Here is a 55,864-nt window from a genome sequence, read left to right as displayed (position 1 = left end):
GTGGTTGCGGGCAACGAAACCACCCGCCACACCATCACCCACTCCGTGCTGGCCCTGCTCCAGCACCCGGAGCAGCTCGCCCGCCTGCGCGACGACCCCTCACTGATCCCCACGGCGGTCGAGGAGTTCCTGCGATGGGCGTCCCCCGTCTACCACTTCCGCCGCACCGCCACACGCGACGTCGAACTCGGCGGCAAGCAGATCAAGGAAGGCGACAAGGTCGTCATGTGGTTCGCCTCCGGCAACCGCGACGAGGACGTCTTCGGCAACCCCTACGACTTCGACGTCACCCGGCAGGACAACGACCACATCACCTTCGGCAAGGGCAGCCCCCATCTGTGCCTGGGCAACCTGCTGGCCCGCACCGAGATCCGCATCATGTTCGAAGAGCTGATCCCGCGCCTGGCGGACATCAGGCTGGCCGGAGACATCCCGCGCGTGCGCTCCAACTTCGTCAACGGCATCAAGCATCTGCCGGTCCAGGTCACGCTGACCTGAGCAGCGAACCCGCCGGCGCACGTCGCACGACGTCGCGTCGGCGGGAGCCGACTCTCCCATCCCGGACGGATCCCGGCCCCGAGCAGGTCATGAAAGGCACTGAGGCACATGGTTGACACAGCAACACCGGCGAAGAGCGATTCCGGGGCCGGTACGGACACGATCATCGACGCGCGCGCATGCCCGCCGATTCCGGCATTCCTACAGGATCGGACATGGACCCGGTTCGCGGGAACTCTCGACGGCGTACGGTCGCGCGGCTGGACGGTGGACGGGGCGATGAACTCGCCCGATGTGAGCACGTATCTCGACGAGTGCAAGCGGCTCGGCATCACACGCGCGGGCCTCACCGCCCGCGTGCCGAACGATGTATGGGGTGGGCGGGGAAACGTTCCGGTATTCGAAGCCGTCGCCCAGCGGCCGGAGTTCTTCTTCGCCTACGGGGCGGTCGACGCGCTGGCGGCGGATCCGGGTGCGGCAGTGCAACAGCTCAAGGACCGCGGTGTCCGGGGTGTCGTCGTCGAGCCGGGTCTCGCACACACCGCCCTGCACATAGACGACCGGCGCGTTGATCCGGTCTATGACGCCTGCCAGTCCATCGGCTTGCCGCTGCTGCTGATGGGGGGCGGAGAGACGGGGCCGGATCTGAGCTACAGCGATCCCCTGCGGCACGAGCAGGTGGCGATTCGCTTTCCCCGGCTGCAGATCGTCTATATGCACGGGGGATGGCCGTTTGTGCAGGCGGCATTGGGCGTCGCGTTTCGGCGGCCCAACGTATGGATGATGCCCGACGTCTACTTTCCCGGGTTGCCCGGAGAGCAGGACTACCTCCTGGCCATGAGGACGTATTTGCAGGACCGTTTCCTCTTCGCCAGCAACTACCCGTACTGCCCGTTGACTCAGATCGTTGAGCGCTATCACGGCTTCGGCCTGCCCGACGACCTTCTCACCAAGGTTCTGCACGGCAACGCGAGGCGACTCTTCTTCGCGGATGCCGACGGCGCAGGACGCTGACCGCACCCGTATCCCCCGACAATCCGCCCGTCAACGACCTCGCGCACCAGGTCCCGTACCGGGCTCACACTTTCGACGACGAAAGAGGACCTGATGAGTGATCAGAGTGCTGTCACGGCCCCAGGGCCGAAGAGAGCCCGGGCCGTTGACGGGAAGCCGTCTCGGCCGGCTACCGCGGAGCAGGCCGAGGGCAAGCTCCCGCGGACGAATCGGTGTACTCGAACTGACCTTGACGGTACTGGCGTTCTCCGCCCCCATGGTGGTCGTCACCGGCCCCACGCCGTTCGTCATCATGTTCGGCGGCGTCGGCGCACCCCTGGCCTTTGTACTGGCCATGGTCGTGCTGCTGTTCTTCACCGTCGGCTACACCGCCATGAGCCGCTACCTGCCCAACCCAGGCGCCTTCTACGCCTACATCACGGCGGGCCTCGGCAAGATGACCGGTCTCGGCTCCAGCTTCCTTGCCCTCTTCGTGTATCTCGCGTTCGCCGTCAGCACATACGCGTTCTTCGGGGTCGTCGCCAAGGGCCTCGTGGAAGGTGCGCTCCACGGACCGGTGCTCGCGTGGTACGTCTACGCGCTGGCAGGCATCGCCGCCACCGGCGTCCTCGGCTACTTCCGGATCGATCTGTCGGCAAAGGTCCTGTCGGCCGTGATGGCCTGCGAGGTCCTCCTCGTCGGAGCGTTCGATGCCAAGATTCTCTGGACGGGCGGTGCCGACGGCCGCTCGTTGACGCCCTTCGCCTGGAACTCGCTCACCTCGGGGTCGGTGGGCCTGGCGATGCTGTTCGCGGTCATGTGCTTTGTGGGCTTCGAGGCAACCGCGGTCTTCCGCGATGAGACCAAGGATCCGCAGCGCACCGTCCCTCGCGCCACATATCTGTCCGTGGCGACCATCGGTGTCTTCTACGTGATCGCCGCATGGTGTCTCATCCTGGCTTACGGCACCGACCGCGCCCCGGCTGAGGCGAAGGCCAACTTCGTCACCATGTTCTCCAGTGCGGCCCACAGCTATCTCGGAGCCTGGGCGAGCGATGCCGTCACGGTCCTGGTGGTCACATCGGCCTTCGCCGCCCTCCTCGCAGGACAGAACATCCTGGCCCGCTACTGCCACTCCCTGGGCGTCGACCGCGCCCTCCCGTCAGGACTGGGCAGAGTGCACCCTCGGCATGGATCGCCCTATGTCAGCTCGATCACCGTCACGGCAGTCATGCTGATCGCCACCGTGATCACCGCGTTCACGGTCAGTGACCTGGCCGGGGCATACGGCAGTCTGGCCGGCGCCGCGGCCTTCGGGGTGATGGTGCTGATGTTCCTGACGAATCTGGCTGTTGTCCTCTACTTCCGCAAGCAGCCGCACATCACGGGTGTGTCGGCCTGGCACAAGCTCATAGCCCCTCTTCTGAGCGGCGTGGGTCTGGGAGCGGTGCTGTGGCTCTCCCTGACCAACTTCACGACCATGACGGGCGGTTCCATGGCTTCCGCGGTCGTGCTTCAGGTGGTGATCTGGGCGGTATTCGTCGGCGGAGTGGCCCTGGCCGCGTTGTACCGGATCAAGCGACAGGACGTGTACGCACGCATCGGCCGGCAGCAGGCGGAGTGATCCGTCCTCTTCAGCGCCGGCAGCAAAAGAGTTTGTGACGTGGAAAGGAGCCGTGGCATGCGCAATGAGGTAACCGACAAAAGGAAGGGGCGCCTTGAGGGAAAGGTCGCCTTCGTCACCGGAGCGGCCGGCGGGCTCGGCCGAAGCCACATCCGGCGATTGGCAGAAGAAGGCGCCGACTTGGTCATCGTCGACATCTGTCGGTCCGTGGACAGCGTGCCCTACCCGCAGTCGACCCCGGAAGAGCTGCACGACGCGGTGGCGGAGGTCCAGGCTCTGGGCCGCCGCGTCGTGGCGAGGCAGACGGACGTCCGCGACCGTACGGCCTTGCAGGAGGCGTACGACGCGGGCCTCAAAGAGTTCGGGAGAATCGACATCGTAGTCGCCAACGCCGGGATCGCGCCGATGCTGGTCGACGACAAATTGGAGGCGTGGCACGACGCCCTCGATGTCAACCTCACCGGCACCTTTCACACCATCGAGGTGGCCATCCCGGCCATGGTGGCGGCCGGCGAGGGCGGTTCGATCGTGATCGTCAGCTCCACCGCAGGACTGGTGGGGATCGGCGGGGCGAGCAATGGGGGTCTGGGCTACGCCGCCTCCAAGCACGGTGTGGTCGGGCTGATGCGCACCTATGCCAACAACCTCGCCCGCCACAGCATCAGGGTCAACTCGGTGCACCCCACCGGCGTGGCGACCCGCATGATCACCGACCCGGCCATCGTCGACTTCGTCGCTCAGGACCCGATCCTGTCCGAGGAAGCGCCGAACGCCCTTCCCGTGGACACGGTCGAACCGGTCGACGTGTCGAACGCCATCCTGTGGCTGGTCTCGGACGAAGCCCGCTATGTCACCGGTGTCACGCTGCCCGTCGACGCCGGGTTCATCAACCGCCGCTGATCCGCCGAGCCGGACGAGGCATGGTCCGGAGAGGAACACCATGAACGACCAGTACGCAGACACGATCTTGATGGGCGGGCGCGTCAGGGCAGCGTCGGGCTGGGCCCAAGGACTCACCGTACGCGCCGGTGTCATCGAGGTGGTCGGCAGCAACGAGGACGTCCTGCGCCAGCGAGGGCCGTCCACACGGGTGATCGATCTGGCCGGCGACACCGTGCTTCCCGGCCTGCATGACCTGCACGTGCATCCCATCTACGCCGGCATCAGGGAGCGGCGCTGCAGAATCCCGCAGGGCTCGAACCTGGCCGAGACCCTTCGCATCGTGGCACAACACGTGGCGCAGGCGGCTCCCGGCGAGTGGGTGCTCGGCGGACAGTGGGACGCATCGGCGCTGGGCGGCGTTCCGGACCGGACCATGCTCGATTCGGTCGCCCCGGACCATCCCGTCCTCCTGGAGGACACCAGCGGACACAGCTCATGGGCGAACACCAAGGCGCTTGAGGCGGCGGGCGTCGGCCCCGGCACACCCGACCCGGAGGGCGGCATCTTCGAGAGGGATGCCGCTGGGAATCCGAACGGCGTGCAACGCGAGACCGCCGCCGACAGGCTGGCGGCTGCGGCTCCCAAGCCGACCGACGACGAGGTGGAGGCGGCCTTGGACTGGGCTCTCTCCGAGATGCTCTCCTACGGGATCACGTCGTTCACCGAAGCCGCGGTCGGCTTCACCGCCGGGCCACGCCCCGAACTGCGCGCCTACGCCAGGCTCGCCGAACGCGGAACCCTCAAGCAACGAGTCCGTCTGTGCCTCGTGTGGTCCCCCAACAACCCCGAATGCGAAGACGTGATCGCGGCACGCAACTTCTACGCCCACAGCCGCGTCTCGCCCGACTGCGTGAAGATCTTCCTCGACGGCGTCCCGACCGACAGCCACACAGCGGCCATGATCGACCCCTATGTCGACACGGTGCAGGGGCGGGACGACGAGGCCAGTCGATATGGACTGCTGGAGATCGCGCCCGCGGTCCTCGACCGGGCAGTGACCCGATTCGACCAGATGGGCCTCACGGTCAAGTTCCATGCCGCCGGCGATGCGGCGGTGCGAGCGGCGCTGGGCGCGATCGAGGCTGCCCGCACCGCCAACGGCCCCGGTCCACAGATGCACAACGTGGGCCACTGCACGTTCGTGTCGCAGACGGACATCCAGCGGGCTTCGAACCTGGGCGCGACGTTCGAGGTCTCCCCCTATCTGTGGCAGCCGGCACCCATCTGCGACGACATCGCCATGGCGGTCGGCCCGGACGTCATCGAACGAGTCTGGCCCGTACGCGAGATGCTCGAAGCCCATGCGCTGGTCGTGCCGGGTTCGGACTGGTCGGTCGTGCCATCGGTGAACCCCTGGACAGCCATCGAGACGCTCGTCACCCGCCAGGAGCCAGGGGGCAGCGCCACCTCTTTCGGCAAGGATCAAGCCATCACCCTGGAGCAAGCCATCGACATGTTCACCATCAACTCCGCGCGCCAGGAGGGCGCGGCACACCGCCTCGGGCGCATCGAACCGGGCATGCTCGCCGATGTCATCGTCGTCGACCAGAACCCCTTCGAAGTGCCGATCACTCAAGTCCACGCCACCGTGGTCAAGATGACGTTCATCGAAGGGGAGCCCGTCTACGCCCTCCGGGCGCGGCAGTCGGGTCAGGGTTCCGTCTGAGCACGCGCAGTGAACCCCGGTGTCGGCCGACTGTCTCTGGGACCGCTGCCGGCGAGCGACACCAGTGAAATCGGCGGGCATACAGAACCGCGGGGTCGGCCGTAGGTCGGTGGTAGGGGTCAACTGCCTTGCTGGCGGCTGAAGATGACCGCTGTCCTTCCGTGCCCGCCCGCGCCGGGGCCGTTGGAGGACTACACGGCCCGGTTCGACGCCCGCTTCTTCAGCGCCGCCGGCGGCAGGGCGCAAGTGTCCGACGGGGCTGCCGACGCTACGGGAGCGGAACAAGACGATCACCTGCCCGCTGCACGTCGCTTCTCCCGGGCAGGTGTCGTGCACAGAGGCGGAACCCCCACCCCGCGAAAAGTTGCGCGGTACGAAAGTTTTCGTGGCGCGCACTTTCTGCTAACGTACCGGGCATGAGCGGTCTTCGGGAACGGAAGAAGGAAGCCACGCGCGCAGCGCTGAGCTGGGCCGCGGTCCGGCTCACCGTCGAGCGCGGGTTGAGTGCGGTCAAGGTCGAAGACATCGCCGCGGCGGTCGGCGTGTCTCCGCGCACCTACAACAACTACTTCTCCAGCAAGGCCGAGGCGATTGCGTTTCGCTACCTTGAGCGTTCCTTGCGGCTCGCGGCCGAGCTGCGCCACGGACCGCCCGGTGAGCCCTTGTGGGAGGCAATCACCCGTGCGGCGCTACGGCAGCTGGAGCCTGGTCCCGAGGTGGAGCACATGCCGCCCCAGGGGCCCGATGAGTGGGCGGCCGGCCTGCGGGTGATGCTGGCCGAACCCGCGCTGGAGGCCGAGCTGCTGCGTGCGAGCAAGACCGCGGAGAAGGAGCTGGCCGCAGCGATCGCCGACCGCACGGGCACGGATCCCGAGTCCGATCTCTACCCTCGCCTGGTGGCCGCGAGCGTGATGGCCGCCAACAATGTCGCCCTCGAACTGTTCGTACAAGGCGGCACGGGCGAGCCGATGGAGGTCCTGCTGCCCCGGGCTCTGCGCATGGTGGCCACCGGACTCCCCACTCCGTAGGTCCCTCCTTTCCACCCCGAACAGGGGCTGCCGCTTGCAGCCTCTGTCCCTCCATGCCCTGAAAAGGGGAATTGTCATGCTTGATGTGGTAATCGTCGGTGGCGGCCCGAACGGGTTGATGCTCGCCTGCGAGCTGGCACTGGCCGGGGTGCGTCCGGTCGTGCTGGAGCGTCTCGCCGGCCCGAAGACCGAGCCCCGGGCGAACGGTCTGGTCGGTCAGGTGGTGCGCATGCTCGACCGACGTGGCCTCTACGCCCGCATCAGCGGATCCGGCGAACCGCCCCGGCCCGCGCCCCGCTATATGTTCGGCGCGTTCACGCTGGACCTCACAGGTGTCGATGACAACCCCGTGAGCCTGCTCCCGGCACCGCAGGAGCGGATCGAAAAGGTCCTCGCCGAACGCGCCGTGGAACTCGGTGTCGACCTCCGCAGGGGGCAGGAAGTGGCCGATCTGCACCAGGACGGCGACGTCGTGCGGATCACCCTTGCCGACGGTGAGACTCTCACCGCCCGTTACCTGGTGGGGGCTGACGGAGGGCACAGTATGGTGCGACGCCTGTCCGGCATCGGCTTCCCCGGCGTGACCACCGACGACTTCATCACCCGCTCGGCAAACGTGTCCGTGGCGGACGAATATCTGGGCCCGGACGGCGACCTGCGCGTTCCCGGCTACGGGAGCCTGCCACCTCTGCTGTACGTACGCACGGAGCGCGGCACCATCGCGTGGGGCCTGCTGCCTGGTCGAGTGCCTGTCCTCAACACCACTGAAACCGGTACGCCGGACGAGCACACCTCCCCGATGACCTTCGAAGAGATGATGGCGAGCGCCGAACGCGTGCTGGGCGTTCCCGTCCCGCTGGGTCCGCCGCAGGGCGAGGGACCGCATCTGCTTCGACGGCTTGTCGGCGGAAACACCCGGCTGGCAGAGCGCTACCGGGACAGGCGGGTACTGCTCCTGGGCGACGCGGCCCACGTGCACTCGGCGATCGGCGGACCAGGACTCAACCTCGGACTGCAGGACGCGGTCAACCTCGGTTGGAAGCTGGCCGCCACCGTGCGGGGGTGGGCCCCCGACGGTCTGCTCGACACCTACGATGAGGAACGTCGGCCGGTGGCGGAACACGTCGTGGCCTCGACCCTGTCCCAGTCGGCACTGATGCGCCCCGGACCGGAGGTCAGTGCCCTGCGGACCGTCTTCGGCGATCTGCTCGCCTCGCCCGGCGGCACTGAATGCATCGCCCACCTGCTCGCTGGGACCACCGAAGGCTTCGCGCCCGACCTCGTGGTCCACACCGGCGCGGGCACCCGTCGGCTGGCCGACTTGACGACCACCGCCCGGCCCTTGCTGCTGGACCTGTGCGGCGACTTCGCCGAGGCCGCGAAGCCCTGGCACGACCGGGTCGAGGTCGTCAGCGGCACGGCAGAGGGCACGAGCGCGACCGGCCTGCTGCTGCGCCCCGACTGCCACACAGCGTGGACCGGACACGAGCCGGACGACGTCAGCGGTCTGCGAGCCGCGCTCCACCGGTGGTTCGGCGCACCGCTGAGCGACGCCCATCAGCCGGAGCAGGCCGCCGCCAACCGCTGACCGGCTACCCGGATCAGGACTCCCGCAACGCCCAAGATCGCACGCGCCCTTGCAGAAGTCCGTGCGGCACGCATGGGCTCACACCTGCCTACGGGTGTGCCCGCCATCGGGTGGGTGTGGGGCGGCGTAAGGGCTTCACCCCACCCAGCGGCCCCGATCACCGAAGCGCCTCAGACGCTTCGGTTCCAATCGAGGCGGTCGCTCAGACCGACGGCGCGGAAGGCGGCTTCGAGTTCGTCGCGGCCCTCGGTGAAATGGGCCCAACTGTCGTGGTGCGCAGGGACGATGCGGCGAGCGCCGAGGATCCCGGCGGCTTCGGCCGCCTGAGCGCTGTCCAGCACGATGGGTGCACCGTCGAAGAGCGCGGCGAAGCGAGGGGCTCCGGCGAAGAGGACGGCGGTGTCCACCGGGGCATACCGCTCAGCGATCTCCTTGACCGCGTCGAGTGAGGCGTTGTCCCCGCTGACGTAGACGGTCGGCAGGCCATCTCCGGTCAGGACGAAGCCGACGACCTGGCCGGTGAACGGCTCGACGTCCTCGCGTGGGCCGGGGCCGTGGACGGCGGGCACCCCGGTCACCGTGACCGTGCCGCCGTCGGGTCGACGCACTTCGGTGGACTCCCAGTCCGTCAAGCCCTTGCTCCGGCCGCCGAGACGCTGTTGCCCGCCGGGGGTGGTGAGGACGAGTGGGATGTCGGCGAGCAGTGCTCGGCCCGCGTTGTCGAGGTTGTCGGGGTGCTCGTCGTGCGAGAGAAGCACGACATCGATGGGGCCGAGGTCGTCAGGGGTGAGGGCGGAGGGCGTTGTCTTGGTCAGGGTCGGGCCGCCCGGAGCGGCGTAGTCGCCCGGGCCATCGAAGGTCGGGTCGGTCAGAAAGCGCAGGCCCCCGTACTCGAAGACAGCGGTCGGACCGCCGAGCACACGAATCGGGAACTGGTCGTGGGTTACAGAGGGGGAAGACATAAGACAGCGCACCTCACGGATAGATTCACTTCAGCCGTGAGGACGACGCTAGCTCGCCTCACGGATATGGGCAAGGCGTACCATGAGAATCCGGAAGGAGACACCATGGACGACGCCGCCCCGCCGCCTGCTCAGGGCGAGGAGCACCATCCCTCTCTCGCCCTCGTCAACAGCGCCATTGCGCTGCCCGGTGGACACACGCTCGATCTGCTGAGCACGCCCCTGCGGGCGAATGAGTGGCTGTCCCGACGCGATCTGACCCCTGTGGACGCCGACCTGCACGAACTGTGTGCTTCACGGATCCGCGCGCTGCGTGAACACATCAGGTCCCTGTTCGCCTCCCGAGCAGCCGGGCTTCCCGCGCTCCCCGCAGCCCTCGCGGCCGTCAACGACGCAATGACCCGCGTCCCGACCGCCCCGCTGTTGCAGTGGGACGACAAGAACGGTCCCTACCGAGCCACCCCTCACCCGACCACCGCGATCGTCGACCACGCCCTGGCGACCCTCGCCACCGACGCCGCCGACCTGCTCACCTCCGCCGACGCCGAACGCCTCACCGCCTGCGGCTCCACCCCTTGCAACCGCTACCTGCTCCGTCACGGCCGCCGCCACTGGTGTTCCACCCGCTGCGGCGACCGCGCCCGTGCGGCACGCGCCTACGCCCGCCGCACAGGCAACGCGCCACCCCAAGGACTCACACAAAGTCCCTGACACCTCCCAACACGCCACGCGACGAGTTCACACACGGCAAGGGGTCCCCCGCCCCGGTGGCCATCCCCGGTCACAGCACCGGTCAGAGGATGCCTCCGTTGGCACGGATGTTCTGGCCCGTCAGCCAGCGCCCGTCCGGCCCTGCCAGGAAGGCGACGACGTCCGCCACGTCCTCCGGCCGGCCGAGACGTCCGAGCGATGTCATTCCGATGACCATCGTCAGCTTCTCCGGCTCGTTGGCCCCTCGCAAGAGATCGGTGTCCGTGGCACCCGGCGACACGGTGTTGACGGTGATTCCCCGTGCGCCCAGCTCGCGCGACGCCACCAGGGTGAGCTGCTCCAGCGCGCCCTTGCTGGCGGCATACGGGGCATTGCCGGGCGCGGGGAAGACAGTGTTGAGGGTGGAGATGTTCACGATCCGGCCGCCGTCGCGCATGTGCCGCGCCGCGTAACGCATCGTGAGGAAAACGGACCTGGTGTTCACGGCCATCACTCTGTCGAAATCCGCTTCCTCCGTCTGCGCAAGGGGCACCACCTCCGTGTGCGTAGCAGCGTTGTTCACCAGGATGTCCAGGCCGCCGAGCTGTCGGTCCGCCGTCTCCATCAGCTCCTCGGCCGCGCCGGGCTCGGCCAGATCCAGCTGTACGGGCATGACGTTCCCGCCTGCCTCCTCGGCCTGCCGTACGACCTCGTCCGCGGCGTCCCGACTCCGTGCGTAGTTGAAGAGCACAGCCGCCCCGTCCAGCGCGAGCCGCAGCGCGATGGCCCGCCCGATCCCCCGCGATCCGCCGGTGACGACAGCCGTCTTGCCCTTGAGCACTGCCATGGTCCCTCCCGCTCCTGGACGACCGTGTGTACTGCGAACACCTATACCCCACGGGGCGGCTCCGGAAGAGCGTCCCTGCCGGGCCAGCCAACAGCGGGTGCCCTGCACGGGATTCAGAAGAGCTGCGTCTCGGGCGACCGCGTCCACGCCGGGGCGGGCGTACCGCTCCAGGGAGCGGACGGAGGCATGGCGCGAGCGGGCCGGCGGTATCGGCCCTGGGCGCCGGCTGATCGGCATCAGCTCGAACCACAACGTCCCCATGACCCGGCCCGCTGACCTCGCCGCGATCGTTGTCGACCCGGTGCGAGACCGAGCTGCGCCATCGGTCAGGAAACGTATTGATCCTCACCACCCCTAGAAGGAGTTGCTGTGCGCCATTCTGATGCCCCGGCCACCAGGGAGATCTCCGTGGCGGACAAGGGGGCGGGACCTTACGGCATCGCGGCCGGACCTGACGGTGCGCTGTGGCTCACCTTCGCCCACAGTGGCCGTATCGCGCGTCTCACCCTCGACGGCGAACTCACCGAATACCCCCTGGACTCGTCCGAGTGTCGCCCTACGGTCATCACCCCCGGGCCCGACGGCGCACTGTGGTTCACCCGGTCCCAGGACCACCGGATCGGCCGCGTCACCGTCGACGGTGAAACGGAGTCCTTCCCCATACCCACGCCCGGCAGCGGACCCTTCGGTATCACTGCCGGTCCAGACGATGCGGTGTGGTTCACGGAGATGAACACCGACCGTATTCGCCGTCGGTGCGGTCTGCTCAGCCGCAGCTGAGGCGACCGGCCGTGGCCTTGGCCGTGAGGATCCGGTGCACGGAGGCGGCGACCTTGGCACGGAAGGAGGCGTCCGTCGCCATCCGGGACTGGATCGCCTGCGCCATCGCCGGCACGGTGGACGGCTGGACCGTGAGGATCATGTCACCGCCGGCGTTGAGGAAATTCACCGCCCGCTGAGCCGGCGTGTAGGAGCGGACCGCGACGGCCCTGCCGAGGTCGTCGGAGATGACCACGCCCTGGAAACCGAACCGGCTGCGCAGCAGCGAACCGATGACCGTCGGGGAGAACGCCGCCAGATGGTTTGCGTCGATCTTGGTGTACTTCGCCAGGGAGACCATCACGAACGGCGACCCGGCCCCGATCGCGCTGCGGAACGGCGTGAGGCTCGAACTGGAGGCGGTCGTCACCGAGTCGACCACGTTCGCCGTGGTGTCGGTGTTGCCGATCACCCGGCCGAGCCCGGGGAAGTGCTTGACGGAGGTCATGACCCCGGCCTTGCGGAAACCGGCCGCGAAGGCGCCGCTGTGCGAGGTCACGGTATCGGGCGTGTGGCCGTACTCGCGGTGGTAGCGGCCGATGGGAGCGTTGCGGGTGCCGAGGCTCGCGGGCACCACGTCGGCGACCGGGGCGAGATTGAGATCGAGACCGGCCGCCTTGAGCTGCCGCGCCCACCCCTCGGCGCGGTCGCGCAGCGTCGTGGTGCTCCAGCTGCCCTGGGTCAGGGCGGCGGGGATGGTCGAGAAGCCCGGGCCGTTGAGCACCTGGACCTGACCGCCTTCCTGATCGGTCGACACGATCATTCCGACCCGTCGCCCGGCGACCGTGTCCGCCTGCCCGCGCACCCCGTCGACCACCTTCTTCGTCGCCACGGTCCCGGCGGTGCTGCGCCCGGTCAGCATGACGGACCCCACGTGGTAGGTGCGCAGGGTGCGCAGGTCCGTGGCGCTGGGGCGGGTGGCGGCGACGCCGCCCATGAACAGCTGCCCGACGCGCTGTGCCTGGGTCATCGCCGTGTAGACCCGGTCGGCGCAGGTGGTGGCCGCCGAGCGGGCCGGGGCGGCGGAGCCGGACGCCTGCCCGGCGCCCTCGGTCGCCGCCGACGTGGTGCACACGCTCGCGGCGAGCAGGGTGGTGACGAGCCCGGCGCCGGCGCGCAGGGCGGTGGAACGGCCGCGGATGCGCTGTCGGACGGGTATGACCATGATGCGCTCCTGACTCATGAAGGGTGCGGGCCTCGCTGAACCGGCGAGCCGCCGTCCGGCAGCGGACCGTACGCGGTCCGCGCTCGCCGCGGTCCCACACGCTACGCCGAACGGGTGCCGTGCGCGCGCTGTACGCGGCGCGGAGGGGCCGCGGCGCGCCGGGAGGACTTCGGTCACTCCCGCAGTGGGCCGACCCGGCCGCAGTTCGTGGGCCGGGCTGGCCGCAGTTAGTGGGTGGGTTCTGCCGCAGTTGGTGGGCGGGACCGGCCGCAGTTCGTGGGCGGGCCGGACACTCCGGCGGGACCCAAAAAAGTGCTTGGCCGCCTCGGCGCCGTGCCGCCCGGAGCAAGCGGTACCGCCCGGCGCCGTGCCGCCCGGAGCGAGCAGTACCGCCCGGCGCCGTGCCGCCCGGAGCGAGCAGTACCGCCCGGCGCCGTGCCGCCCGGAGCGAGCGGTGCCACCGGCGCCCCGCTCCCTCACCACCGCGGCCGAGCCGCCGCGGGGCCCGTCGGACCAGGTCGCCAGGCGCTTCCCGCACGCCCGGCTCGCCCCGGAGATCGCGGTCCTGCACGCGAGCCAGTTCCGACATGGCTCTGGCCCGCAGTTCGGTGGGCGGCGGGTGAAGCGGTCCGGTCAGCTCAGCTCAGCGAGGCGCTCGCCGCGCGCAGCTCGTCCAGGGCCGCCAGGACGTACCCGGCCAGCTCGTCCTTGGCATCGCGGTCGCCCTCGGACCATTGGGCGTACCCCCGTTTGAAGGCGAGGACGCCCAGCTCGCCCGCGAGCGCCGCGGTGGGATCGGGTACGCCGCGGGCGATCAGGGCAGTCGTCATCGCGGCCGCCAGGCTGACGCTCTTGAGGGCGTCACGCTCCTGAAGTTCGGCGCTGGCGGCGACGGCCGCCTTCAGGCGAGGGGCGAGCCGGCGGCTCACGGGTCCCATGGCGGTCGAGGCGCGCTCAAGACCGGCGGCCACCGCCTCAAGCGGGCCGGCCTCAGCGGGCGCCTCGGCGATCCCCTCGGTCAGCAGCCGGCTCAGCGTCTCCTGTCCGGCCACCAGCAGCTCGCGCTTGTCGGGGAAGTGCCGGAAGAAGGTGCTCTTGGTGACCCCGGCGCGCTCGGCGATCTGGGCGACCGTCGTGGCGTCGTACCCCTGCTCGGTGAACAGGTCGACGGCGGCCACGACGAGGCGTTCACGTGCTCCTGGTTCCCATCTGCCCATGGTCGCCATCATAGGTGATGGGACTCTTGTCCCATCACTGCGCTAGAGTGATGGGACAAGAGTCCCATCACTCGTGGGGAGTTTTCCATGCGCGTCTTTGTCACCGGTGGCACCGGTCTGATCGGGTCCGCCGTCGTCGCCGAACTGCTCGGCAACGGCCACACCGTCCTCGCGCTCGCCCGTTCCGACGCGTCCGCTCTGGCCGCCGAGGCGGCCGGCGCCGAGCCGCTCAGGGGAGCCCTCGCCGACCTCGACGTCCTTCGCGCCGGTGTCGCCCGGGCCGACGGGGTGGTCCATCTCGCGTTCGGCAACGACTTCAGCAGCCCCGAAGCCCTCGCGAAGGCGGTCGCCGAGGAAAGCGCCGCCCTCGCGACCCTCGGCGAGGAGCTTGTCGGCAGCGACCGCTCCCTCGTCACCGTCTCGGGTACGCCCCGGGTGCCGGGCCGCGCCTCCACCGAGGCCGACCCGCTGCCGACCGACGGGCCGGTCGGTGGCCGCGGTCGCGCGGTCACGGCCGTCCTGGGCCTGGCCTCGCGCGGGGTCCGCAGTACGGCCGTACGCCTGCCGCGCACGGTGCACAACCGGGGCACGGGCGGGTTCGCCGGTCTGCTGACCGGCATCGCACGCCGGGCCGGGGTGTCCGGCTACCCGGGCGACGGCACACAGCGCTGGCCGGCCGTGCACGCGCTCGACGCGGCGGTCCTCTTCCGGCTCGCCCTGGAGCGGGCGGAACCCGGTACTTCCTGGCACGCCGTGGCCGACGAGGGAGACACCGTGCGGGACATCGCTGCGGTCATCGGCCGACGGCTGGGCCTGCCGGTCAAGTCGGTGCCATCGGAGACCTACGGCACCCTCGGCCCGATCTTCTCGACCGACCAGCCTTCCTCCAGCACCCACACCCGGCAGGCGCTCGGCTGGCAGCCGAAGCACCCCGGCCTTCTGGAGGACCTGGAGAACATCCAGCCCTGACCAGCAGGGAAAGACCGGGCAGGCCCGCTGCCGCCAACCGCACCCTCACGTCCACTTGCCGTACGGCACCCTCGTGGCAGTGGCCGACGCGAGGGCCGGGGCCGAACAGTTTCCGCCCAAAACGTTCCTCGGCGACCGCAGCCGGCGCGGGCGCACCCTCGTCACCTTCCGCCTCGTGGACGGCCCTTTCCCGGCCCTGATCCGACCCGGCTCGCACAGCGGGTCGCGGTGGCGGACCTGCCGGCCGGTGGCCGGTGAGCGGCCCGCCGTGCGCGCGACGGCGGCGGCTCGTGTCACACAGCCCTTGATCTGGAGCGGACTCCACGTTCTACCGTCGAGCCGTTGACCGATCGGGCGAGGGAATGGGGGAGAACATGAGCGTTTGGTTTGTCACCGGTGCATCGCGTGGGCTCGGCGCGGAGATCACTCGTGAGGCGCTGGACCGAGGGCACAGTGTGATCGCTACGGCGAGGGACGTGTCGGCGGTGCTCCGGGCGTACCCGGAAAAGCCGGACGGGTTGCTGGCGGTGAACGCGGACGTGACCGATCCGGCGCAGTTGACGGCCGCGGTGGAGGCCGGTCTGGCGGAGTTCGGCCGGATCGACACCGTGGTCAACAACGCCGGTTACGGCCTGGTGGGCGCGATCGAGGAGGTGTCAGACAAGGCTGTCCGGGACCTGTTCGACGTCAATGTGTTCGGTGCGCTCAACACATTGCGGGCGACCCTGCCGACGTTGCGTGCCCAGCGATCCGGACACGTCCTGAACATCGGCTCCGTGGGTGGCTTCGCCACCGCTCCAAGGGCTCCATACGGCCGTCAACCTGTGCGGGCCCGGACGGCCCTGGTGAGGCGGTTCGACGCGAGCCTGGGAGGACTGCGCGGTGTGAGCCCGGCCGACTTCACGACGCTGCCGCGCCCGGGGCAAGCGCCCGGCGGCCGGATGCGCCGGGCGGACCTGGCCGAGGCGCTGGGGCCGCCGGCCTCCGGGGTGGCCCGGGGGCCGGCGCCGCTGGAGCGGATCGGACTGGTGACGCGCGAAACGGACGCCAATGACGGCCCGATGGCCTACGCGGCACCGACCGACACCGGCCGCGCAGGCATGACGGACATGCTCGCCACGGCCGAGCGGATCGCCGCCGAGATCTTCGCCGCGCCGCCGTGGAGCAAGGAGGACATCGGCCGGTTGTCCTCCCTGCTGACCCGCCTCGGCGGCACCGGCCTCCCCGAACACACCGCTCTGCGGCAGAGCGTCCGCGGCTCTGCGACGGCTCACAGCATCGCCCTCGGCGTTCGTGACTGATGCGTGCCCGTGATCGGTGCGCCCTTCATGTCGTACCCCTCGCCGACCGCGACGACTTCGCCGTGTCCTTGGCGGCTGTCGCGTTTCAGCAAACGGTTGGCCAGAGCGAAGGCATCCTCGGTCTTGGGATGGGTCTTGCCCAGCCGGGTGTTCAGAATCAGCGCGCCCCTGCGCGCGAGGCTCGCTGCGGTGGGGTCGTTCAACGCGTGCACGGCTCGGGCCTTGAGCAGCAGGGCGTACCCGATGTACAGGTGATCCGGCGCATAACTGGCCTCGCGGATCCGTAGCGCCCGAGAGATCAGCGGCACGGCCACGGCGTGGTCGCCCAGGGCGAGATGGACACTCGCCAGTGCTATCAAGTCGAAGCTCACGTACGGGTCGTCCGGCCCGTACGCCGCCTCGTCGATCCGCAGCGCCCGCTCGGCCAATGGCACCGCCGCCTCATGATCACCGAGTAGGTGTCGGATTCGCGCCAGGGTGGCCAAGTCCGTGGCGATGGCGGGACTGTCCGCCGGCAGACAGGACTCGTGCAGGCTCAGAGCACGTTCCGCCATCGGACGCGCTCGCTCCGGCGCGCCGCGGTCCCGGTGGATCTGCGCCAGGGTGATCAGGTCGAAGCCGATGTCCGCATCCCTCTGGCCGAGCGATTCGTCGATCGCGACGGCACGCTCGCACAGGGGCAGTGCCACCGAGTGGTCCCCGATCGAAAGAAGGAACGCCGACGCCAGCCTCAGCAGCGTCGCCGTCTGCGCGGCGCACTCGGCCGGCGGCTCGTCCTTGGTCAGCACGAGCACGTGCGGGAGCAGTTCTTGCCATCGCGATCGCGCGCCCGGGTCGCCGTGGATGTCGTGTGGCACGGCCGCGAGCAGCGCCCGGCACAGGTGCACCCGGGCGTCGGTGCGCACGTCGTCCGGCAGCGCGGCGCGGATGGCGGCCTGAACCAGCCGGTGCAGCACCAGGGAGGAGGCTCCGCGCCTCGCGAGCCCCAGGCCGGCCAGAGCACCGACCGTCGTGTCCCACGCCACCGGGTCGGCCGCGGCTGCGATCAGTGGTTCCGTGCTGCCCCTGAACAGGTCCAGCGGGATCGGCTCCGGCGCCAGCAGGGCACACAGCTCCAGTAGCCGCATCGCTTGCGGCCGCTCGAACTCCAGCCTGCGTACGCTGAGTTGCCACAGGGTCGCGACCACTACCGCCGGCCGGTCCGGCAGTTCGCCCAGCGCGATCATGTCCTCAAGCCGCGACGTCAGCAGAGCCAGGTACTCCTCGGGCGCGGTCTGGTTGTAGTCCATGTATCCGGCCGCCTGCTCCAGCGCCAGCGGCAGGTCCCCCAGGTGCTCGGCGATCCGGTCCGCCACCCCTGTGGTCATGCCGCACACCCGCCGGGCCAGCAGCTCCACCGCCTCCCGCCTGGTGAACACGTCCAGGTCGATGACGCCGGCTCTGCTCGACCAGCCGCGCAACCTGGTCGTGACGATGATGTGACCGGTGTTTGTCAGGTCACCCGACGGCAGCGCGTCCACGAGCGTGCCGGGTCTCTCCCCGTTGTCGAAGATGATCAGCCAGGGCCTGTGGTCCAGTAATGTGCCGTACACCCGTGGGATGACCTGCTCGGAGCTGACCTCCGCCAGTCCCAGCTCCCGGGCCAGCGACGCGAACTGCGATGCCACCAGATCGGGGTCCTCGGCGTCCACGAACGCCACGAACCGGTATTTCGACCGGTAGAGATAGGCGTACTCCACCGCAAGCTGCGTCTTGCCGACACCGCCCAGCCCGTGCACGACCTGCATCGCGCCCTCGCTGCCCGAGGTGAGGCGCTGCCGCAACTGTCGCAATATGGCGTCGCGGCCGGTGAAGTTGGTGTTGCGCGGCGGCAGCCGATAGGTCGCCGGACGGGGCCGCGAGCCCGAAGAACGCGCCGCCGGTGCGCGGACCTCCCTGACAGCGGTCTCGAACAGGTCGGTGAGGGTGGCATGGTCACCCCGCAGTCGCGCGAGTTCTTCCTCGCAGGAGAGGTCGATCTGACCGGCGTGCGCGGCGCGGACGCACGCGGTCGCATAGGCCGCGACCCGCTCCCACGGGGGCGGTTTTGTGAACTTGCCTGCCAGCAGGTCCGACAGCGACGACCGAGTGAGGACCTTGTTCTCGTCGTAGGCCAGCAGTTGCGCCTGGGTGGGTGACCCCGAGGACGTACGCAACCGCTGCAACCGGTTGACAAACCAGCTTTGTGGTGAACTCGACCCCATGTACCCCGCTTTCCCCCGTCTCGTTCTCCGGAATCGTCCGGACTTCGAAGTCCAGAAATGTAGCTCATCCAGCGAGGGAGCCGGGCGGATCCGGGCTCGTCCGAGACCGCCGCACCCGGACGGCGCCACCCCTCAACGTAGACGGCGGCACTGGTACCGCAGCACCGATGCCCAAGCCCTGGAACCACCATCCGAACTCAAGGGGATAGATCATGGAACTCAAGGGAAACCTCGTTCGACTCGCCGGTGCGGGCGCGGCGATCGCGTTCGGCTCTACGCTGCTGGTCGGCGGCGCGACCTCGGCGCAGGCGGCGCCGGTGAACTACCAGGTGATCAACGGCAACAGCAGCAACTCCTGTCTCCAGGTGAACATCTCGGGAGGCAAGGGAAACCTCGTCCTCGGCACCTGTGACCGCAGCGCGAAGCAGGTGTGGCAGATCAGCGGCGGCATCTTCAGGAACCCGGCATCAGGCCACTGCCTCGACGGAAACGGCGCCGATGTCTACACCTACCCGTGCAACGGTGGCAAGTATCAGAAGTGGACGACCACGTCCGGCAGTCCGAAGTCCATCAGGCACAACCAGAGCGGCAAGTACTTGGACGCCAACGGAAAGGTCGGGGCCCAGGTCGTCTTCCAGCCCACCATCGGAACGGCGTCCCGCTGGGTGATCGACGCGGTGTGACGCATCGGCTGACTCCGTGAGTACGGCGGGCCGTCCCCTCTGGCAGCCCGCCGTCCCGGAGGACACCGGTGTCCTTGCCGCTTGCCGGTAACCACGTGTGCCGGCTCAACCCAGGGCTTGGTGTAGTCGCTCGCGGTCAGGTCCGTGCTGGTCGCATCACCGCCGATCCCGCCTGCCGGTGACCGACTCCGCCCTCTGGCCGGCTGGGCAGGCCACCGAGTGTCAGCACCCGTGAAAGACACTGAGCAGCGCCCCGGATGTCCGTCGTCCGGGGCGCTGCTCAGATGCGTGGCCGGCGTCAGTCGGGTGGGGTGGCGGTGCTGTCGCGGTTGATCGTTTCGGGCAGCGGCACCGGTACGGTACGCGGCGTCGGCCGTACCCCCCGGTGCGCCTCGTGGCGCACCGACGAGCCCGGCCGGCGCCTGCGCGCGGGGGAACTCGTCCTGCGCTACGCGCTGTTGCTCGCCGTACCGGCCCTGACCGTCGGCCCGTTCCGGTGTCAGCTGTCCACCACGCTCTTCCGCGGGGCCGGGGAGCGCGCCGTCACGGGTCGCCCCCGGCCCGCCCCCACAAACACCTCCCCACGCCCCCCGGCCCGCCCTCACATACCTCCCCGCACGCCCGGTCGCCCCCGGCACGCCTCCCCACACGCCCGGTCGACCCCACACACCTCCCCACACGCCCGATCGACCCCGGCACACCTCCCCACACGCCCGATCGCCCCCGGCACACCTCCCCACACGCCCGATCGACCCCGGCACACCTCCCCACACGCCCGATCGACCCCGGCACACCTCCCCACACGCCCGATCGCCCCCGGCACACCTCCCCGCACGCCCGATCGACCCCGGCACACCTCCCCACACGCCCCCGGCCGGCTGCGCCCGCACGCCGGGTACGACGCCGCCTGGTACCAGCACGGCCAGCCCTTCACCCCGGCCCGGGCGGCCCGCCCGGGCCGGGTCAGCGCCGTGCGCTCCTTCGACCGAGGCCCAAGGGCCTGGCGCACGCGCCGGCCCGCGCCGCGCAGCACGTACGCCCCGGTCCCGCGCACCACCGCGCCGGCCGTCCCCGCCGATCCCGCGCGCCGCTCCGCGCTCGCCCCGGGCGGCGCGGTGTACGACGCCTTCCTCCGGCTGACCGCCGACGGCGCCCGGCCCGCGGCCGTCCTCGACGTCCGCGCCGAGGACGTCGACCAGCTGCACTCCCGCGGCATCACCGAGGTCGTCACGGCCGGGCAGGTGCTGCGCACGCCGCCCGCGGGCGGCGGGGAGTGACACGGCCGGGGACCACCGTCCACCCTGGTAACCACCCGCTGACGTACGACCTGGGGAGCAGCCCGCATGCATGACGACCGCAGCCTGGTCGAGGCCCGCCTCAAGCGGGTCCTCGGCGAACGCATCCGTCCCGCCGTCCACCCCGAGTCCGTGCCGCTGGCTGTCGCGGTGTGGCACGCGCCCGGCGAGCCCGTGCCGGTCGCCGAGGGCCTCGCGGCCGGGCCCGAGCCGATCGAGGTGGGCGCCCGCTGGGGTGCTCCGTGGGGCACCAGCTGGTTCCGGGTGACCGGGACCGTGCCCGAGTCCTGGGCCGGCCGTACCGTCGAGGCGCTGCTGGACCTCGGCTTCGACGAGAACATGCCCGGCTTCCAGTGCGAGGGCCTGGTCTACCGGCCCGACGGCACCCCGGTGAAGGGCCTCAACCCGCGCAACCAGTGGGTCCGCATCGGCGCCCCCGTCGCGGGCGGTGAGGGGGTACGGCTGCACATCGAGGCCGCCTCCAACCCCGTCGTCCTCGGCTACCGCCCCTTCCTGCCCACCCGGCTCGGCGACAAGGACACCGCGGGCAGCGAGCCGCAGTACACGCTGACCCGTATGGACCTCGCCGTGTTCGACGAGACGGTGTGGCAGCTGGTCATCGATCTGGAAGTGCTCGGCGAGCTGATGGCCGAACTGCCGGCCGACTCCGCCCGCCGCCACGACATCCTGCGCGCCGTGGAACGGGCCCTGGACGCGGTCGACCTCCAGGACGTGGGCGGCACCGCGGCCCGCGCCCGGCAGGAGCTGGCCGGTGTCCTCGCCTCCCCCGCCGTGCCCTCGGCGCACCGGATCAGCGCGGTCGGGCACGCCCACATCGACTCGGCGTGGCTGTGGCCGCTGCGCGAGACGGTGCGCAAGGTGGCCCGTACGACGTCCAACATGACCGCCCTGATCGAGGACGAGCCCGAGTTCGTGTTCGCCATGTCCCAGGCCCAGCAGTGGGCATGGGTCAAGGAACACCGGCCCGAGGTGTGGGCGCGGGTGAAGAAGGCGGTGGCCGAGGGGCGGTTCGTACCGGCCGGCGGGATGTGGGTGGAGTCCGACACCAACATGCCAGGCTCGGAGGCGATGGCCCGTCAGTTCGTGCACGGCAAAAGGTTCTTCCTCGACGAGTTCGGCATCGAGAACGACGAGGCGTGGCTGCCCGACACCTTCGGCTTCGCCGCCGGCCTGCCGCAGATCATCAAGGCGGCGGGCTCCAAGTGGCTGCTCACCCAGAAGATCTCCTGGTCGCGGACGAACAAGTTCCCGCACCACACCTTCCGTTGGGAGGGCATCGACGGCACCCGGATCTTCACCCACTTCCCGCCGGTGGACACCTACAACTGCGCCATGAAGGGCAGCCAGATCGCCCACGCGGCCCGCAACTTCAAGGACAAGGGCCGCGCCCGGCACTCCCTGGCCCCCACCGGCTGGGGCGACGGAGGCGGCGGCACCACCCGTGAGATGGTCGCCAAGGCGGCCCGGCTGCGCGACCTCGAAGGCTCGGCGCGCGTCGTGTGGGAGACGCCTGCGGCGTTCTTCGAGAAGGCGCAGGCCGAATACCCCGACGCGCCCGTGTGGGTGGGCGAGCTGTATCTGGAACTGCACCGCGCCACCCTGACCAGCCAGGCACAGACCAAGCAGGGCAACCGGCGCAGCGAGCACCTGCTGCGGGAGGCCGAACTGTGGGCGGCCACCGCCGCGGTGCGCACCGGATTCCCTTACCCGTACGAGGAGTTGGACCGGATCTGGAAGACGGTCCTGCTGCACCAGTTCCATGACATCCTGCCCGGCTCCTCCATCGCCTGGGTGCACCGGGAGGCGCGCGCCACCTACACGCGCCTCGCCGGGGAGCTGAACGGCATCATCGACGCGGCCCAGCGGGCGTTGGCCGGCGACGGCGGCACGGGGCTGGTCTTCAACGCGGCCCCGCACACCCGCGCCGGGATCCCGGCGGGCGGCGCCGCCGCACCGGCCACCGAGGGCGCGACGACGCTGAGCGCGCGCGAGGCCGGCGGGTTCACCCTGGACAACGGGCTGCTGCGCATCGGCATCGACGCGGACGGCCTGGTGGTGTCCGCGTACGACATCGACGCCGACCGGGAGAGCGTCGCCCCGGGCCGGGCCGCGAACCTGCTCCAGCTCCACCCGGACTTCCCGAACATGTGGGACGCCTGGGACGTGGACGAGTTCTACCGCAACACCGTCACCGACCTCACCGACGCCGACGCGGTCACGGCGGGCGAGGACGGCGTATCGGTGCGCGTCGTACGTTCCTTCGGTGCCTCGAAGGTCACCCAGGTGCTGTCCCTGCCGCCCGGGGAGCGGCGGCTGGTCGTGGACACGGAGGTGGACTGGCACGAGACGGAGAAGTTCCTCAAGCTGGCCTTCCCGCTGGACGTGCGCGCCGAACGGTACGCGTCCGAGACCCAGTTCGGGCACGTGTACCGCCCCACCCACACCAACACCTCCTGGGAAGCGGCCAAGTTCGAAGCCTGCAACCACCGCTTCGTGCACCTGGCCGAGCCGGGCTGGGGCGTCGCGGTCGTCAACGACTCGACGTACGGCCATGACGTGACCCGCACCGTCCGCACCGACGGCGGTACGACCACCACGGTGCGTGTCTCCCTGCTGCGCGCCCCGCGCTTCCCCGACCCGGAGACCGACCAGGGCATCCACCGTTTCCGGCACGCGCTGGTGCCCGGCGCGGCCATCGGCGACGCGGTACGCGAAGGCTGGCGGATCAACCTGCCCGAACGCCGCGTCGAGGGCGCGGGGGAGGTCGCGCCGCTGGTCACGGTGGACGACGACGCGGTCGTCATCACGGCGGTGAAGCTGGCCGACGACGGCGGCGGTGACGTCGTGGTCCGCTTCCACGAGGCGCACGGCGGGCGCGCCCGCGCCACGCTCACGGCCGGCTTCGAGGTCGCGGACGTCACGGTCACCGACCTCCTGGAGCGACCGCTGCCCGATGCGGCCGCCCCCGACCGGGACGGCGCACGCATCGCCGTACGACTGCGCCCGTTCGAGCTGGTGACACTGCGGCTGCGCCGCGGCTGAGCGTACGAGGGCGGGGCCGTCCAAAATCACCGGGCGGCCCCGGCTCCCCGCACGGCGCCGGCGTGGCCTCGCCCGGGCGAGGGCGCGGCCGTCATGGGCGAGGGCCACGACATCCTGGTGCGGCTGGTCACCCTGATGGCGCGTCTGATCGCCCGCCGGGCCGCCGACCGCCCGCCGCGGAGCGGCTGTTCCTGTCCTCGCCCACCGGTCGCCCCGCTCCGTGTCCCGCCGGGAGCGGCGGCGATATGGGTCAGGGCCGTTCCTCTGTGTTCTGCTGCCCCTGGGGAGCGCTGTTGAAGAAGTCGATGAGGCCGTGCGGTGCGCGGTCGCCGAGGCAGAGGTCCAGGACTTTGTACGCGTCGGCGTAGAAGGCCGTGCTGCGCGGGAACAGTGCCTCTTCGTAGGCGGTGAGCGCCGCTTCGATGTCGTCGGGGTGCGCGGCGATCGCCTTGCCGAGTTCGGCGCCGTCGAACATCGCCAGGTTCGCGCCGTCGCCGGAGGGCGGCATCAGGTGAGCGGCGTCGCCGAGGAGTGTCACACCGGGCACGCGGTCCCACCGGGGAGCGTGTGGACGCCTTGCCGGCCGGCACTCAGCGGACGAGAACCGGCGACGTCTCATGACGCGATGACGGACGTGATCACGGCACGATGCGGGTCGTGAGCGCCGATGGGCCTGGACTCCTCGCGGGGCGCCGCAGTGCGCGGCGCGCTGGCGGCGGCGTCTACGGAGGCAAGGTGGAGCCGACGTTGGCGGTGGCGCGTTGGCGGAGGCGCGTTGGAGCCGACGTTGACGGAGGCGCGTTGGCGGAGGCGCGTTGGAGCCGACGTTGACGGAGGCGCGTTGGCCCTCCGGTGTGTTCTCCGGTTACGCGTGGGCCGGGTGGACGGTCAGCAGGTCGTCCGGTTCGATGCGAGTGAGGACCGCGCGGCGGACCCGTTCGGCGACGTTCGACACCTCTTCAGAACCGTCGTCGGCCGGGTCTGTGCACACGGTAGAGACGCTCGCCCGCGGGCAGCCTCCCCCGGAGGGCGGCCCGGCGCTCGGGGGCGGGAAGGGGACGCGGCGGGTGCCGCCGGGCAGGCGCCGGGGTACAGGAATGGCGGCCCATGGCATTCCCCGTGCCGTTCCTGTCGTCCGACGGAAACGGAGGCCAGTCTCGGTGGGTCAGTATCCGACGGTGAAGCGGCGGTCGAGGTGCCGGGGGTTCTCGATCTCGTCGACGAGGGCGAGAGCGTAGTCCTCGTAGGAGACGCGGGCCTGCCCGTCCTCACCGACGACCGGGCGGTCGAGGCTGGTGCGGTAGCGGCCGGTGCGCTCGCCGGGGGCGAAGTGCACCGGGGGCGGGGAGACATACGTCCAGGTCACGTCGTCACCGAGTGCCAGGTAGGCGTCGAGGGCCTGGATCTGGCCGATCGCGTAAGGCTTGAACTCCTCCGGGAAGTCCGGCGCGTCGAAGAAGCGCACACCGTCGTCGTTCAGCAGGCTGGCGCCGCCGCCCATGTGGAGGATGCGCGGCCCCTTCGGGCCGAGGGCGCGGACGGCCTCGGCGACGGTGGCCACCGCCTCGGTGTACAGCCGCGCCTCGGGACTGCCGACGGTCAGCACCAGCGCGTCGGCTTCCTGGGCCAGAGCGGCGACCGTCTCGGCGTCGGTGACATCGCCCGCCACCGCACGCGCACCGTCGGGGAGAGGGCCGAGTCGTGCCGCGTCACGGGCGACGGCGGTGACCTCGTGACCACGGGCGGCCGCCTCGGCGACGACGCGGGAGCCGGCCTTCCCGGCGGCTCCGAAGACAACGATCCTGCTCATGTTCCTACTCCTTGGGGTGCGGGTTCAGGCGCCCTGCGCGCCGAAGAGGTACTGGTTGCCGATGTCAATCAGGAACGGTCCGCCGTGCGGCGGATAGCGCTCCAGGATCGCCTTCTTGTACGCCTCCCCGTCGTCGCCGAGCAGTTCGCGTGCGTCGGCCAGGTAGCGGCGCAGTCCCTCGTACACCTCCGGGCCGGCGGGCAGGCCGTGTCCGGCCAGGATCGTGTCGTAGGACGAGTCGGCGGCCAGCTGCTCCACGGCCCGCTGCCAGCCGGCGATGTCGTTGTTGCCGAGGAACAGGTGGATGCCGTGGTAAACGAGGTCCTGGGCGACCAGCACGCCCTGCTCGGGCAGCTTGATCACGAGTTCGTCGGCGGCTTCCCCGCCCGTGACGGCCTCGAAGACGAAGGGCACCCCATCGATGACCTCGGTGCCCGGGGTGATCTCGACGGTCGGAGTGATGTCGGCGACCGGGATGAGAATGCCGGTCGGGTCCTGGACGGCGCCCTGGGCGGCGATCTGGGCGCGTACGGCGGGAAGCGCGTGCACGGGGGCGCCGAAGCGGGCGGCGCCGTGGAAATGGTCGGGGTGGGCATGGGTGACGATCAGCCGGTCGATCGGCTTGCCCAGGCCCTGGGCGTGGGCGACGACTTCGTCGGCGTAGGCCAGCGCGTACTGGGCGTCCACGGCGATGACACGGGCCGGGGTCTCGATCAGCTGGGTGGTGACATTGAGACTGTCGTCAGGGGCCATATAGCTGTGGACGCGAACCGCGCCCTTGTCGACGACCGTGACAGTGCCGTGCATGGTGACCGCTTCCTACCAGGCGGGCGACCTCCGTCCGGCTGCCCGTGCCCCTCCACTCTCACTCCGGCAGACCCGGCAGGCGAGATACGCTGAAGACCCTTGATGGTCGAAAACGGACAACACTGGGGTCATAGTGCCGATGCGACACATCGCCGACGGGGACCGGACGGGTGACGGCCCGATCCCGGGATTCGGGTTCAACCCGCCCACCGCACCGGTCTCCGGCTTCGAGGTCACCGACCTGGCCGCCCTGCACACACGCATGGCCGACGGCAGTCTCGAACGCGTTCACCGTGTCGGCTTCCACACCATCACACTGATCACCGACGGGAGCGGGGAGCACACCGTCGACTTCGTCAGCTACCCGTGCCGCCCCGGCACACTGCTGTGGATCCGCCCCGGCCAGGTCCAGCGCTTCGGCCGCCCCGGCACGATGAACGGCCCGCACCTGCTGTTCACCTCCGCCTTCCCCGCCCACCTCACGAGCACCGCCCGTCTCCTGGACGAGTGGCACGGGCCCGTCTGCCGGCAGCTCGGCACCGACCGCGACTACGCCGCCGTCTCCACGCTGCTGGGCCAGCTACGTGCCGAGTTCACCCGGCGGCCCGGTACCGTCTCCCCTGACATCCTCCAGCTCGAACTCGCCACCCTGCTGCTGCACATCGCCCGGTTGCCCCAGCACGGCGCGCACACCGACCCGGACGCCGGTGGCGAGATCTACGCCCGCTTCCGCGCCGAGCTGGAACGCTCCTATGCCGCCACCCGTCGCGCCGAGGACTACGCCGGCCATCTCGGGTACACCGTCAGGACCCTCACCCGCGCCTGTCTCGCCGCCACCGGCCACACCGTCAAGCAGGTCATCGACACCCGCGTCGCCCTGGAGGCTCAGCGGCTGCTCGCCCACAGCGACCAGCCCGTCGCCCTCATCGCGCGCCGCCTCGGCTTCTCGGAGCCCACCAACTTCGGCAAGTTCTTCACCCGCCACACCGGCACCGCCCCCGGCGACTTCCGCCGCGGCCACCGCTCTTCGGCGTCCTGAGCAGGGGCGGTACGCCGACGGCACGTGCGTATCCGATGTCGTGGACCGCGCCGGGCAGCGCGGACGAGGCCCCGGCGGATAGGTCACACGCCACGGCATACTGCCACCGCTCCGGGCCCGTCAGGGACTTGCAAAGAAACCGGCGAAAGTCCCGCAGCCAAGCGACGGCGGTGCGGGGCGCTGCGGCTCGACTGACATCGGCCCCCGGTGCGGTCGCTGACGGCTCGGGCACGGTAGCGCTCGCGGGCCGATCGTGCGGGCAAAGGCTGGATGAAGAACGGATCACCGAGCTGATCGTCGGCAGCGGAGGCAAGGAACCTAGAGCGTGTGCCACCGCGGGGGTGACTGTCCGCGGACTCGGCCTGGATACTGGGGAGATGGAATTCGTCTTCTTCATGACCCTGCCCGGGCTGGTCATCGTGCTGACCCTGCTGGCCTTCGTCGACCAGCTGCTGTTGCGCGCGGGGCGGGCCGGAGCGCTGCCGTGGCGGAACAGCGTACGTCAGGGGCAGATATCGGCGACCGGATTCGAACAACTGCATGCGAGCCTTTCCCCGGGCAAGCAGCACGAGCTGAAGGAGCGGCAGTCGTCCCTGGTCATGCCGGACAACGAGGATGACGGGGCCCCGCCGAACAGGACGACGGTGGATCTGACCGCGGGAACGGCGGTCGTACGGATGCCGCGCTCGGGGCGGTAGGAGCAGAACACCGAGCGGCACCATTGCCACCGTGCCGCACTCGCCGGAACCGAGTGCGGCTGCCGAGTGTCCCGGTGCCGGCCGGGCAGGTGGCGCAGGTCCGTACGATCGCGGAGAGCGGCCGCACGCCACGGTCGCGCGGGGCGCGGCGTCCGTGCGGAGACGCGGGCACCACGAGGGCCGAGGCGGCAGGACGAACCCGGGCCGCTCTCAGGTGACACGGTGCGGGATGTCCTGCTCCGTCCAGATGCATTTGCCGTCGCGCAGATAGCGGGCGCCCCAGCGTCGGGAGAGGGCGGAGACGAGTTGCAGGCCGCGGCCGCCCTCATCGGTGTAGGCGGCGTGCCGGATGCGCGGGGTACTGAGGCTGCCGTCGTAGACCTCGCAGGTCAGGGAGTGGCTGTTCAGCAGGCGCAGGCGGATGGGACCCTCGGCGTGCCGGATCACGTTGCCGATCAGCTCGCTGGCGAGCAGCTCGGTGGTGATCGTCAGTTCGTCCAGGCCCCAGGCGTCCAGTCGCTCGCGGACGAATGCCCGGGCCTGTCCGGCTGCGCGGGGATCCTCCGGGAGGACGCAGGTGGCGACGTTACCGGCGTTCATGGCCCGTATGCGGGCGATCAGCAGCACCGCGTCATCGATCGTCCGGCCATGCTGGGGCAGCAGAGCCGAGATCACCGTGTCGCACAGGTCGTCGAGATGTCGGATGCTGTCGGCCTCGTCCCGCGCCGTGAAGACGGGCGCCGCACGCTGGGCGAGGAGTTGCTGGAGCCGGGCCAGCCCCTGGTCGAGACCCTGGTCGGGGGTTTCGACGAGACCGTCCGTGCACAGGACCAGCAGGCTCTCCTCGGGCAGCAGGAACTGGTGTATTTCAAATGGTGGCTCGGCGGCACCCAGGGGCGGGTCGGCGGTCAGGTGGGGTATGTCGACGGCGCCGTCAGGATGGACGACGACCGGCGGGGGATGACCGGCCAGGGAGAACGAGCATATCCGGGTGATCGGGTCGAAGACGGCGTACAGGCAGGTGGCGTACCAGTCATCGCCCAGGTCGCTGACCAGGTCGTTGAGTCGGCTGAGCAGCTCGTCGGGAGGCATGTCCAGGTCGGCGAGGGTGCGCACCGCGGTACGCAGCTGACCCATGGTGGCCGCTTCGGGGATGCCGTGCCCCATGACGTCGCCGATCACCATGGCGACCCTGTCGGCGGGCAGCGGGATCACGTCGTACCAGTCGCCGCCGATGTGCTCGCCCCTGCCCGCGGGCAGGTAGCGGGCGGCGGCGGTGACGGCAGGCAGGCGGGGCAGCGTCCGGGGAAGCAAGCTGCGCTGCAGTGCTTGTGCCCGGGCGTGCTCCACGTCGTACAAACGGGCCCGCTCCAGCGCCTGTCCGACCAGACCGCAAAAGGCGGTCAGCAGCGCGCGCTCCTCGTCGTCGAAGGAATGCGGCCCGGTGAAGGAAATGACGCACACGCCGACGGCGTGCCCGGAAGCGATCATGGGCAGGAACGCCCATGACTGTTTCTGGGATGCCGCCGCCACATCCGCGAGCATCGGATAGCGCCGACAATAGTCGGCGACTGATTCCACGAACCAGGGACTACGAGCCTTCAGGACGTCGGCGGCCACGGGGTAGTCGGCCAGCGGGATCCCGTCCAGCAGACGGACGAAGTCCTGCGTGTATCCGGCGGAGCCGACCACACGATGCCGGCCGCTTTCCATCACCCAGACGATGAGCCCGTCGGCGCCGAACGGGGGCAGGACGTGGGCCGCGACGGCCTGCACGACCTCTTCGGAGGTGAGGGCCTCGGCGAGCGCCGCGGTCAGCTTGCCCATCAGGACCGTCCGCTCGGTGCCGGCCTTCGACACGTGGGCGGGCGGTGCGCCGGGCACATCCTCCAGGCGGGCGGCGACCCAGCTCGCCATGGCCCGCAGAAACGATCGCTGCACCTCGTCCGGCTCGCACTCTGCCGTGATCACGGAGAGCGCACCGATCGGCCCATCGGTACCGGGGAGGGGCACCGCTGCCGTGCCGGCCGCCCCGAGGCCCAGGCTGTCCCCGGCCACCCAGACATAGCCATCGCGCCGCATGGCGAGCACCGGCGCCACATCCTGCTCATCGGAGAGACTCGCCCACGCCTCCGCGTTCTGCGAGGGCACCCCGCAGGCCGCGACCGGGCGCAGCCGACGGTCATCGGGATCACACCAGTGCAAGAAGGAGCCCACACATTCCATGGCACGGCAAACCAGCGTCAGCGCCTTTGCGCCCCGCAGCGCAATATCTGACATATGCGAGTCATTCGCATCAACGGGGAAGCCCGGCCCCGACTCCTGGGGGTGGCTCCCCGTTCTGGCTGTCGCAGGTGCCAACTCGTCTCCTGCTTACTCAATGGATCATGATTTCCTGCATGCGGTGGCAGATTGAGACTATCCCCTAAATACCGAGATGACTTTGTTGCCCTATTTTATGTGCCTCTGGGGGCAGGCGAAAGATCACCGACTTCTCTCGCCGCCCGGCGTGGTGTTCTACGGGCTCAGGGGGTTGAGCGGGGTGACTCCGGTGCCCAGGTAGAGGTCGGGGTCCAGGGAGAGCAGCGTGGCGTCGTCGCCGGCCTGTCGGCCGACGAGCAGGGTGGCCGCGGGGTGCAGAATCCGCCAGTCCGCCTGCCGCCAGGTCCCGGCCACCAGGGCGTGCGCGTGGGTGAAGTCGGCGACGGTGGTGAATCGGCGGCTGAGGATGTGCTGGCCCGCGCCGGGTTTCTCGCGCTCGGCGACCGTGGCGGACAGGGCCGGGATCACGATCTCGGCGTATCCGTAACTGGCCTCGACGTACAGGCCGTTGAGGAATTCGTCGCCTTCGGCGAGGGCGTGGACGCAGGTGTGGTCGAGCAGGACGCGGATCACTCGGCGTGCCGTTCCTGTCCGAGACGCTGGAGGAAGGCGCGGGCACGGGAGCGCGCGTCGGCCGAGACGGTCACCCCGGTCGTCCGGCGGATCTCCTCCAGCGCCTGCTGCGCGCGCTGTTCCCTTTCCTGTTCGGTCAGCTCCCGCCGCACCAGTTCGGCCAGGAGGTCGTTCATGGTGGTCTTGCGTTCGCTGGCCAAGGTCCTGAGGCGGTCACGGACGGCCTTGGTCGTCTTGATACTGGTGTCCTGCTCTCCCATGAGGGCACTCTACCGCCGGTAGAGCGACCCCGCGCCCGCCACGCGAGGCGTGCCATGCCACGCCAGCCGCGTCTGCCACTTTCGGGATCATCAGCCGCGCCGGCCACTTTCTGACACCTCAGTCGCAACCGCCACGCCAGCTGCGGCCATGCCTGTCACCTGGGCCACCGCTGCCACGCACGCCACGCAGCCACGTCGGGTACGGCTTCGGGGGGCGACGCCCAGGAGGACGGTTCAGGCGTCTCGGTCGGCCGCCGGGGCACCGCTGGGACCGGGCCCGGCCCCACCCCGTCTTCCGTGATGCACGTCACACAGATCCACGATCTGTGCGCGTCATGAGTCGTGCGGTGGCGTCTCGTTAGGCCGAGACCGGTCAACGCGACCGGGCGACCCGGTGAAGAGGAAGCCACGGTTGAAGGATGAGCGTGCGGGGCGTTCCGTGGATGCGGAACTGTCGGTCAAGGCGCGGGCCGGTGTCTGTCTCCGGACGCCGCCCGCGCCCGACGCCACCGGTCCCCGCCCCACGAGAGAGGTCCCAGCCATGACATCGCCCACACCGCCCACACTGCCTACGCCGCCCTCGACGTCCTCGGCGCCCTCGGCGCCCTCGGCGCCCTCGGCGCAGCCATCGCACGTCCTCACTCCGCGTCAGGAAGAAGTACTGCGGCACATGCTGAACGGTGCCACGGCGGACCAGATCGCCCACACACTCGGCATAGGCCGGGCCACCGTGCACACCCACCTACGAGCCGTCTACGCGGCCTTCGGCGTCAAGAGCCGCGCGCGGGCGGTCATAGCGGCCATCGAACGGGGCTATCTGCCGGAGAACGCCGACCCGGTGTGGACACACGACCGCAAGCAGGTGCTACGCGCCCTTCGCCAGGCATGGAGCCCCTGCTGGGCCCACCCCGTCTACACACCCGACTGCGCGGTGTGCGTCCGCGCGGCCACCCTCACCCACGCCATGATGCTGGTACGAACCCCCGACGCGACACCGAGCCCACCCCGTGCGACCGCGGGTCCGCCGGCCAACGACCCCCGGCCGCCCCTGTCCGCGATACCCGCCAGACACCCACTGGCCCGGCCCGGCGAACCGTCGCCCGTCCCGTACACCACGAACAGAGCCACCCACAGAACCGCCTCATGACGCCCACCACCGCGCCGGGTGTGCGGTGGCGGGCCCAGATGCCCCCGTAGCCGGCAGCGGGACCGGGACCGGGGCATCTGGGTAACCGGAGGAGCCCTTGGCGGGGGCGGTGAACGCGACGCGGTACCGCCCGGCGTCCGCGGTGGCCGCCGCCCGCAGCGGCTGCCAGGTCCTGCCGTCGTCGTAGAAGGCCCACATCTTCACAACCGAAGTCCCAAGCGGACGAGGACCGTTCGGCGACCGAAACCGCGGTGTACGGGACGGATCGTTCCGAAATGGTGGGAGCGGTGCGTTCACGATGGGAACCCACGATCCCGAGCCCCGGATCAGGTCGTGCCCGCGGACCTCTCCCAGGGTCAGCGAGCCGACCACGCAGAGCATGTCGCCCCGCTGCGCGCGTATCCGGTCCAGCCGGATGGTGTGGTGCGAGACCGGCTGGAGCGGACCGTAGTCGGCCGCGGCGTGCGTACGCCACAGCCGGGCATCGGAGATGACCGCGATCCTCGGCGAGAACCGGTAGCCGCAGATGGCGAACAGGCCGAAGACGATGTCCGAGTACGACGCGGCGTCCGTGATGACGGCTGAGCCGCTGTTCCAGGGCGGCGCCCACGGCACCGGCGAGGTGCCGTTCCTGGTACTGAGTCGCATTCCCGAAGAACCGCTGGAGACCGACGCGCTCAACGATGCCCAGGTGGTCGACACCGTGGCGGCGCAGTACGCCACGCTGCTGTCCGCTCTGGCCCGTGCCGGCACCGACGAGACGGTACGAGCGGTTCTCCCTGAGGCTGCGGAAGACCGCTGGCGGCGGTTCGCGGAGAACCTGCGCGCGGAGTTGTTCCGGCTCATGTCCGACGGCGGGCGCCTACGGGCCGAGCGGGAACTCGTCGCACTCGACAGCCTTCCCCAGGTCACCCGGGCAGTGGTGCATGGCGACCTCGGTCCGGAAAACGTCCTGTGGGAGTGGACGCACGGCCTGCCGCGCCTCTCCGGCGTACTCGACTGGGACGATGTCACACTCAGCGACCCGGCCGAGGACCTCGCAGCCATCGGTGCCGGCTACGGCCATGAGTTCCTGGAGCGGGTGCTCGCCCTGGGCAACTGGTCGAACCACGGACTCCTTACCCGTATCGCCGCGATCCGCGGCACATTCGCCCTGCAACAAGCCCTCTGCGCAGTCCGCGACGGCGACGAAGCAGAACTCGCGGACGGCCTGGCCGGCTACCGCTGAGGCAGGCACGCCAACACCGGGGGCGGGTGTCTCACGGCAACCGGCGTCGCCGTGGCGGCATCCCGGCAGCCGGGTCAGGGGTCCGCCGCCCGGGCCGGGCCGTCATCGTCTGAGGACGTGGGGTGGGGGGTCGGCGCGTCCCGTCGCGCTGCCGCGCCATCGCGCCCAGACCCGCCCCGGTGCGCGTCGGGCGGCGGTTCCCGATCTGGTCAGCTCCGCGGGCAGGCTGGTCCCGGGGACCTCGGCCTCCGCGGTCAGCAGCCTGCACAGCGCGCAACCGGCCAGATGGGTGTGGGCTTCGGCCATCTGGGCGTCCGTCAGTTCGTAGCGCACGTACGAGGCGGCCGTCAGATACGACAGGTGGTCACCCCGGCCCTCCACGGGCCCGGTGCGGCGCAGCCCCCGCCACAGATACGCGTCGACCAGGGCGTCCTGGCCGGCCCGCAGCAGCCGGGGCGTGTATCGCCCGGCCGGTTCGCCTTCGACGCCGACCGCCCACAGCACATCCGCGTGGTGCGAGGGGAGCGAGGCCAGGACATCGTACGCGAGCAGCGTCTCCTCGACGTGCCGCAGGCCGCCCATGGCCTCACGGCGCAGCACATGATCACTGGCGACCAGCCGGACCCCGATCCTCACCTCCCGCTGGAAGTCGAAGGTCCGGTCGCCCGGGGCGGTCTGCTGCAACGCGTGGACCGCCCGCCGGCAGGCGTGGAAGAGCACGTCCTCCATCGCGTCCTTCTCGGTGGGCCCGAGGTAGCGCCTGACGATCCTCGCGGCCGGACGCATCGCCCGCGCGCACAGCCGGTGGACGGCGCCGCATTCGCCGAGTCTGGCGCGGTGGACCAGGTCGGCCGTCTCGGGCGCGAGCGCGGGGAGGACCGGGGCCCCCGTGGACAGGGTGTGCGCGAACGGGTCCCGGCCGAGGCGCAGCAGCCGTACGGTGTCCTGTCCGGCCCCGGCCTGGTCCGGGACCGCCGGTGTCCTGCCCCGGGTGGTGGCCCAGCCGAGTCCGCCGCGCCGGCCGTTCCCGGCCTCGCCCCTGACGGATCTCCTGGGCTCGGTCATCGGCTCCTCGTCCTCCCCGTGCGGCGCATCCCGTCCTCCGGAGAGCCGGAGGCTTCGGAAGTCCTGAGACAGGGCGGCCGTAGGCATGACGCGAACGGCTCCTCGTGGGCGCGTCATGACGGCGGGGCTGGGGGCTCTGGTCTAGGCAGCCCCCTTCGACCGTCCCCCGGAGGGGGCGTCACCACGGGGGCGATCACCACGCAGGGACGCGACGAGACGGCAGGAAAGGAAGACCGTGACCATCAGCGATCCGGAGACCATCGTGCGAACGGCCCATGGGCGGGTTTTCAAGCCCAGCGGCAGGCAGATCCAGGTCCTGTCGGGTATCGCACGCGGCCACACGAATGCCGAGATCGCCAACCATCTCCATGTCGCCTGGCCCACGGTCCAGCGGCACGTCTCCCGGCTGGGCAAGGGTCTCGGGACCAACGAGCGTGCCGAGATGGTCGCCATGGGGTACGAACGCGGCTGGCTGACGAACCTCTCGCCCGAACCCCGGGAGTCGATCGTCCTCAGTGACCGCTGTCAGGAGGTACTGCGGCACATCGCCGCGGGCAAGAGCAACGAGGAGATCGCCGGTGAGCTGTATGTGACGGTGAACACCGTCAAGACCCATATCCGCCGCATTCTCGGCGTCATGCAGGCCCGCCGCCGGGCCCATGCCGTGGCACTCGCCTACCAGCACGGCTACCTGCGCATCCGCGCTGAGCGGGGCCTGCACGTCCTGACCCGGTCCGGCGGTGCACTACCCCGGTGACGGCGGCGGGCGGCCGGGACGGCGGGCGGCTGGGACGGCAGGCGGGACGGCGGGCGGCCGGGACGGCGGGCGCGGTCACGGATGTGCCGCCCGCCTCCCGGGAGTCGGTGGACGAGCCGGTCACGCGGTCTTGCCTCGTGGGTCTCGGTTCCGGCAGGTCGGATCGTGCTCCGCGCCGGCGGTGGCCGCCCACGCGGTGCAGCACCAGCCGGCGAGGGCGACGGCCGCCGCGGCGGCACTGGCGTCGGCGGGGTGCCGACGGGCGTCGCGTCGGGCCCGTACGGCCTCGCGGCGCCGGGCGTCCGCGAGGTCACCCTCACGGATCACGGCGACGAGGACGAAGCAGGAGCCGGCGACGAACGCGGCGCATGCCCAGGGGGCGTGGTTGCGGGCGGACTGCGCGGCGCACCAGGCGAGCCACCCGAACAGCGCGCCGTACGCGGTGTGCAGGAGGCCGGACAGGCGGTTCACGGCTGTTCTGCTCCGTCCGCGGAACTCGACCGGCGTCTGCTGCGGTCGGCGGGTGTCGGGCGGGGCTGTCATGCGATTCCTCCGGTGTTCGAGGCGGGCGAGGACGACGAGGGCACCGGCCGCACCACGGAGCGGCACGGGCAGGCCGCGTCGATGACGGTGGCGATCACGCTGTCTCCTGGTGGTCGTGCGGCCGTGTGCGCCGCTCGGTCACCCACCTGAGACACGAGTCAGCCACTCATGACGCGGGCGAGCGGCGGTAGTCGGGGCGGTGACGCCTCATGGAGAGAAACGTCCCGGCCGCCGTGGTGTCACGGCGGCGGCCGGGGCGATCGCGATGTTCCCCTGGGGTTCGATCAGTTGGGGAAGTGGAAGCCGTACCACGCGAACACCGACAGGATCGCGGCCGGCCCGGAGAGGACGAGGGGCGGACAGCGGCAGTCGAGCCAGTTCCAGTGCCAGTGGCAGTCGTGCCGGTGCCAGTGGCAGTCGTCGGGTGGGCCGCCGGGCACCGATGCGGACGGGGCGGGGCTCGGTCCCTCGGCGGGATCGCCCGGCACGCCTGGTCTGCCGGAAGCGGGGTCGTCCGGCTCGGTGGACGTCCCGGGTGTCGGACTGCCCGTGGCCGTGGGGGACGCGGACGGCTCGGAACTCTCCGACGGGCTCGCCGACTTGGACCCGGTGGGGGTGTCGATGGGGGTGGGGGCGGGGGTGTCCGAAGCGATGGGGGTCGAGCTTTCCGACGGGCTCGGACTTCCCGACGGGCTCAAACTCACCGACGGAGCCGGGCTTTCCGACACGCTCGGGCTTTCCGACAGGGGCGGGTCTCCCGGCGTGGTCGGGCTTGACGACGAGTTCGGGCTTTCCGACGGGCTCGCACTCCCCGACGGGGTCGAGCTTTCCGACGGGCTCGGGCTTCCCGACGGGCTCGAACCCACCGAGGGGACCGGGCTTTCCGACACGCTCGGGCTTTCCGACGGGGTCGGGCTCCCCGACGGGCCCGGGCTTTCCGACAGGGGCGGGTCTCCCGGCGTGGTCGGGCTTGACGACGAGTTCGGGCTTTCCGACGGGCTCGAACTCCCCGACGGGCTCGGGCTTTCCCACGGGGTAGGTGTGCCTGACGGTTCTGCATCCGGTGACGCGGATGCCGACGCGACGGGGGCGGGTGCCCCAGCGGAGTGCGTGGGCGAGGGGCTGCGGCCCGCGCGCGGTTCCCCCGGTGCGCCGTCGGCCGGCACCGTGGCGGCGGACGCGTTGGGCACCGGACCCGCCGGGGGCCACCCGGTGGTGGAGTCCGTGCCGAAGACCGGATCAAGGGGCAGGGCGCCGGAAGACGCGGACGACATGGGCGGTGGCGCGGGCACCGGAGGCAGCCCGGCCGACGCGCTGTAGGGGCCCTCGTCGCCCGCCCGGTGAAGACCCGTCAGCGCGAGGGCGAGCGCGCCCGCGGCCACCACGACGCCGGCCGCAACCACCACGGCCGGCGTCCTGCCGCTCATCCCCTTGCCCCTGCGCCGCACACGGGGGCGAGGGGTGTGACCGGCGCCCTGCGCGGTGGCGGGCCCCTGGGCGTGCGCCGGCAGGGCGGACGCGACAGGGCCGAGGATCAGCGGGGCGACGAACGCCCGCATCGAGGACGAGACGTCGGCCAGTTCCAGGTAAAGACCCTTGCAGCGCTCGCAGTTCTCCAGGTGCTCCCGTACGAGGCCGGTCTCCGTCCTGCTGAGCCTGCCCCGGGTGTACGCGCCGAGCTTGGCGGTATGCCTGCGGCACGCCTTGTCGGACGCGGTGCTGATGTGGGCCTGGATATAGGCCATGCGCAGACCTTCACGCGCCCGATAGGCCAGCGCCGAGACGCTGTTGGGCCGCAGTCCGAGTACCGGCGCGACGGCCGCCGGTGTCTCGCCCTCCACTTCGGTGTGCCACAGCACCGTCTGCCAGCGCTCGGGCAGGGACCGGAACGCCCAGCTGACCGCCTCGCTGTCGAACGCCTCCGTCGCGTCGTCCCTGACGGGTTCGACCAGCGCGCTCGAATCTCATATGTCGGTGAGCACCGTTCGGCGCTGCTGTCGGGTGCTGCGGAAGGCGCTGTGCCGGATCGCCCGCAGGAGATAGCCGCGGAAGAACTCGGTGGGGCCCGATCCCTTGCGGATCGTGTCCAGAACGTTGGCGAAGCCCTCGGCGACCAGGTCGTCGACGTCCGCCTCGCGGGAGGAGTAGTGCTTGGCGCAGGCGACGGCGGCCTGGCGGTGGCGCGCGTAGAGCACTTCGTAGGCCGTGCTGTCTCCGGCGCGGGTTAAGGCGATGAGTTCGGCGTCGCCGGCTTCGGCGGAGTGCTGGTCGTCGGGGGGAGGGTGCGGGGTTGCGTCGCTCATGAATCCTCTGCTGCGGCAGTGCGGGCACTGCTTGTTTCAACCTTTGGTGACACTCGGTGAGCAATACCGTAAAAATTCGTAAGCCAATACGTCAACACGTGGTGATAAATGCCTCCATAGAACTAATGAGGCGGAAGCCCTGCATGCGCACCGCATTCAGGGCTTCCGCCTCACCACGAATTACTTTTCGCAAATTCGCGCACGGTGCCGGAGCCCCGTCGTCGGTGACGGGGCCAGGGACGGACGGGCTTTCTCGATGGAGAGCCCCGGCAGGGCGACGTTCAGCGTGTGGTCCTCGACCTCACCCGACGGGGTGAACCCGGTGGGCGACGCGACGCCCCTCTCGTCGTCGGCGATACGAAGCCGCAGGAACGTGTCGCCTCGGCGACGACCAGCCTCTGGAGCGGAACCGGGGCGCCGGTAAAACTCACCGAGCACGAGAACCGGAACGAGACGAATGCGCCGTGCTCGGTGTTCACAATTCCGGTAACCATCTGGTTGGCGTCGCCGGTCCCCCGGTGTTGTAGAGATCGTCCAGCGCGTCTCCGGAATACGGTCCCGATCGGTACGCCGACAGGGCGCCTGCAACATCGGAAATCGCGCCGGTGGTGGCGAGCGTCTGACCGGCCACGGTCCGGGTGTTCGTACAGGTCAGGCCGGCCGCGAGCCCGTGGCGCCCAGCAGGCCCGCCAGAAGCGTCGTGACGAGAGCCACCGCGACGCCGCAATTCGGCCCGACCGCCCGCACCGGTGGCCTTGCGCGGCCACCGCTTCCACGTCTGAGGAATCCCGGCCGCCCACCGTTCCACGGAGCCATTGCCTTGAAGATCCACGGAGCCATTCCCTTGGAGAAAGGGCCGGTCGACTACGCAGAACCCGTAACACGCCTCATTCATCGGGAAGCTGATCCCCCGTCGAGGCCCACCTCCGCCACCAGCCCCGAGAAACCGCGGACTGTCGGTGGATCACCCATGTACCGTGGGTAACATCTGGTTGCGGTCCGCCTCGGCGACGAGCACACACACCGCGTATGCCCGACCAACCGGAGGTGCGGCGATGGCCATCTGTACCGAAGCGCAGTACGACGAGGACACCGGCAGGCGCGGCCTGTGCTCCTGGTGCAGGCGGCTCGCCGACGGCATCCGGCTGATCCACGCCGTGGAGGCGGGCTCCGGCCCGTGCGCGGGCGGAGCCCTGTTCGCCTGTCGTCCGTGCCGTACGGCCCACCGGCTGCTCCCGCTCGCCGAGCGGCCATGACCGCGCGGCAAGAGCCGCCGCCCGTCGCCTCGCTGACCTACGCCCAGTACTCGGGGTGGGCCTGCTGCTGGTGCGGCAAGAGCCTGCTCAAGGTGACCGGTGCCGTGTCCGCCGGCGTGGCGCGCGGCCAGGACGGCGCCCATGTCCTCGACATCGAGGTCTACGCCTGCCCCGACTGCGCGCCCCCGGCGCTCGACGTCCCCCGGGACACTCCCGCCCCGTCCTGAACGGGCCCCGTCCGAGAACGGGACGGCGCCGCCTCCCGGGGACGGGGAGACGGCGCCGCTGTGTGCTTCCGCGGACGTCCTCGGACGTCAGACCAGCCAGCCGATGAAGTGGATGAGGCCGGCGAGGACGTCGGTGAGAAGGTTCATGTCGTACTGCTCCTAGCGGTGTAGCTGTCGTGTGGGACCTGTGCGTCAGCTACGGTCTGCAGCCCTTCGCTCGCACACCGTTAGTTTCGTTCCGTCGCGGCGGCCACGACCACCACATGGGTGACGATCACCTGTTCCAGGGAACAACTGCTCCCCTGTTCGGATCGCGAACCGGCCACCGCCCGGATCGCAGCGCGCGTCGGCTGTGCCGGTCAGGTCCGGGTGACGTTGCCGAGCGCCGTCTGGAAGTCGTTCTCCTCCGGGAGCGGCGGGGGCAGCCGGGTTGCGCCGACGGGGGTGACCGCGTCGAAGAGGAGGGCGATGAAGCGTGCGCGGGTGGAGTGCGTGGTGCCGGGCAGCGCGAAGCCGGCGATGCCGATGACGTCAAGGAACGGGTCTGCTCCGCCAAGGTCCGCCGCACGCCGCGCCAGCGGCCCACCACCGCGCATCCGCGGGCAACCGGCGTTGGGTATCACGTACGGTGCGGCACAAGCAGTCCGCCCTCGCAACCGCGTACGCCTTCGGCCCCGGCCACAACGAGCCCCTGATGGTCGTCGAACGGGCCCCTGATGGTCGTCGCCCGTGCCGCCACGGGCGACCGGCCTCTGGCACCCGCCGCCCTCGCGGCGACCGCCGCCGACGTGGAAGGCCGAGGTCAACGACTGATCCGAATCGGCCCGTTCCCGCCCGCGCAAGCCGCTCGCGCCGGAACGGCACCCGGTGTCCGGGCCGTTCGTTCTCATCGAGGCACGTCGGCGACGTGCAATGCTCTGCCCGCGGTCCCTTCGGCATCCGGCGGTGCCGGTCAGGGGGAGGTCACGGGGAAGCCGCTGCACAGGCGTTGGGTGGTGTAGGCGCGCCAGGTCGGCCGGCCCGCCAGGGTGAGGTCGGGCAGGCGGGTGGCCAGGGTGGTGAGGGCCGCGACGAGTTCCATGCGCGCCAGTTGGGCGCCGATGCACGTATGGATGCCCTTCCCGAAGGCGATGTGCGGTGCGCCGTTGCGCCGGGGATCGAAGGTGTCGGCGCGTGGGAAGACGGTCTCGTCGCGGTTCATGGCCGCGATCAGGAACCGGATCGGGGTGTGCCGCGGGAGCGTGACGCCGCCGATGGTCATCTCGCGCCGGGTGGTCAGGTTGATGGAGTTGATGACGTGCGGGCTGCGGTAGCGCAGTGCCTCCTCGATCCACGCGCTGGTGTGGTCGTGCAGGAGGGGAGCCGTCTCCGGGTTCTCGATGAGGGTGAGGACGGCCAGGTCGAGGGCGGCGAGAGCGGAGGTGTAGGACGCCGACCACAGCAGCCAGCACAGCAGAGCGATGTCGTCCGTGTGCAGTTCCCCGGACGCGTCGATCAGGCGGTCGAAGCCGGAGCCGGGTGTGAAACGCCGGCGGGCGACGGCCTCCTGCATATAGGTGAGCAGGGTACGGGAGGCGTCGTCGGCGTCCGCGACGGCGGCCGGGGTCGTCTTCGGGTAGATGGCCTGGAAGATGCGGGCCGGAAGGGACGCGAGCAGAACGAAGTCGTCGTCGGGTATGCCGAATACGAGGGCCGACGCGCGCTGGGTGAACGGCAGGGAGAACAGATGGTGCAGATCGGCCGAGCCGTCCACCGCGATGGCGGCGGCGAGTTGGTCGGCCAGTTGCTCCGCTTCCTTTCTGATCTGGGCGCCGCTCTCCACGAGGAACCCGCGGTCGAACGCCGCTGCTCCCGCGCGCCGCAGCTCCGTATGACGCGGCGGCACGGATTTGATGAGTGTCCGGTTGATGGTGCGCAACGCGTAGGAGTGGGCGTCGTCCTCCGCCGCGTCCCGGATGTCGGGGTCCTTCAGGAGCCCCGCGTGTTCGTAGCAGGAGACATAGGCGAAGCCGTCCGGGTTGAGGTAGACGGGGTGGTTGGCGCGCAGCCAGGCGTAGAAGGGGTGTGGATCGGCGAGATTCCGTGGCTGGGCGAGGGTGTCGAAGAGATCGAAGTCCGGCATGAACGGTCCTTAGCTCTCAGTGCGCGGTGCGCAACTCAGACGCGCCGCCCGCAACGCGACGGGGCCGGTGTCGAGGCATCCCCCACTGCACCACGCGACGACCGGTCGCAGCAGGGGCCCCGGGCGGGGATGCCGTGCACACCGTGCACGCTCGCGCGATTGTGAAGCGGTTCCGGCCGGACCGCCCCCGCGGCACCTTCACAGCAACCGCCCCCGCGGCACCTTCACAGGAACCCCCCCCAGGCGCCTTCACAGGGACCGCCCCCACGGCGCCTTCACAGGGAACACCCCAGGCCCCTTCGCAGGGCCCGCCCCCGCACCCTTCACAAGCGCACAGCCGCGCACGGTGTGCACACTCCGGCCCGCCCGGACCCCTGCTGCGACCTGGGGCCGGCGTGATGCATTGGGGTGCACACCCCCTGGGACGCACCTCTCGGCGGATGCCGGGCGGCACGTCATGAACCCCCGTTGGTCATGCCGGTGTTGTGCCGGCTGCGTCGAAGGCAGGATGTGGCCTGGATGTCTGTACGCGCAGTGATATGCGGGCTGGGAGCGTGCCTGCCGGAGCATGTGGTCACGAACACCGACCTGGCGGCCCGCCTGGACACCAGCGACGACTGGATCCACACGCGGACGGGCATCCGCCGGCGGCGGACGGTCGAGCCGGGCACGAGCACCGGCGACCTGGCGGTCTCCGCGGGACAGGCGGCCCTCGAATCGGGCGGCGGGGACGCCGACTTCGTGCTGCTGGCCACGACCACACCCGATCGTCCGTGTCCGGCGACGGCACCGGAGGTGGCCCATCGGCTGGGTCTGGACGAGGTGCCGGCGGTGGATGTGGCGGCGGTGTGCTCCGGATTCGTCTACGCCCTGGCGCTCGCCGAGGCCCTGGTGAGAGCCGGGACCTGTGAACGGCCCCTGGTGATCGGCGCGGAGGTGTACACCTCGATCATCGACCCGCAGGACCGCGACACCGCGGTGATCTTCGGTGACGGGGCGGGCGCCGCACTGCTGCGCCGCGGCCGTGGCGGCGAGCCGGGTGCCGTCCGAGCGGTGGACCTGGGCAGTGCCGGGGCGGGCAGTGATCTGATCACGGTGCCCGTGGGCGGCTCGCGATGCCCCGGACGAGGCGAGGAAGTGCCCCCCGAGCAACGGTACTTCAGGATGCGGGGGCGCGAGGTGTACCGGCAGGCGGTGCACCGTATGACCGTGTCCGCCCGCTCGGTGCTGGACCGGGCCGGCTGGCAGCCCGCGTCGGTGCGGGCCTTCGTCGGCCACCAGGCCAACCAGCGCATCCTGGACTCGGTCTCCGACCGTCTGGGAATCGCCACCCGCTACCGGTACGGGAACATCGCCGAAGTCGGCAACACCGCCGCGGCCTCCATCCCGCTGGCGTTGGCGGACACCGCGGCCGACGGCCGTGTCCGCCCCGGCGCACCCACGGTGCTCACGGCCTTCGGCGGCGGTCTCACCTGGGGGTCGGTCGCCGTCACCTGGCCCGATGTGGTGCCGGTGTATCTGCCGCCGAAGACGCCGACCAGCCGCCGCGGCCCCCAGCCGGCCGACCGCTCCGTACCGGCCCAACGGACGCCTCAGCCTTGGCTGCTGCCCGCCGGCATCGAACCGCCCCCGGCCCCATGAAACGGCGGGCCACGAGCCCTGACCTCCGGTCACGGCGCGCACCGCTGCCCGGACGCTCCCACCGATCCCCTCGACCGCCTTCCACCCCCATGACGGGACACCTCCGCCGGGCACACCGTGGAGGCTTACGCGGGCGGACACTTCGCGCTGACCGAACGCGCGGGCGACATCGCCCCGTTGCTCGTCCGGCACCTCCACGAGGGCCCGGCCCTGGGGCCCGCGGGGCCGCCGACCGGCCTGGTCCGGGACATCTACCTCGCCGGAGCGGACGGCAGCTCCTCCCGGCCGTCCACCGACCTCACGGCCCTCCAGGACGCGGCCCGCGCGGTCATGACGCCCACCGCGTACGGCTACGTCGCGGGCGACGCGGCCACCGGCATCACCCGGCGCGCCGACCGCGAGGTCTTCGACCGGTGGCGCAACGTGCCGCGGATGCCCAGCGGAATGCCCCGAGAACCTGCATCAGCTCGTCCAGCGCGGCCTGTCGGGTGATGCCGCCCTCGCTCATCCGGTGCACGGGAAGGTGCCCGGCGCCCTCGGTGCGGATGAAGCCGGGGGCGACCGAATCGACCCGGACCCCGGCAGGCGCAAGTTCCTTCGCGAACGCCCTGCGAGCATCCTTGCTGTAGGAGGCCAGGGCGCTCTTGGCCGCCGCGTACGCCGGGGTCGAGTCGTGCAGCGGCATGCGGCGCTGGATCGAGGTCACGTGCACGACGGCGCCCGACCCGCGGGCGACCGCCCCGGGGACCAGCGCCCGGTCCAGCCGGACCGCCGGGAGCAGGGCTGAGCGCAAGCTCCTCCTCCCACCCCTGGTCATCGAGGGCCGCGTACCCGCCGGACGGCGCGCGGGAGCCGCCCCGCCATGGTGCCGACCCGCGCCGCAGCGTCTCGGAGCCCGCAGGGCTCTCACGGGCAGTACCTGGGCGTCGTAGTCCGAAGGACGCAGCAAACTGGGACCATTGACCTACGCCAATCGGTTGAATGGTGTGAAAAGCCTGCTAAGAATTTCGTGAGACGTGGTCATAGACCACCTATGAACGACCCGTTAGATGACTTAGTCGCTGCCCTCTCTCGTGCCGCGTTGGCCGACCCCTCCGAAGCCGCCGGGCGCACTGTTCCGCAGGATTTCCGGTGGGGAGTCGAGGGGTACGGACAGCCAGGTAGCCCGGCGAGAACACCGCGAGGCGCATCGGAGTCCCCTCCGAGAGAAATCCTGAACGATCCCCCACCCCACCACAGGACGGGGGCCCCTAATTGACCGGCGGTGTTCCGGCCTCCAGTTCCCTCAGCCGCTGCAGCAGGGCGGCCGCCCGCCGCACCCGGGGAAACGCCGCGAGACGAGCGCGCAGCGTTTTCAACGCCAGGACGGCCCAATGGGAGCGCAGCAGAGGGTAGTCGTCGGCGAACGCGGCGGCGTGGGTGCATGCCTCCTCGACCCGGCCCAACTCCAGCAGGACCTCGGCGAACCGCGCGTGGGTGAGGGCTCGCACCCGGCGTTCGTGGGGCGCCCGTCGCTGCGCCGCATAGCTGAGGGCGGACAGCGCCGCCGCCGTTTCTCCCAGCAGGTAAAGAGTCTGGCCCCGCTGATAGGCGAATCCTGCCTTCGGGTAGGAGGCGAACGGCCCTGAATTGCCCGAGGTCCGCTCCAGGTTGCGTTCGGCGGCGGCCAGGTCTTTCAGGGCACCGCGGGAGTCCTGGGTGAGGGCGCGCGTATGGGCTCGCTGCGCGAGCAGAAAGGCCTGCAGATCCCCGTCGCAGGAGAGTCCCGCGGCGTCGACGGCGGCCTCGGCGAGTTCGGCCGCGTACCGCCGGGCCCCGAGCTGGGTGGCCTGCACGCTCATCGCCCGCAACGCGATGGCCCGGCCCCGGCGGTCTCCCGCCTCGGTCGCGATCTGCACAGCCAGCAGGTAGTAGCGCTGCGCGAGCCCGTGGTGCCCGGCGTCGACGGTCATGTTGCCCAGCACATGGGTGAGTTGAGCGAGCACCGTCATCATCTCGGCCCGCAGTTCGGACGGCGCGGCCGAGGTCAGCATCCGGCCCACGTCGTCGGCCACGTACGCGGCCGGTACGGCGCGGGCGTGACCGCCGCCGAACTGGGCGGCGTACGAGGCGAATGAGGCGACCATGGCACGCAGGAGTTCCACGTCGGCGGTGGTGGTCCACGGTCCCTGCCGGGGCACCCTCAGGGCCGTTTCCGCGCGTTGGCCCGGGACGGGCGTCGGGGAGGCGGCATCACGGCCGGTGTCCACCAGGAACTGCCGGTAAAGGAGGGAGAGCAGGCGGGCCCTGCGGCTGGGATCGGCATCGATCCTGCCGAGGGCCACCAGCCGGTGCGCGGCGCTCTCCCGCTTCGACGCCGTGACAGCGTGAACGTCCTGTTCCTGTGGATCGGCCCCCGGGAGGAGGCCCGTGTCGACCGCGCGGACCAGTCGCCCGACGCGGTGGGTCAGCGCCTCGGCGACCAGTTCGGGAACGGGGGCCTTGGGGCGGGATCCGGCAAGCCAATGGGCCACGGCGGTGCGGTCGTAGTGAATATCCAGACCTTCGGCGCGGCCTACACGGTGGATGGCTCGCACCAGGTCGGCAGCACCCCAGTCGGCCTCGGCCAACAGAGCCGCGAGCAGTGCGTTGCGCTGATGGCGACGGGCCACCAAGGCCTCCTTGTCCTGTGGGGGCATCGCGTATCTGCTCTGTCGGATGTCGCCTAGCATGCGGGACGGAATGGCCCGTCTGCCAGACATGTTTGAGACATTCCCGCCCAGATGTAAAGGGCAGCGGCGCGGGGCGTGCTTCACTCAAGGCAACCACTGGCCGTCTGGCGTGGCCGCGCTGGCCGGTGAATGTGTGGGGCGACCAGGGGCGTCGCCGCGGACGCAGACCCGCACCGTACGTACACCACGGCCGGCGTCCTCGGGTGACGCTGACGACGACGATGGCACCCGCCTGCCGGGCCACACGCGTACCCAGCCGCCGCGCCACGCTCCGCCGCGCCCGCCGGTGCCGCCGACATCAGCGGCGCTCAACGGTCAGTGGGGGCGGCCCGGTCGCGCCCGGGGTGTCAGTCCCCCGCGTGCGGGGCGCCGTCCTCCCCGGTGGCCCACACCCCGCGCACATGCCCGATGTGTCTGCGCATCAGTTCCTCGGCCTCGTCCGCCCGGCGGGCGGTGACCAGGTCGAGCAGTTCGGCGTGCTCCTGCGCGGTGGCCGCGGTCGGCGAGTCTGGGTATGCCGTACAGGCGCGAGCGGATGCGCAGGTTGTGCACGGTGAGGACGAGGTTCTCGTTGTCCGCGTAGGAGAGCAGTTTGAGGTGGAACCGCAGATCGGCCACGTGGTGGGCGATGAAGTCCTTCTCCCGTGCGCTGCGGACCAGTTCCTCGGCCAGCGCACGCAACTCGGCGATTTCGGCGGGGTCGTCGATGCCCTTGAGCGCGATGCGGCGCACGGTGGGCACCTCGATCAGCTGCCGTAACTCGTTGAGTTCGTCGAGTTCGCGCTCGGTCAACTGGACCATGCGGAACCCTTGTTGGGGACGGCTTCCACCAGGCCCAGACGCGTGCGTCGACGCAGGCGCTGCCGAACACCCCGAACACGGCGTGCTGGTCGGCACCGCGCAGGGTGACCAGCCGGGAGCCGGGCCACCTCCGGTGCTGGGCGGCGGCGCCCTCGTAGATGGTGCGGGGATCCCCGGTGGCGTTGACGAGCAGCGCCGGGAAGCTGTCCTTCCTGACGGTGGTCGGGCGCTCGCGCGGCGGGTCCCAGAAGGCGCAGGGGCCGATGTTCTGTGTGACGGAACCCAGGAGCCGGTCCGGGGCGCTGCGGATGTCGCGCCAGTACACCTCCGGGTCCCGCGGCGCTGGCTTGTCGCCGCACACGATCGCCGCCTGCACACTTCCGTAGGCCGACTCCGAGCCGGTGAGCAGGAATTCCAGCATGTCGGCGAAGGCCGGATCGGGGACGACACGCCGGCCCTGGGCGGCCCGGCTCATATCGCGCACGGCCCGCGCGAAGTCCCCGTACGCCTCGTCGTTGTCCTGCGAGAGACCGTTGATGAGGATGAACGGCACGGTGTGGTCGTCCAGTTGGTAGGTGCCCAGTCGCGGTCGGCGCCGCCGTCCGAAGCGCCCGGCGTGCCGGCGACCTTCAGGCCCATCTGCGGCTCGTGCTCAAGCCGGGCGGCGACGCCGGGCTGCTGTCCGCGCTCCTGGCCGAGTACGCCCACCAGCCCGACGCCCGCCGAGTGGACATCCTGTTCAGCGGTCCCGCCGACCGCTCCGACTTCCTGCGCGACGGTCGCGCCGATGTCGGCCTGCTCTACGCGCCGTTCGACGATCTCGACGGCCTGGCCCACGAGACGCTGCACACCGAGGACCGTGTGGTCATCGTCCCGTCCGGGCACCGGCTGGCCGGGCACACCTCGGTGCGCATGTCCGACCTCGAGGGGGAGACCCTGCCGTGCTGGAAAGGGGTCCCCGGGGACGACGGCACCGGTCCCGAGGTCGCCGACGTGGTCCAGATGCTCCATATGATCGCGGTGAGCCGGATGATCGCGGTGCTGCCCCGCTCACTGGTCGAAGCGGTCCCGGCCGGACTGGTCTGTGTCCCGGTGACCGACGCACCGCCCAGCCGCCTCGTGCTCGCCTGGAACGAGCATGACCGACGGCCGCTGGTCCTGTCGTTCGTGGCCGCCGCGCTCACCTCACGCCGCCCCGAAAACCGGTCGGACCTCGGCGCACCCGAACCACCGACCGGCTCCCAGGACACACACCCGGCGCCACACTCCACAGCAGGCTCGGCCCCCTGAGACCCGGCCAGTGCGACACCGACGCCCGCCCGGGCAGCGGTCCGGTCCTGGTTCCGGCCTGACGAAGACATACAAGCCGACGACCGGAACACCGGAGAGTCCACGGAGTGCCACCGTGAGGCTGCCCGGCGGAGGCGCAGGCGTACTCCCCGACCCACCCCCACGGCGGAAGCGTGCAGGCTCGCTCCCGAGACCGCCGCAGGTCGGCCGAAGGGTGGGCGGGCAAGCGGGCAAGCGGCGTCCGGCCGACTGCCCGCCGTGCTCACATGCCACGCCGGTCCTCCCGTCGTCCGGACCCGGAGCCTACGGCAGGCGAGGAAGCCGGAGTTGAGCCGTCGGCGGCCGATCCGCGTCCGCGGAACGAGGCCGTGACCACGCCGTCGCTCCCGGCCCCCCGGACGGGGTGATCGGGAGACCGGTCCGTCCGGGCGGAGCAGCACGGCGGCCCTGCTTCTGTCAGGCGCTGCGCGGCCAGCCGCGGAGGAGTTCCGCGATGCGCGCCGCGGTGCAGGAGGGGTCGCGCAGCAGGTCGCGCAGGGCGATGGCGTCCTGGTGGCCGGGCTTGACCGGAATGCCGGACGCCTCCAGGTACATCACACCGGTGGCCGCAGCGACGGCCAGGTTGGACCGCTCCAGCCAGCGGCACCGGCCGAGCACATGGACCAGGGCAGCGGCACGGGCATACGGGCCGTCGTAAACGGGCTGCTCAAGCAGCTCGGCCCGATGGCATGCCACCGCGGCGACCGGAATGCCGTAGTCCTCGGGCGCGGGGTCCGCCGCGCCCGCGAGTTCGGCGACCTGAAGGATCCAGGGGACGTCGATGTGCAGTTCCATTACGCGGCGTGGGCCCCGCTGGGCTTGGCCTGGCGGTCCGCTTGCTCGGCCTCGTCGAAGACGCTCTGGTACTCGTCGAGGAAGGTACGGGCGGCGTCCAGGCCCCGCCTACGCAGCCCGGCGACGTCCTCGCGGACCAGCTCGGCGATGTAGTCGCCGATGCTCAGACCACGCTCCTTCGCCCGGATCGCGGCGAGTTCCTTGACCGAATCGTCGACGCGGGCACCCCACTGAGTCTTCGACATGGCGACATGGTAGCAAGTGTTACCAGCGAGCCGGAAGGGCGCTCTTCCACCAGGGGTCACGGCTCGCCCCAGACCACCGCTCCCTGCTGATCCGGGCCGTTGTCCAGGGCGGGCGTGGTGAGCGGCAGGCGCCGGTCACTGCGGAGACACCGGCCACGGACACCAGCACGGCACGACCGTCGGGGCGGGGGTGGTCCCCGGCGCGCTTCACGGTCACGGTCGCACGGTGCGGGGCCGCGGCACCCGGGCGGGGCCTATCGGCCGAGCGAGGACGCCGGGTCACCGGCGGGCAGCACATAGCCGACGGCGGAGGCCCGGTGGTCGATAAACGTGTTCATCGTGTCGGAGAGATCGAGGCGTTCCTGCACACGGGCGAACAGCGCGGGATCACGCATGTACGCGAGGAAGAGCAGACCGCGGTCGTCGGACCCGTTGTCGTACGAGTAGCCGCGGCGCAGCATGCGGGCCCCGCCGTCGAGCCGGGAATGCGCGAGGCGCACATGGGCGTCGGCGGGGATGACGTAACGGCCCTGCGCCGTCTTGGCGTAGAGGTCCGCCGGATCGTGCTCGCGGCGTGCGCCGAGCGGCGCTCCGCTGGCGCGGTGGCGTCCGATGACCGCTTCCTGACCGTCACGCGGCAGCGCTTCGAAGGCGGAGACGTCCATGTGGATGCGCCGGTAGACCAGATATGTGCTGCCGTCGTCATTCCAGACCCACTGTTCCGTCTCGGCCGCGGACGGGTTTTCCGTACCGTCCTTGAAGCCGAACAGGTTGCGGGGTGTCTCGCCCCGGGCGTGATCGGGTAAGAACCCCCGCTCATGCCAGCGGGGTACCAGCGTCCGGGCGGCCGTCGTGGTGAGCCGGCGGGACAACGCGCGCAGCGCCTCGGCATCGTCGCCGCACAGTTGCACCAGGACGTCGCCGCCGCCTCGGCCGGGGTCGAGCCGGTCGCGCGGAAAGGCGGGGATGTCGCGCAGCCGGACGGGCGCCGCGAGACCGAGCTTGCGGTAGAGGGCGGGGCCGAACGCCACGGTCCGGGTGGCGCCGTCGGGCAGCGCAAGCGCCGTCCAGCGGTCCAGGAGCCTGCGCAGGGCTGTGGTGCCGTCCGGTCCGCGCAGGCCGGCCACCAGATCGTGGGCGGCGACGACGGCGTGCCGGGGCTGGGGGTCGCTGACACCGCGCTGCCGTAACCGGGTCGCGCGCGTACCGGAGGTTGTTCTCGAAGCGTGGTCCTCGGTGCTCTCCGCCGTCGGCCGGCGGGTTTCCGCCGCACAGCCGGCGGTGAGGAAGGCGACGGCCGTGGTGGTGGCCAGGACGGAGCGGCGGGTCGGCGGACGAGGATCGGAGGGCGTGCTGATCACCGTTGCTCCAGGGTTGGTCACACGAAACATGCGGGTGTGCCGGCAGCGCGCTGTCTCCTCGGACGGATGAGGGCAGGGAGAGGCGATGGTCTGCTGCGGCGGCGTGCCTGACGCTACACCTGGGCCTCATGCGATTCTTCGTCACGAAACGCCGTGTCCCGGTTGCGGGCAGGACCTCGCCGGGCCGGACGGCTGTGTTCCTCGCCCTGCTGATCGCCCTGCTGGGACAGACGGCATGCGGTCAGCCCGCATCGGACAACCGGCCTGCGAGCGGTGGTCCGTCGGCGGTCTTACGGGTTCCGGGCCAGTTCTCGTCCATCCAGAAGGCAGTGGATTCCGCCCGATCGGGTGACATGGTGTTGGTCTCTCCGGGTGTTTACCGCGAGAGTGTCACCATCCGCACACCTCGGATCGTTTTGCGCGGGACCGACCGCTCCGCGGTGGTGGTGGACGGCGAGTTCAAACGCACCAACGGCATCACGGTCACCGGTGCGGCGTCGGTCGTGGAGAACCTGACCGTACGCAACAACCTCGCCAACGGACTGCTGTTCACCGGCGTCACCGACAAGGCACTGCAGGGAGCGGGGGCCGGCGGCGCCGGATACGACCCCCTGGACACCGTCAAGTTCCCGCCGCTGCGCGGGTTTCGGGCCTCGTATGTGACGGCGCACAACAACGCCCTCTACGGCATCTACGCCTTTGACGCCCGAGACGGTGTGATCGAGCACTCCTACGGTTCCGGGCAGTCGGACTCGGGCATCTACGTCGGCCAGTGCAAGCCGTGCAACACGGTCGTGCGCGACAACCTGACCGAGCACAACGCGGTGGGTATGGAAGTCACCAACGCGTCGAAGGACCTGTACTTCCTCGGCAACACCGTCCGCCGCAACCGAGTGGGCATCACGGTGCTCTCGAACAACCTGGAGGCGCTGGGCCCCCAGCAGCATGCCGTGTTCGCCGGGAACACGATCAGCGACAACAACGACGACCGCAGCCCGGAACAGGCCGACGGCGGCTTCGGCATCGGGATCGGCATCGGCGGCGGCACGCACAACCTCTTCGAGCGCAACCGGGTCGAGGGCAATCGCGGCGGCGCCTTCATCCTGCGGGACGAGCAGGGATATCCGGCCCTCGGCAATCGGATCGAGGGCAACGCCGTGGGCGCGGAACAGGTGGGCCTCGTCGTGCTGTCGGCACGCAGCGGGGGCAACTGCTACGCCGACAACGGCCGCGCCCCCACCAGTCCGCAGCCGCTGCCCCGCACCCTGGCCGCCTGCCCGGGCAAGGACTCCGCGCTGGCCGGGGCCGGCCGGCCGCAGACACTCGGGTCGGTTCCGGCCGGGGTGTCCTTCCGTGACGTCCCGGCGCCGCCGGCCCAGCCCGGCATGCCGAACGCGACCGGTGCGCCGGCCCGTCCCGCGCTGCGGCTGCCGGGCAAGACCGACCCCGCGGCCTACCGTCTGCCGGAACCGCGCCGCTGATCCTGCCCGAACAGGGTCCCTGGGAAGGGTCCGGCTTCCCTGGCTCCGCGCAGGGGCCGGACCCCTTCCCGGGTCACTTGCCGGATCACTTGCCGGGGCACTTCCCGGCCAACCTCCTCCCAGGGGACTCCCCGAGACCCATCCCGGCCGCCTTCCCAGGGCACTCCCCGAGACACATCCCGGACCCCCTCCCAGGGCACTCCCCGAGACACATCCCGGACCCCTTCCCGGGGCATTCCCGGGACGCATCCCGGACCCCTTCCCGGGGCATTCCCGGGACGCATCCCGAACCCCTTCCCGGGGCATTTCCCGGGTCACTTGCCGCGGGGCGGTTCCCCCCAGGGCTCCGTGGGCACCTTGACCCGGGCCTCGTGACCGGTGAAGTCCACCGTGACCGGCCGCTCGACGCCACCGCTCCTGATCTCCAGGCGGCCGAGTTCCCCGTGCTCGTCGATCCAGTACGTCAGCGGGGACGTGCCGGTGGGCCGGGGGCTCGGTGTGGCCGGGCCGCCGGAGCGGGACCCGGCCGCACCGCGCTCCTGCGGTTTCGGCCGTGGCCCGGAGATACGTGTGTACGACTTCCCGCGCAGCGTGCTCTCCCCCAGGTGCCGCGGCCCGGACTGGGCCAGCAGCTGGGGGTTGTCCGGCCGGTCCGCGCCCAGGGCCATCGCCACCCGCAGCGCGACGTCCAGGGGGTATCCGGCGTAGGCGCGGGGTGACCAGCGCCCGTGCGGAACCTTGGCGGCGGCCCGCATGATCGCCGCCGTCTTCGACGAGGGCGATGTCCCCTTCGCGTCCGTGGCCACGGCCAGACCGCTGTTGTCCCAGGCGATCAGGCCCTTCTGCTGCCTGGGCCCGGGCTCCCCGGCGGCGTACGTCCCCACGGCGCGGTGCGTGCGGTAGTCGATCAGGCCGCGTACCTCGTAGGAGTCCCCGCCGTCGTCGATCTTCAGGGTGACGCGGTGCGGACCGTTCTCATAGGCGTAGAACCGCGCCATGGCCAGCCTCTCGGCCTCCGACGACGTGATCGCCCGCGGCCCGTCTCCTTCGCCGCCGTGGCCGTCGGCCCATGCCAGGGCGCAGCAGGACAGTCCGACGGCGAACACCACGGCCAGGACACGCGCGCGTGGCCGGCGCATCAGCCGTCCTAACGCAGGACGGGTACCGAACGGATTACGCATGGATCACCTCTCACAGAAGAACGGGCAGAAAGAGCCGCCGAATCCAATGCGGCCGTGAGCTGTCTATCGCAGATACGCCGCCTCTGATCAAGAACACCGCGCCGGTGGAGCGGCGGGTTTGCCGTCGAGACCGGGACCCGGCATGGCGGACTGTTTTCCGAAACCGCCATGCGGTGCGCCGATACTGACGGGAAATGTCAGCATCCCCCACTCATGGCGCATCTTCCCTACACCGTCTCAGTGTTCTTTGGGCGTTGCGTTGACGCGTGTGTCCTGATCCGTACAAAGACTTATCGGGAAATGTTCTCAGCCAATAGAGAGGGCTGGAATGGAGTTACAGCAGCGCCGGCGGTGGGCCGGCGGAATGTCCTTGGCCTTGGCTTCGGCGTTATCCGCATCGCTCGCGGTCACCGGGGTCGTCTCCGCGGTGTTCCCGGCGGCGGCGGACTCCGGGGACGGTGACGCGACCGTCCGGGTCGTGCGTGAGGTGAACGCGAACGGCAAGTGGGACCAGGCGCTCGAGCCGGGTATGTCCGGGGTCACGGTGGTGCTGACCGATGACGAGGGGCGGTCGGTCACCGGGACCACACAGGCGGACGGCACGGTGAAGCTGACCCCGGGCAACAGCCTGGGCGGCGGCAAGTACCGGATCGAGGTGAAGAACCCCGACGAGGGTGTGCTCTTCCCCGGGTTCGCCTCGGCGCGGAGCAATCTGATCGATCCGACGGTGCTGTCGTCCGACGTGGAGTTCGTGGACCTGTCCGGCGGCAAGAACGTGGAGATCACCACCTCGTTCTGGTCCCCGGAGGACTACTGCCAGAAGAACGCCACCCTGGTCGCCGCCTGTGAGAACCCGAGCATTCCGCCGCCGGACCCGACGCCGTCCACCCGGCGCACCCTGACGCAGCTCCCGTTCAACGCCCGCGGCGTCCAGATGCCGTCCGACGCTCCGCCCAACGCTGACCAGTCGAAGGCGCTGGCCACGGAGGCCGACACCGGCACGGTGTGGGGCCTGGGCTACAACAAGGTGAACAAGAACATCTTCTCCGCCGCCTACGCCAAGCGGGGCTCGGACTACGGTCCGGGCGGCCCCGGCGCGATCTACGTGACCCAGCCCAACGGGCAGACCCGGGTGTGGGCCACGGTCCCCAACGCCGGCACCACCCCGCACCAGCCGAACGTCAACATGGACCTGGCGTTCAACCCGGTGGTGGGCAAGCAGTCCCTGGGCGACCTCGATGTCAGTTCGGACGGCAAGGACCTGTACGTCATCAACCTCAACGACCGCAGGCTCTACCGCTACGACGCCACACAGGCCACTGCCGCCGCACCCAAGGCCTCCTACGCCATCCCCAACCCGGGCTGCTCCGCGCCGGGTGACTGGCGCCCCCGCGGTCTGGGCATCCAGGACGGCAAGGTCTACGTCGGCGGCGTCTGCACGGCCGAGTCCACCGGCAACCGGGCCGACCTGCGCGCCGTCGTCCGGCAATTCGACCCGACCACGGGCCAGTTCACCAGCACCGTCATGGACCAGGCGCTGAGCGACTACCGGCGCGGCGGTTACGACGGTATCCCCTGCGTCGGCAACACCTGGTACGCGTGGTCCAGCGGCCGGCCCGCGAACCAGGTCGACTTCGACGGCGTCAACCATGCCTGCGGCACCGGTGCCATCCAGAACCCGGAGCCCGAGTTCGACGACATCGCCTTCGAGACCAACGGCGACATGGTCCTCGCACTCGGTGACCGCTTCCCCGACCGCGCCGGCTGGGCCCTGCCCGGCTTCCCCGGCTTCCCCGAAACCACCGCGCTCAACGGCGGTGACCTCAACCGGGCCTGCCGCGGTGGCAACCACATGTTCGTCCTGGACGCCCACGGCGGCTGTGCCAATCACGCCACGGCGGCCACCAACGGCGGCTACCAGGACCCGAAGGTCCAGGAGTTCTACCCCGGTGAGTGGGGGGCCTTCGGCAACCACCAGGAGGTCAGCCAGGGAGGCCTGGCCCTGTCCAAGGTGGAGACGGTCATGCCCTTCACCGCCATGGACCCCCTCTCCACCCCGAACAACTGGTGGACGGGCCACGGGCTGATCTGGGTCGACCGCCAAACGGGCACCCGGCTCGGAGACCCCGACGGCAACAAGATCGACAACGGCGGCGCCTACCTGAACAACCAGTTCGGCAAGGCCCGCGGCATCGGCGACCTCGAAGTCCTATGCGACGAGGCACCGTTGCAGATCGGCAACCGGGTCTGGAAGGACACCGACCAGGACGGCATCCAGGACCCCGGTGAGCCGGGCCTGGCCGGTGCCACGGTGAACCTGTACGACGCGGCCGGCAAGAAGATCGGTACGGCGGTCACCAACGAGCGGGGCGAGTACTACTTCGACTCCACCGTGACCAGGAACGTCAGGCCGGAGGACTTCCCGTACGGCAAGACGTACACCATCAAGATGGACAACCCGGACGACTACCAGGCCGGCGGCGTCCTGGACGGCTGGAAGCCCACCCGGCCCAACCAGGGCGACAACGACCAGACCGACTCCAGCGGTGAGACGTCCGGCAACCCCTTC

The 55,864-nt window shown here is 70.6% G+C and carries 49 protein-coding genes and 9 pseudogenes (1 of these 58 cut by a window edge); 29 read left to right on the top strand and 29 right to left on the bottom strand.

The features are described from left to right. From ABT245_RS27940 to ABT245_RS27910, 8 genes and pseudogenes are all read left to right on the top strand, one after another. Window positions 1–498: the 3' portion of a cytochrome P450 gene (locus tag ABT245_RS27940; protein ID WP_351738342.1), read on the top strand. Its footprint begins 555 nt before the window's first position; the window shows 498 of its 1,053 coding nt (coding positions 556–1,053); its start codon lies off the left edge, out of view; the stop codon is at window positions 496–498. Window positions 499–606: 108 nt separating this feature from the next. Further along, entirely contained in the window at window positions 607–1,512 is a 906-nt protein-coding gene (locus ABT245_RS27935; RefSeq protein ID WP_351738340.1) for an amidohydrolase family protein, read from the top strand. 229 nt (window positions 1,513–1,741) lie between these two features. After that, window positions 1,742–3,115, top strand: a complete 1,374-nt coding sequence (locus ABT245_RS27930) for an APC family permease (RefSeq protein ID WP_351738337.1) — start codon at window positions 1,742–1,744, stop codon at window positions 3,113–3,115. A 57-nt stretch (window positions 3,116–3,172) separates the two neighbouring features. Next, complete coding sequence (locus ABT245_RS27925; protein WP_351738335.1) at window positions 3,173–4,015, top strand: mycofactocin-coupled SDR family oxidoreductase; 843 nt, start codon at window positions 3,173–3,175, stop codon at window positions 4,013–4,015. A gap of 40 nt (window positions 4,016–4,055) precedes the next feature. After that, window positions 4,056–5,723, top strand: a complete 1,668-nt coding sequence (locus ABT245_RS27920) for an amidohydrolase (RefSeq protein WP_351738332.1) — start codon at window positions 4,056–4,058, stop codon at window positions 5,721–5,723. Window positions 5,724–5,867: 144 nt separating this feature from the next. Continuing rightward, a pseudogene (locus ABT245_RS46190) lies at window positions 5,868–6,021 on the top strand (IS701 family transposase); the annotation flags it as partial. Window positions 6,022–6,139: 118 nt separating this feature from the next. Beyond that, window positions 6,140–6,751: an acyl-CoA-like ligand-binding transcription factor gene (locus ABT245_RS27915; protein WP_351738330.1), complete on the top strand. Its 612-nt coding sequence runs from the start codon at window positions 6,140–6,142 to the stop codon at window positions 6,749–6,751. A 76-nt stretch (window positions 6,752–6,827) separates the two neighbouring features. Next, entirely contained in the window at window positions 6,828–8,339 is a 1,512-nt protein-coding gene (locus ABT245_RS27910) for an FAD-dependent monooxygenase (protein WP_351738327.1), read from the top strand. A 170-nt stretch (window positions 8,340–8,509) separates the two neighbouring features. On the opposite strand, the gene ABT245_RS27905 is transcribed toward ABT245_RS27910, so the two are convergent. Further along, window positions 8,510–9,301, bottom strand: coding sequence for an MBL fold metallo-hydrolase (locus ABT245_RS27905; protein WP_351738324.1), 792 nt, complete (start codon window positions 9,299–9,301; stop codon window positions 8,510–8,512). 105 nt (window positions 9,302–9,406) lie between these two features. Here ABT245_RS27905 and ABT245_RS27900 point away from each other — a divergent pair, with 105 nt between their 5' ends. Then, window positions 9,407–10,012: an ABATE domain-containing protein gene (locus tag ABT245_RS27900; RefSeq protein WP_351738321.1), complete on the top strand. Its 606-nt coding sequence runs from the start codon at window positions 9,407–9,409 to the stop codon at window positions 10,010–10,012. A gap of 82 nt (window positions 10,013–10,094) precedes the next feature. Here ABT245_RS27900 and ABT245_RS27895 read toward each other — a convergent pair whose 3' ends face one another. Beyond that, the gene (locus ABT245_RS27895; protein ID WP_351738318.1) at window positions 10,095–10,838 is read right to left on the bottom strand and encodes an SDR family oxidoreductase; all 744 of its coding nucleotides are present in this window, start codon (window positions 10,836–10,838) and stop codon (window positions 10,095–10,097) included. Between the two features lie 369 nt (window positions 10,839–11,207). Between ABT245_RS27895 and ABT245_RS27890 the strand changes: the two are divergent. Beyond that, window positions 11,208–11,591 (top strand): annotated as a pseudogene (locus tag ABT245_RS27890) (Vgb family protein); the annotation flags it as partial. Window positions 11,592–11,604: 13 nt separating this feature from the next. Here ABT245_RS27890 and ABT245_RS27885 read toward each other — a convergent pair. Together ABT245_RS27885 and ABT245_RS27880 are read right to left on the bottom strand one after the other, a co-directional pair. Next, complete coding sequence (locus ABT245_RS27885; protein ID WP_351738315.1) at window positions 11,605–12,822, bottom strand: glycoside hydrolase family 3 N-terminal domain-containing protein; 1,218 nt, start codon at window positions 12,820–12,822, stop codon at window positions 11,605–11,607. A 638-nt stretch (window positions 12,823–13,460) separates the two neighbouring features. Then, the gene (locus ABT245_RS27880; RefSeq protein WP_351738313.1) at window positions 13,461–14,039 is read right to left on the bottom strand and encodes a TetR/AcrR family transcriptional regulator; all 579 of its coding nucleotides are present in this window, start codon (window positions 14,037–14,039) and stop codon (window positions 13,461–13,463) included. 87 nt (window positions 14,040–14,126) lie between these two features. Here ABT245_RS27880 and ABT245_RS27875 point away from each other — a divergent pair, with 87 nt between their 5' ends. Together ABT245_RS27875 and ABT245_RS27870 are read left to right on the top strand one after the other, a co-directional pair. Then, window positions 14,127–15,008, top strand: a complete 882-nt coding sequence (locus ABT245_RS27875; RefSeq protein ID WP_351738310.1) for an SDR family oxidoreductase — start codon at window positions 14,127–14,129, stop codon at window positions 15,006–15,008. Window positions 15,009–15,382: 374 nt separating this feature from the next. After that, window positions 15,383–16,309 carry an SDR family NAD(P)-dependent oxidoreductase gene (locus tag ABT245_RS27870; RefSeq protein ID WP_351738308.1) on the top strand — a complete coding sequence of 309 codons (927 nt, stop codon included), beginning with the start codon at window positions 15,383–15,385 and terminating at the stop codon, window positions 16,307–16,309. Here ABT245_RS27870 and fxsT read toward each other — a convergent pair. After that, a complete protein-coding gene (gene fxsT / locus ABT245_RS27865) occupies window positions 16,279–18,681 on the bottom strand; it encodes an FxSxx-COOH system tetratricopeptide repeat protein (RefSeq protein ID WP_351738305.1) in 2,403 nt (800 codons plus the stop codon). The two genes, ABT245_RS27870 and fxsT, sit on opposite strands and share 31 nt — an antisense overlap. A gap of 83 nt (window positions 18,682–18,764) precedes the next feature. Between fxsT and ABT245_RS27860 the strand changes: the two genes are divergently transcribed. From ABT245_RS27860 to ABT245_RS27850, 3 genes and pseudogenes are all read left to right on the top strand, one after another. Then, complete coding sequence (locus tag ABT245_RS27860; protein ID WP_351738302.1) at window positions 18,765–19,235, top strand: RICIN domain-containing protein; 471 nt, start codon at window positions 18,765–18,767, stop codon at window positions 19,233–19,235. Between the two features lie 866 nt (window positions 19,236–20,101). Next, window positions 20,102–20,512, top strand: a pseudogene (locus ABT245_RS27855) (hypothetical protein); the annotation flags it as partial. Window positions 20,513–20,578: 66 nt separating this feature from the next. After that, a complete protein-coding gene (locus ABT245_RS27850) occupies window positions 20,579–23,593 on the top strand; it encodes an alpha-mannosidase (protein ID WP_351738300.1) in 3,015 nt (1,004 codons plus the stop codon). Window positions 23,594–23,843: 250 nt separating this feature from the next. On the opposite strand, the pseudogene ABT245_RS27845 reads toward ABT245_RS27850, so the two are convergent. From ABT245_RS27845 to ABT245_RS27830, 4 genes and pseudogenes are all read right to left on the bottom strand, one after another. Then, window positions 23,844–24,164: pseudogene (locus ABT245_RS27845) on the bottom strand (FAD-dependent oxidoreductase); the annotation flags it as partial. A 294-nt stretch (window positions 24,165–24,458) separates the two neighbouring features. Further along, window positions 24,459–24,584: a hypothetical protein gene (locus tag ABT245_RS27840; RefSeq protein WP_351738297.1), complete on the bottom strand. Its 126-nt coding sequence runs from the start codon at window positions 24,582–24,584 to the stop codon at window positions 24,459–24,461. Between the two features lie 174 nt (window positions 24,585–24,758). Further along, window positions 24,759–25,403: an NAD(P)-dependent oxidoreductase gene (locus ABT245_RS27835; RefSeq protein ID WP_351738294.1), complete on the bottom strand. Its 645-nt coding sequence runs from the start codon at window positions 25,401–25,403 to the stop codon at window positions 24,759–24,761. Window positions 25,404–25,427: 24 nt separating this feature from the next. After that, window positions 25,428–26,210 (bottom strand): MBL fold metallo-hydrolase, encoded by a 783-nt coding sequence (locus ABT245_RS27830; RefSeq protein ID WP_351738291.1) that lies wholly within the window; start codon window positions 26,208–26,210, stop codon window positions 25,428–25,430. 139 nt (window positions 26,211–26,349) lie between these two features. On the opposite strand from ABT245_RS27830, the gene ABT245_RS27825 reads away from it, so the two are divergent. Further along, window positions 26,350–27,249 (top strand): helix-turn-helix domain-containing protein, encoded by a 900-nt coding sequence (locus ABT245_RS27825; RefSeq protein ID WP_351738288.1) that lies wholly within the window; start codon window positions 26,350–26,352, stop codon window positions 27,247–27,249. Between the two features lie 377 nt (window positions 27,250–27,626). Beyond that, complete coding sequence (locus ABT245_RS27820; protein WP_351738285.1) at window positions 27,627–27,947, top strand: DUF6191 domain-containing protein; 321 nt, start codon at window positions 27,627–27,629, stop codon at window positions 27,945–27,947. Between the two features lie 210 nt (window positions 27,948–28,157). Here ABT245_RS27820 and ABT245_RS27815 read toward each other — a convergent pair whose 3' ends face one another. From ABT245_RS27815 to ABT245_RS27805, 3 genes are all read right to left on the bottom strand, one after another. After that, window positions 28,158–30,173 carry an ATP-binding SpoIIE family protein phosphatase gene (locus ABT245_RS27815; protein WP_502982206.1) on the bottom strand — a complete coding sequence of 672 codons (2,016 nt, stop codon included), beginning with the start codon at window positions 30,171–30,173 and terminating at the stop codon, window positions 28,158–28,160. A gap of 291 nt (window positions 30,174–30,464) precedes the next feature. After that, window positions 30,465–30,842, bottom strand: coding sequence for a PIN domain-containing protein (locus ABT245_RS27810; protein ID WP_351738279.1), 378 nt, complete (start codon window positions 30,840–30,842; stop codon window positions 30,465–30,467). Beyond that, window positions 30,839–31,102 (bottom strand): YlcI/YnfO family protein, encoded by a 264-nt coding sequence (locus tag ABT245_RS27805; protein WP_351738276.1) that lies wholly within the window; start codon window positions 31,100–31,102, stop codon window positions 30,839–30,841. The genes ABT245_RS27810 and ABT245_RS27805 overlap by 4 nt, the downstream gene beginning before the upstream one ends. Before the next feature lie 541 nt (window positions 31,103–31,643). On the opposite strand from ABT245_RS27805, the gene ABT245_RS27800 reads away from it, so the two are divergent. Beyond that, complete coding sequence (locus ABT245_RS27800; RefSeq protein WP_351738273.1) at window positions 31,644–32,249, top strand: response regulator transcription factor; 606 nt, start codon at window positions 31,644–31,646, stop codon at window positions 32,247–32,249. Here the strand turns inward: ABT245_RS27800 and ABT245_RS27795 are convergent. Continuing rightward, complete coding sequence (locus tag ABT245_RS27795; protein ID WP_351738270.1) at window positions 32,244–32,897, bottom strand: Tn3 family transposase; 654 nt, start codon at window positions 32,895–32,897, stop codon at window positions 32,244–32,246. The genes ABT245_RS27800 and ABT245_RS27795 overlap by 6 nt on opposite strands. Here ABT245_RS27795 and ABT245_RS27790 point away from each other — a divergent pair. Next, window positions 32,827–33,477: pseudogene (locus ABT245_RS27790) on the top strand (phosphotransferase family protein); the annotation flags it as partial. The gene ABT245_RS27795 and the pseudogene ABT245_RS27790 sit on opposite strands and share 71 nt — an antisense overlap. Window positions 33,478–33,579: 102 nt before the next feature. Here ABT245_RS27790 and ABT245_RS27785 read toward each other — a convergent pair. Beyond that, window positions 33,580–34,542 (bottom strand): hypothetical protein, encoded by a 963-nt coding sequence (locus tag ABT245_RS27785; RefSeq protein WP_351738267.1) that lies wholly within the window; start codon window positions 34,540–34,542, stop codon window positions 33,580–33,582. Between the two features lie 235 nt (window positions 34,543–34,777). Here ABT245_RS27785 and ABT245_RS27780 point away from each other — a divergent pair, with 235 nt between their 5' ends. Beyond that, window positions 34,778–35,299 (top strand): response regulator transcription factor, encoded by a 522-nt coding sequence (locus ABT245_RS27780; RefSeq protein ID WP_351738264.1) that lies wholly within the window; start codon window positions 34,778–34,780, stop codon window positions 35,297–35,299. 120 nt (window positions 35,300–35,419) lie between these two features. On the opposite strand, the gene ABT245_RS27775 is transcribed toward ABT245_RS27780, so the two are convergent. Further along, the gene (locus tag ABT245_RS27775) at window positions 35,420–35,842 is read right to left on the bottom strand and encodes a hypothetical protein (RefSeq protein ID WP_351738262.1); all 423 of its coding nucleotides are present in this window, start codon (window positions 35,840–35,842) and stop codon (window positions 35,420–35,422) included. A 12-nt stretch (window positions 35,843–35,854) separates the two neighbouring features. Here ABT245_RS27775 and ABT245_RS27770 point away from each other — a divergent pair, with 12 nt between their 5' ends. After that, window positions 35,855–35,992: a hypothetical protein gene (locus ABT245_RS27770; protein ID WP_351738259.1), complete on the top strand. Its 138-nt coding sequence runs from the start codon at window positions 35,855–35,857 to the stop codon at window positions 35,990–35,992. Window positions 35,993–36,126: 134 nt separating this feature from the next. Here the strand turns inward: ABT245_RS27770 and ABT245_RS27765 are convergent, their stop codons facing one another. Then, a complete protein-coding gene (locus ABT245_RS27765) occupies window positions 36,127–36,330 on the bottom strand; it encodes a hypothetical protein (RefSeq protein ID WP_351738422.1) in 204 nt (67 codons plus the stop codon). A 112-nt stretch (window positions 36,331–36,442) separates the two neighbouring features. On the opposite strand from ABT245_RS27765, the gene ABT245_RS27760 reads away from it, so the two are divergent. Further along, complete coding sequence (locus ABT245_RS27760) at window positions 36,443–37,162, top strand: hypothetical protein (RefSeq protein ID WP_351738419.1); 720 nt, start codon at window positions 36,443–36,445, stop codon at window positions 37,160–37,162. 290 nt (window positions 37,163–37,452) lie between these two features. Here the strand turns inward: ABT245_RS27760 and ABT245_RS27755 are convergent. From ABT245_RS27755 to ABT245_RS27745, 3 genes and pseudogenes are all read right to left on the bottom strand, one after another. Next, a pseudogene (locus ABT245_RS27755) lies at window positions 37,453–37,587 on the bottom strand (hypothetical protein); the annotation flags it as partial. A gap of 219 nt (window positions 37,588–37,806) precedes the next feature. Then, window positions 37,807–38,145, bottom strand: a complete 339-nt coding sequence (locus ABT245_RS27750; protein WP_351738256.1) for an RNA polymerase sigma factor — start codon at window positions 38,143–38,145, stop codon at window positions 37,807–37,809. 281 nt (window positions 38,146–38,426) lie between these two features. Continuing rightward, window positions 38,427–39,040, bottom strand: a pseudogene (locus ABT245_RS27745) (CshA/CshB family fibrillar adhesin-related protein). A 160-nt stretch (window positions 39,041–39,200) separates the two neighbouring features. On the opposite strand from ABT245_RS27745, the gene ABT245_RS27740 reads away from it, so the two are divergent. Together ABT245_RS27740 and ABT245_RS27735 are read left to right on the top strand one after the other, a co-directional pair. Beyond that, window positions 39,201–39,401 (top strand): hypothetical protein, encoded by a 201-nt coding sequence (locus ABT245_RS27740; protein ID WP_351738253.1) that lies wholly within the window; start codon window positions 39,201–39,203, stop codon window positions 39,399–39,401. Continuing rightward, entirely contained in the window at window positions 39,398–39,628 is a 231-nt protein-coding gene (locus ABT245_RS27735) for a hypothetical protein (protein WP_351738250.1), read from the top strand. Before ABT245_RS27740 ends, ABT245_RS27735 begins: the two co-directional genes overlap by 4 nt. Window positions 39,629–39,987: 359 nt before the next feature. Here ABT245_RS27735 and ABT245_RS27730 read toward each other — a convergent pair whose 3' ends face one another. Both ABT245_RS27730 and ABT245_RS27725 read right to left on the bottom strand, forming a co-directional pair. After that, entirely contained in the window at window positions 39,988–40,251 is a 264-nt protein-coding gene (locus ABT245_RS27730; RefSeq protein ID WP_351738247.1) for a hypothetical protein, read from the bottom strand. Between the two features lie 329 nt (window positions 40,252–40,580). Then, complete coding sequence (locus ABT245_RS27725; protein WP_351738244.1) at window positions 40,581–41,750, bottom strand: cytochrome P450; 1,170 nt, start codon at window positions 41,748–41,750, stop codon at window positions 40,581–40,583. Window positions 41,751–42,269: 519 nt separating this feature from the next. Between ABT245_RS27725 and ABT245_RS27720 the strand changes: the two genes are divergently transcribed. Together ABT245_RS27720 and ABT245_RS27715 are read left to right on the top strand one after the other, a co-directional pair. Beyond that, window positions 42,270–43,391, top strand: coding sequence for a beta-ketoacyl-ACP synthase III (locus tag ABT245_RS27720; RefSeq protein WP_351738241.1), 1,122 nt, complete (start codon window positions 42,270–42,272; stop codon window positions 43,389–43,391). Between the two features lie 117 nt (window positions 43,392–43,508). After that, window positions 43,509–43,883: a hypothetical protein gene (locus ABT245_RS27715; protein ID WP_351738416.1), complete on the top strand. Its 375-nt coding sequence runs from the start codon at window positions 43,509–43,511 to the stop codon at window positions 43,881–43,883. On the opposite strand, the gene ABT245_RS27710 is transcribed toward ABT245_RS27715, so the two are convergent. From ABT245_RS27710 to ABT245_RS27695, 4 genes and pseudogenes are all read right to left on the bottom strand, one after another. Further along, the gene (locus ABT245_RS27710; RefSeq protein ID WP_351738238.1) at window positions 43,771–44,208 is read right to left on the bottom strand and encodes an SDR family NAD(P)-dependent oxidoreductase; all 438 of its coding nucleotides are present in this window, start codon (window positions 44,206–44,208) and stop codon (window positions 43,771–43,773) included. The two genes, ABT245_RS27715 and ABT245_RS27710, sit on opposite strands and share 113 nt — an antisense overlap. A 433-nt stretch (window positions 44,209–44,641) precedes the next feature. Next, window positions 44,642–46,042 (bottom strand): NsdA family TPR-like regulatory protein, encoded by a 1,401-nt coding sequence (locus ABT245_RS27705; RefSeq protein WP_351738235.1) that lies wholly within the window; start codon window positions 46,040–46,042, stop codon window positions 44,642–44,644. Between the two features lie 375 nt (window positions 46,043–46,417). Beyond that, a complete protein-coding gene (locus tag ABT245_RS27700; RefSeq protein WP_502982203.1) occupies window positions 46,418–46,903 on the bottom strand; it encodes an FCD domain-containing protein in 486 nt (161 codons plus the stop codon). Between the two features lie 37 nt (window positions 46,904–46,940). Further along, window positions 46,941–47,489 (bottom strand): annotated as a pseudogene (locus tag ABT245_RS27695) (alpha/beta hydrolase); the annotation flags it as partial. Between the two features lie 47 nt (window positions 47,490–47,536). Here ABT245_RS27695 and ABT245_RS27690 point away from each other — a divergent pair. Further along, a pseudogene (locus ABT245_RS27690) lies at window positions 47,537–48,193 on the top strand (LysR family substrate-binding domain-containing protein); the annotation flags it as partial. A gap of 456 nt (window positions 48,194–48,649) precedes the next feature. Here ABT245_RS27690 and ABT245_RS27685 read toward each other — a convergent pair. The 3 genes from ABT245_RS27685 to ABT245_RS27675 all read right to left on the bottom strand — a co-directional run bounded on the left by ABT245_RS27685 (window position 48,650) and on the right by ABT245_RS27675 (window position 50,633). Then, the gene (locus tag ABT245_RS27685; RefSeq protein ID WP_351738232.1) at window positions 48,650–49,027 is read right to left on the bottom strand and encodes a fic family toxin-antitoxin system, toxin component; all 378 of its coding nucleotides are present in this window, start codon (window positions 49,025–49,027) and stop codon (window positions 48,650–48,652) included. Next, window positions 49,027–49,272, bottom strand: a complete 246-nt coding sequence (locus ABT245_RS27680; RefSeq protein ID WP_351738230.1) for a hypothetical protein — start codon at window positions 49,270–49,272, stop codon at window positions 49,027–49,029. Before ABT245_RS27680 ends, ABT245_RS27685 begins: the two co-directional genes overlap by 1 nt. Window positions 49,273–49,526: 254 nt before the next feature. Further along, window positions 49,527–50,633, bottom strand: a complete 1,107-nt coding sequence (locus ABT245_RS27675) for a Dyp-type peroxidase (protein ID WP_351738227.1) — start codon at window positions 50,631–50,633, stop codon at window positions 49,527–49,529. A gap of 416 nt (window positions 50,634–51,049) precedes the next feature. Here ABT245_RS27675 and ABT245_RS27670 point away from each other — a divergent pair, with 416 nt between their 5' ends. Next, window positions 51,050–52,114, top strand: a complete 1,065-nt coding sequence (locus ABT245_RS27670) for a right-handed parallel beta-helix repeat-containing protein (RefSeq protein ID WP_351738224.1) — start codon at window positions 51,050–51,052, stop codon at window positions 52,112–52,114. Window positions 52,115–52,428: 314 nt separating this feature from the next. Here the strand turns inward: ABT245_RS27670 and ABT245_RS27665 are convergent, their stop codons facing one another. Beyond that, window positions 52,429–53,253 carry a hypothetical protein gene (locus ABT245_RS27665; protein WP_351738221.1) on the bottom strand — a complete coding sequence of 275 codons (825 nt, stop codon included), beginning with the start codon at window positions 53,251–53,253 and terminating at the stop codon, window positions 52,429–52,431. Between the two features lie 412 nt (window positions 53,254–53,665). On the opposite strand from ABT245_RS27665, the gene ABT245_RS27660 reads away from it, so the two are divergent. Continuing rightward, a partial coding sequence (locus tag ABT245_RS27660) for an SdrD B-like domain-containing protein (RefSeq protein WP_351738218.1) occupies window positions 53,666–55,864 on the top strand: 2,199 nt, incomplete at its 3' end.

Origin of the sequence: Streptomyces sp. NPDC001508, assembly GCF_040298665.1 — a bacterium.
In the GTDB taxonomy this organism is placed as follows: Bacteria; Actinomycetota; Actinomycetes; order Streptomycetales; family Streptomycetaceae; genus Streptomyces.
This window is presented reverse-complemented; position numbering and strand designations above follow the sequence as displayed.

Bases quoted from the DNA above. Each gene is read 5' to 3' on its own strand.
- ABT245_RS27935 (WP_351738340.1), top strand. From the start codon at position 607: ATGGTTGACACAGCAACACCGGCGAAGAGCGATTCCGGGGCCGGTACG.
- ABT245_RS27925 (WP_351738335.1), top strand. From the start codon at position 3,173: ATGCGCAATGAGGTAACCGACAAAAGGAAGGGGCGCCTTGAGGGAAAG.
- ABT245_RS27920 (WP_351738332.1), top strand. From the start codon at position 4,056: ATGAACGACCAGTACGCAGACACGATCTTGATGGGCGGGCGCGTCAGG.
- ABT245_RS27915 (WP_351738330.1), top strand. From the start codon at position 6,140: ATGAGCGGTCTTCGGGAACGGAAGAAGGAAGCCACGCGCGCAGCGCTG.
- ABT245_RS27910 (WP_351738327.1), top strand. From the start codon at position 6,828: ATGCTTGATGTGGTAATCGTCGGTGGCGGCCCGAACGGGTTGATGCTC.
- ABT245_RS27905 (WP_351738324.1), bottom strand. From the start codon at position 9,301: ATGTCTTCCCCCTCTGTAACCCACGACCAGTTCCCGATTCGTGTGCTC.
- ABT245_RS27900 (WP_351738321.1), top strand. From the start codon at position 9,407: ATGGACGACGCCGCCCCGCCGCCTGCTCAGGGCGAGGAGCACCATCCC.
- ABT245_RS27895 (WP_351738318.1), bottom strand. From the start codon at position 10,838: ATGGCAGTGCTCAAGGGCAAGACGGCTGTCGTCACCGGCGGATCGCGG.
- ABT245_RS27885 (WP_351738315.1), bottom strand. From the start codon at position 12,822: ATGGTCATACCCGTCCGACAGCGCATCCGCGGCCGTTCCACCGCCCTG.
- ABT245_RS27880 (WP_351738313.1), bottom strand. From the start codon at position 14,039: ATGGGCAGATGGGAACCAGGAGCACGTGAACGCCTCGTCGTGGCCGCC.
- ABT245_RS27875 (WP_351738310.1), top strand. From the start codon at position 14,127: ATGCGCGTCTTTGTCACCGGTGGCACCGGTCTGATCGGGTCCGCCGTC.
- ABT245_RS27870 (WP_351738308.1), top strand. From the start codon at position 15,383: ATGAGCGTTTGGTTTGTCACCGGTGCATCGCGTGGGCTCGGCGCGGAG.
- ABT245_RS27860 (WP_351738302.1), top strand. From the start codon at position 18,765: ATGGAACTCAAGGGAAACCTCGTTCGACTCGCCGGTGCGGGCGCGGCG.
- ABT245_RS27850 (WP_351738300.1), top strand. From the start codon at position 20,579: ATGCATGACGACCGCAGCCTGGTCGAGGCCCGCCTCAAGCGGGTCCTC.
- ABT245_RS27835 (WP_351738294.1), bottom strand. From the start codon at position 25,403: ATGAGCAGGATCGTTGTCTTCGGAGCCGCCGGGAAGGCCGGCTCCCGC.
- ABT245_RS27830 (WP_351738291.1), bottom strand. From the start codon at position 26,210: ATGCACGGCACTGTCACGGTCGTCGACAAGGGCGCGGTTCGCGTCCAC.
- ABT245_RS27825 (WP_351738288.1), top strand. From the start codon at position 26,350: ATGCGACACATCGCCGACGGGGACCGGACGGGTGACGGCCCGATCCCG.
- ABT245_RS27820 (WP_351738285.1), top strand. From the start codon at position 27,627: ATGGAATTCGTCTTCTTCATGACCCTGCCCGGGCTGGTCATCGTGCTG.
- ABT245_RS27815 (WP_502982206.1), bottom strand. From the start codon at position 30,173: ATGGAATGTGTGGGCTCCTTCTTGCACTGGTGTGATCCCGATGACCGT.
- ABT245_RS27805 (WP_351738276.1), bottom strand. From the start codon at position 31,102: ATGGGAGAGCAGGACACCAGTATCAAGACGACCAAGGCCGTCCGTGAC.
- ABT245_RS27800 (WP_351738273.1), top strand. From the start codon at position 31,644: ATGACATCGCCCACACCGCCCACACTGCCTACGCCGCCCTCGACGTCC.
- ABT245_RS27795 (WP_351738270.1), bottom strand. From the start codon at position 32,897: ATGCGACTCAGTACCAGGAACGGCACCTCGCCGGTGCCGTGGGCGCCG.
- ABT245_RS27785 (WP_351738267.1), bottom strand. From the start codon at position 34,542: ATGACCGAGCCCAGGAGATCCGTCAGGGGCGAGGCCGGGAACGGCCGG.
- ABT245_RS27775 (WP_351738262.1), bottom strand. From the start codon at position 35,842: ATGACAGCCCCGCCCGACACCCGCCGACCGCAGCAGACGCCGGTCGAG.
- ABT245_RS27750 (WP_351738256.1), bottom strand. From the start codon at position 38,145: ATGAGCGACGCAACCCCGCACCCTCCCCCCGACGACCAGCACTCCGCC.
- ABT245_RS27740 (WP_351738253.1), top strand. From the start codon at position 39,201: ATGGCCATCTGTACCGAAGCGCAGTACGACGAGGACACCGGCAGGCGC.
- ABT245_RS27735 (WP_351738250.1), top strand. From the start codon at position 39,398: ATGACCGCGCGGCAAGAGCCGCCGCCCGTCGCCTCGCTGACCTACGCC.
- ABT245_RS27725 (WP_351738244.1), bottom strand. From the start codon at position 41,750: ATGCCGGACTTCGATCTCTTCGACACCCTCGCCCAGCCACGGAATCTC.
- ABT245_RS27720 (WP_351738241.1), top strand. From the start codon at position 42,270: ATGTCTGTACGCGCAGTGATATGCGGGCTGGGAGCGTGCCTGCCGGAG.
- ABT245_RS27710 (WP_351738238.1), bottom strand. From the start codon at position 44,208: ATGACCAGGGGTGGGAGGAGGAGCTTGCGCTCAGCCCTGCTCCCGGCG.
- ABT245_RS27700 (WP_502982203.1), bottom strand. From the start codon at position 46,903: ATGGTCCAGTTGACCGAGCGCGAACTCGACGAACTCAACGAGTTACGG.
- ABT245_RS27685 (WP_351738232.1), bottom strand. From the start codon at position 49,027: ATGGAACTGCACATCGACGTCCCCTGGATCCTTCAGGTCGCCGAACTC.
- ABT245_RS27680 (WP_351738230.1), bottom strand. From the start codon at position 49,272: ATGTCGAAGACTCAGTGGGGTGCCCGCGTCGACGATTCGGTCAAGGAA.
- ABT245_RS27665 (WP_351738221.1), bottom strand. From the start codon at position 53,253: ATGCGCCGGCCACGCGCGCGTGTCCTGGCCGTGGTGTTCGCCGTCGGA.